This is a genomic window from Catelliglobosispora koreensis DSM 44566 (genome assembly GCF_000379685.1).
Lineage (GTDB): Bacteria > Actinomycetota > Actinomycetes > Mycobacteriales > Micromonosporaceae > Catelliglobosispora > Catelliglobosispora koreensis.
In genome coordinates this window covers 135726-192280 of record NZ_KB903249.1, presented here as the reverse complement: position 1 = coordinate 192280, position 56555 = coordinate 135726, and the positions used below count along the sequence as shown (strand labels likewise).

Annotated in this window: 53 protein-coding genes (1 of these 53 only partly in view); 28 read left to right on the top strand and 25 right to left on the bottom strand. The window is 63.5% G+C overall.

The genetic code is table 11. The features are described 5' to 3' along the window. The 6 genes from A3E1_RS38255 to A3E1_RS0100955 form a co-directional block, all read right to left on the bottom strand. Positions 1-630, bottom strand: the 5' portion of a protein-coding gene (locus tag A3E1_RS38255) for a branched-chain amino acid ABC transporter permease (RefSeq protein WP_051104760.1). Its footprint begins 354 nt before the window's first position; 630 of the gene's 984 nt are visible here — the first part of the coding sequence; it begins with the start codon at positions 628-630; the stop codon falls past the left edge of the window. After that, entirely contained in the window at positions 627-1478 is an 852-nt protein-coding gene (locus A3E1_RS0100975) for a branched-chain amino acid ABC transporter permease (RefSeq protein ID WP_020518873.1), read from the bottom strand. The genes A3E1_RS38255 and A3E1_RS0100975 overlap by 4 nt, the downstream gene beginning before the upstream one ends. Beyond that, positions 1478-2167: an ABC transporter ATP-binding protein gene (locus tag A3E1_RS0100970; RefSeq protein ID WP_020518872.1), complete on the bottom strand. Its 690-nt coding sequence runs from the start codon at positions 2165-2167 to the stop codon at positions 1478-1480. Before A3E1_RS0100970 ends, A3E1_RS0100975 begins: the two co-directional genes overlap by 1 nt. Next, positions 2164-2901 carry an ABC transporter ATP-binding protein gene (locus A3E1_RS0100965; protein ID WP_020518871.1) on the bottom strand — a complete coding sequence of 246 codons (738 nt, stop codon included), beginning with the start codon at positions 2899-2901 and terminating at the stop codon, positions 2164-2166. Before A3E1_RS0100965 ends, A3E1_RS0100970 begins: the two co-directional genes overlap by 4 nt. 2 nt (positions 2902-2903) lie before the next feature. Next, positions 2904-4049 (bottom strand): substrate-binding domain-containing protein, encoded by a 1146-nt coding sequence (locus A3E1_RS0100960; protein ID WP_020518870.1) that lies wholly within the window; start codon positions 4047-4049, stop codon positions 2904-2906. Between the two features lie 153 nt (positions 4050-4202). Then, positions 4203-4640, bottom strand: coding sequence for an SRPBCC family protein (locus tag A3E1_RS0100955; protein ID WP_020518869.1), 438 nt, complete (start codon positions 4638-4640; stop codon positions 4203-4205). Between the two features lie 73 nt (positions 4641-4713). Here A3E1_RS0100955 and A3E1_RS0100950 point away from each other — a divergent pair, with 73 nt between their 5' ends. Continuing rightward, positions 4714-6414 (top strand): hypothetical protein, encoded by a 1701-nt coding sequence (locus A3E1_RS0100950; protein ID WP_020518868.1) that lies wholly within the window; start codon positions 4714-4716, stop codon positions 6412-6414. Between the two features lie 26 nt (positions 6415-6440). Here A3E1_RS0100950 and A3E1_RS0100945 read toward each other — a convergent pair whose 3' ends face one another. After that, a complete protein-coding gene (locus A3E1_RS0100945) occupies positions 6441-8192 on the bottom strand; it encodes a protein kinase family protein (protein WP_026207958.1) in 1752 nt (583 codons plus the stop codon). Positions 8193-8250: 58 nt separating this feature from the next. On the opposite strand from A3E1_RS0100945, the gene A3E1_RS38250 reads away from it, so the two are divergent. Next, entirely contained in the window at positions 8251-9057 is an 807-nt protein-coding gene (locus A3E1_RS38250) for an NAD-dependent epimerase/dehydratase family protein (protein ID WP_020518867.1), read from the top strand. Continuing rightward, positions 9054-10214: an enolase C-terminal domain-like protein gene (locus A3E1_RS0100935; RefSeq protein WP_020518866.1), complete on the top strand. Its 1161-nt coding sequence runs from the start codon at positions 9054-9056 to the stop codon at positions 10212-10214. Before A3E1_RS38250 ends, A3E1_RS0100935 begins: the two co-directional genes overlap by 4 nt. Before the next feature lie 3 nt (positions 10215-10217). Here the strand turns inward: A3E1_RS0100935 and A3E1_RS0100930 are convergent, their stop codons facing one another. Further along, complete coding sequence (locus A3E1_RS0100930) at positions 10218-10847, bottom strand: NAD(P)-dependent oxidoreductase (protein ID WP_020518865.1); 630 nt, start codon at positions 10845-10847, stop codon at positions 10218-10220. Positions 10848-10944: 97 nt separating this feature from the next. Between A3E1_RS0100930 and A3E1_RS0100925 the strand changes: the two genes are divergently transcribed. Continuing rightward, positions 10945-11373 (top strand): MarR family transcriptional regulator, encoded by a 429-nt coding sequence (locus A3E1_RS0100925; protein ID WP_020518864.1) that lies wholly within the window; start codon positions 10945-10947, stop codon positions 11371-11373. On the opposite strand, the gene A3E1_RS0100920 is transcribed toward A3E1_RS0100925, so the two are convergent. Then, positions 11370-11750: a DUF4386 family protein gene (locus tag A3E1_RS0100920; protein ID WP_157631240.1), complete on the bottom strand. Its 381-nt coding sequence runs from the start codon at positions 11748-11750 to the stop codon at positions 11370-11372. The genes A3E1_RS0100925 and A3E1_RS0100920 overlap by 4 nt on opposite strands. A gap of 59 nt (positions 11751-11809) precedes the next feature. Here A3E1_RS0100920 and A3E1_RS0100915 point away from each other — a divergent pair, with 59 nt between their 5' ends. Both A3E1_RS0100915 and A3E1_RS0100910 read left to right on the top strand, forming a co-directional pair. Beyond that, positions 11810-12460 (top strand): TetR/AcrR family transcriptional regulator, encoded by a 651-nt coding sequence (locus A3E1_RS0100915; RefSeq protein ID WP_026207955.1) that lies wholly within the window; start codon positions 11810-11812, stop codon positions 12458-12460. Between the two features lie 2 nt (positions 12461-12462). Continuing rightward, positions 12463-13677 (top strand): cryptochrome/photolyase family protein, encoded by a 1215-nt coding sequence (locus A3E1_RS0100910; protein WP_020518861.1) that lies wholly within the window; start codon positions 12463-12465, stop codon positions 13675-13677. A gap of 61 nt (positions 13678-13738) precedes the next feature. On the opposite strand, the gene A3E1_RS0100905 is transcribed toward A3E1_RS0100910, so the two are convergent. Then, positions 13739-14968, bottom strand: a complete 1230-nt coding sequence (locus tag A3E1_RS0100905; protein ID WP_020518860.1) for a glycoside hydrolase family 16 protein — start codon at positions 14966-14968, stop codon at positions 13739-13741. Positions 14969-15089: 121 nt separating this feature from the next. On the opposite strand from A3E1_RS0100905, the gene A3E1_RS38245 reads away from it, so the two are divergent. Both A3E1_RS38245 and A3E1_RS46815 read left to right on the top strand, forming a co-directional pair. Further along, entirely contained in the window at positions 15090-15440 is a 351-nt protein-coding gene (locus A3E1_RS38245) for a GlsB/YeaQ/YmgE family stress response membrane protein (RefSeq protein ID WP_020518859.1), read from the top strand. 216 nt (positions 15441-15656) lie between these two features. Then, on the top strand, positions 15657-15812 hold the full coding sequence (locus A3E1_RS46815; protein WP_157631238.1) for a hypothetical protein: 156 nt from the start codon (positions 15657-15659) through the stop codon (positions 15810-15812). Here A3E1_RS46815 and A3E1_RS47640 read toward each other — a convergent pair. The 5 genes from A3E1_RS47640 to A3E1_RS0100870 form a co-directional block, all read right to left on the bottom strand. After that, entirely contained in the window at positions 15809-17146 is a 1338-nt protein-coding gene (locus tag A3E1_RS47640; RefSeq protein WP_169454348.1) for an RNA polymerase sigma factor, read from the bottom strand. The genes A3E1_RS46815 and A3E1_RS47640 overlap by 4 nt on opposite strands. A gap of 75 nt (positions 17147-17221) precedes the next feature. Then, positions 17222-18982, bottom strand: coding sequence for a galactose-binding domain-containing protein (locus A3E1_RS0100885; protein WP_051104759.1), 1761 nt, complete (start codon positions 18980-18982; stop codon positions 17222-17224). Positions 18983-19086: 104 nt separating this feature from the next. Beyond that, positions 19087-20415: an RICIN domain-containing protein gene (locus A3E1_RS0100880; protein ID WP_020518855.1), complete on the bottom strand. Its 1329-nt coding sequence runs from the start codon at positions 20413-20415 to the stop codon at positions 19087-19089. A 225-nt stretch (positions 20416-20640) separates the two neighbouring features. Next, positions 20641-21426 (bottom strand): TIGR02452 family protein, encoded by a 786-nt coding sequence (locus A3E1_RS0100875; protein ID WP_020518854.1) that lies wholly within the window; start codon positions 21424-21426, stop codon positions 20641-20643. A 20-nt stretch (positions 21427-21446) separates the two neighbouring features. Continuing rightward, positions 21447-21860 carry a TrmH family RNA methyltransferase gene (locus tag A3E1_RS0100870; protein ID WP_020518853.1) on the bottom strand — a complete coding sequence of 138 codons (414 nt, stop codon included), beginning with the start codon at positions 21858-21860 and terminating at the stop codon, positions 21447-21449. Between the two features lie 237 nt (positions 21861-22097). Here A3E1_RS0100870 and A3E1_RS0100865 point away from each other — a divergent pair, with 237 nt between their 5' ends. Together A3E1_RS0100865 and A3E1_RS0100860 are read left to right on the top strand one after the other, a co-directional pair. Then, positions 22098-22760 carry a nucleotidyltransferase domain-containing protein gene (locus tag A3E1_RS0100865; protein WP_020518852.1) on the top strand — a complete coding sequence of 221 codons (663 nt, stop codon included), beginning with the start codon at positions 22098-22100 and terminating at the stop codon, positions 22758-22760. 190 nt (positions 22761-22950) lie between these two features. Continuing rightward, on the top strand, positions 22951-23430 hold the full coding sequence (locus A3E1_RS0100860; protein WP_020518851.1) for a cupin domain-containing protein: 480 nt from the start codon (positions 22951-22953) through the stop codon (positions 23428-23430). Here A3E1_RS0100860 and A3E1_RS0100855 read toward each other — a convergent pair. Then, positions 23427-24338, bottom strand: coding sequence for an ADP-ribosylglycohydrolase family protein (locus A3E1_RS0100855; RefSeq protein WP_026207952.1), 912 nt, complete (start codon positions 24336-24338; stop codon positions 23427-23429). The genes A3E1_RS0100860 and A3E1_RS0100855 overlap by 4 nt on opposite strands. Positions 24339-24598: 260 nt before the next feature. On the opposite strand from A3E1_RS0100855, the gene A3E1_RS44260 reads away from it, so the two are divergent. Together A3E1_RS44260 and A3E1_RS0100840 are read left to right on the top strand one after the other, a co-directional pair. Next, positions 24599-25954, top strand: coding sequence for an HNH endonuclease signature motif containing protein (locus tag A3E1_RS44260; protein WP_083929275.1), 1356 nt, complete (start codon positions 24599-24601; stop codon positions 25952-25954). 96 nt (positions 25955-26050) lie between these two features. Next, positions 26051-27403 carry a condensation domain-containing protein gene (locus A3E1_RS0100840; RefSeq protein WP_211215833.1) on the top strand — a complete coding sequence of 451 codons (1353 nt, stop codon included), beginning with the start codon at positions 26051-26053 and terminating at the stop codon, positions 27401-27403. Here the strand turns inward: A3E1_RS0100840 and A3E1_RS0100835 are convergent. Further along, positions 27400-28302: a sulfite exporter TauE/SafE family protein gene (locus A3E1_RS0100835; RefSeq protein ID WP_020518847.1), complete on the bottom strand. Its 903-nt coding sequence runs from the start codon at positions 28300-28302 to the stop codon at positions 27400-27402. The two genes, A3E1_RS0100840 and A3E1_RS0100835, sit on opposite strands and share 4 nt — an antisense overlap. 190 nt (positions 28303-28492) lie before the next feature. Between A3E1_RS0100835 and A3E1_RS0100830 the strand changes: the two genes are divergently transcribed. Then, on the top strand, positions 28493-29086 hold the full coding sequence (locus A3E1_RS0100830) for a hypothetical protein (RefSeq protein ID WP_157631237.1): 594 nt from the start codon (positions 28493-28495) through the stop codon (positions 29084-29086). Here A3E1_RS0100830 and A3E1_RS0100825 read toward each other — a convergent pair whose 3' ends face one another. Then, positions 29087-32011, bottom strand: a complete 2925-nt coding sequence (locus A3E1_RS0100825; protein WP_040390306.1) for a VWD domain-containing protein — start codon at positions 32009-32011, stop codon at positions 29087-29089. A 106-nt stretch (positions 32012-32117) separates the two neighbouring features. Here A3E1_RS0100825 and A3E1_RS0100820 point away from each other — a divergent pair, with 106 nt between their 5' ends. The 5 genes from A3E1_RS0100820 (at position 32118) to A3E1_RS0100800 (ending at position 35760) form a co-directional block, all read left to right on the top strand. Further along, the gene (locus A3E1_RS0100820) at positions 32118-33980 is read left to right on the top strand and encodes a CASTOR/POLLUX-related putative ion channel (RefSeq protein WP_026207950.1); all 1863 of its coding nucleotides are present in this window, start codon (positions 32118-32120) and stop codon (positions 33978-33980) included. A 61-nt stretch (positions 33981-34041) separates the two neighbouring features. Beyond that, positions 34042-34500, top strand: coding sequence for a hypothetical protein (locus tag A3E1_RS0100815; RefSeq protein ID WP_020518843.1), 459 nt, complete (start codon positions 34042-34044; stop codon positions 34498-34500). Continuing rightward, entirely contained in the window at positions 34493-34711 is a 219-nt protein-coding gene (locus tag A3E1_RS0100810; protein WP_020518842.1) for a helix-turn-helix transcriptional regulator, read from the top strand. The genes A3E1_RS0100815 and A3E1_RS0100810 overlap by 8 nt, the downstream gene beginning before the upstream one ends. Positions 34712-34720: 9 nt before the next feature. Then, positions 34721-35209 (top strand): YfbM family protein, encoded by a 489-nt coding sequence (locus A3E1_RS0100805; RefSeq protein WP_020518841.1) that lies wholly within the window; start codon positions 34721-34723, stop codon positions 35207-35209. Further along, entirely contained in the window at positions 35206-35760 is a 555-nt protein-coding gene (locus A3E1_RS0100800; protein WP_020518840.1) for an NADAR family protein, read from the top strand. The genes A3E1_RS0100805 and A3E1_RS0100800 overlap by 4 nt, the downstream gene beginning before the upstream one ends. On the opposite strand, the gene A3E1_RS0100795 is transcribed toward A3E1_RS0100800, so the two are convergent. Both A3E1_RS0100795 and A3E1_RS45815 read right to left on the bottom strand, forming a co-directional pair. Beyond that, the gene (locus A3E1_RS0100795) at positions 35757-36140 is read right to left on the bottom strand and encodes a VOC family protein (RefSeq protein WP_020518839.1); all 384 of its coding nucleotides are present in this window, start codon (positions 36138-36140) and stop codon (positions 35757-35759) included. The two genes, A3E1_RS0100800 and A3E1_RS0100795, sit on opposite strands and share 4 nt — an antisense overlap. Then, the gene (locus A3E1_RS45815) at positions 36141-36293 is read right to left on the bottom strand and encodes an SRPBCC domain-containing protein (protein WP_211215832.1); all 153 of its coding nucleotides are present in this window, start codon (positions 36291-36293) and stop codon (positions 36141-36143) included. 60 nt (positions 36294-36353) lie between these two features. On the opposite strand from A3E1_RS45815, the gene A3E1_RS44255 reads away from it, so the two are divergent. Beyond that, positions 36354-37013, top strand: a complete 660-nt coding sequence (locus tag A3E1_RS44255) for a hypothetical protein (protein ID WP_020518837.1) — start codon at positions 36354-36356, stop codon at positions 37011-37013. Then, entirely contained in the window at positions 37010-37390 is a 381-nt protein-coding gene (locus A3E1_RS0100780; protein WP_020518836.1) for a DUF2203 domain-containing protein, read from the top strand. The genes A3E1_RS44255 and A3E1_RS0100780 overlap by 4 nt, the downstream gene beginning before the upstream one ends. Here the strand turns inward: A3E1_RS0100780 and A3E1_RS0100775 are convergent. Further along, complete coding sequence (locus tag A3E1_RS0100775; protein WP_020518835.1) at positions 37387-37833, bottom strand: SRPBCC family protein; 447 nt, start codon at positions 37831-37833, stop codon at positions 37387-37389. The two genes, A3E1_RS0100780 and A3E1_RS0100775, sit on opposite strands and share 4 nt — an antisense overlap. An 83-nt stretch (positions 37834-37916) precedes the next feature. Here A3E1_RS0100775 and A3E1_RS0100770 point away from each other — a divergent pair, with 83 nt between their 5' ends. Beyond that, positions 37917-38393, top strand: coding sequence for a hemerythrin domain-containing protein (locus tag A3E1_RS0100770; protein ID WP_020518834.1), 477 nt, complete (start codon positions 37917-37919; stop codon positions 38391-38393). Between the two features lie 127 nt (positions 38394-38520). Then, positions 38521-40365, top strand: a complete 1845-nt coding sequence (locus tag A3E1_RS0100765; RefSeq protein WP_020518833.1) for a hypothetical protein — start codon at positions 38521-38523, stop codon at positions 40363-40365. A 4-nt stretch (positions 40366-40369) separates the two neighbouring features. On the opposite strand, the gene A3E1_RS38215 is transcribed toward A3E1_RS0100765, so the two are convergent. Next, on the bottom strand, positions 40370-43057 hold the full coding sequence (locus A3E1_RS38215) for an AfsR/SARP family transcriptional regulator (protein WP_169454343.1): 2688 nt from the start codon (positions 43055-43057) through the stop codon (positions 40370-40372). Positions 43058-43238: 181 nt separating this feature from the next. On the opposite strand from A3E1_RS38215, the gene A3E1_RS0100755 reads away from it, so the two are divergent. The 5 genes from A3E1_RS0100755 to A3E1_RS0100735 all read left to right on the top strand — a co-directional run bounded on the left by A3E1_RS0100755 (position 43239) and on the right by A3E1_RS0100735 (position 47157). After that, complete coding sequence (locus A3E1_RS0100755) at positions 43239-43670, top strand: DUF6234 family protein (RefSeq protein ID WP_020518831.1); 432 nt, start codon at positions 43239-43241, stop codon at positions 43668-43670. Between the two features lie 45 nt (positions 43671-43715). Beyond that, complete coding sequence (locus A3E1_RS0100750) at positions 43716-44150, top strand: SigE family RNA polymerase sigma factor (RefSeq protein WP_020518830.1); 435 nt, start codon at positions 43716-43718, stop codon at positions 44148-44150. 537 nt (positions 44151-44687) lie between these two features. Continuing rightward, entirely contained in the window at positions 44688-44993 is a 306-nt protein-coding gene (locus A3E1_RS46805) for a hypothetical protein (protein ID WP_020518829.1), read from the top strand. 36 nt (positions 44994-45029) lie between these two features. Further along, positions 45030-45983 (top strand): hypothetical protein, encoded by a 954-nt coding sequence (locus A3E1_RS0100740; protein ID WP_157631236.1) that lies wholly within the window; start codon positions 45030-45032, stop codon positions 45981-45983. A gap of 37 nt (positions 45984-46020) precedes the next feature. Next, entirely contained in the window at positions 46021-47157 is a 1137-nt protein-coding gene (locus tag A3E1_RS0100735; RefSeq protein ID WP_020518827.1) for an amidohydrolase, read from the top strand. Positions 47158-47163: 6 nt separating this feature from the next. On the opposite strand, the gene A3E1_RS0100730 is transcribed toward A3E1_RS0100735, so the two are convergent. After that, positions 47164-47583 (bottom strand): VOC family protein, encoded by a 420-nt coding sequence (locus A3E1_RS0100730; protein WP_020518826.1) that lies wholly within the window; start codon positions 47581-47583, stop codon positions 47164-47166. A 718-nt stretch (positions 47584-48301) separates the two neighbouring features. On the opposite strand from A3E1_RS0100730, the gene A3E1_RS0100720 reads away from it, so the two are divergent. After that, positions 48302-48601 carry a hypothetical protein gene (locus A3E1_RS0100720; RefSeq protein ID WP_157631235.1) on the top strand — a complete coding sequence of 100 codons (300 nt, stop codon included), beginning with the start codon at positions 48302-48304 and terminating at the stop codon, positions 48599-48601. Positions 48602-49224: 623 nt separating this feature from the next. Here A3E1_RS0100720 and A3E1_RS0100710 read toward each other — a convergent pair. Together A3E1_RS0100710 and A3E1_RS0100705 are read right to left on the bottom strand one after the other, a co-directional pair. After that, complete coding sequence (locus A3E1_RS0100710) at positions 49225-49521, bottom strand: hypothetical protein (protein WP_020518822.1); 297 nt, start codon at positions 49519-49521, stop codon at positions 49225-49227. Between the two features lie 22 nt (positions 49522-49543). Beyond that, positions 49544-55861, bottom strand: a complete 6318-nt coding sequence (locus A3E1_RS0100705; RefSeq protein ID WP_026207946.1) for an RHS repeat domain-containing protein — start codon at positions 55859-55861, stop codon at positions 49544-49546. Positions 55862-56555 lie beyond the last annotated feature (694 nt).

Here is a 56555-nt window from a genome sequence, read left to right as displayed (position 1 = left end):
GAGCTTGAACGAATACGGGTTGAGCCCGAGCACGCCGACCCGGCGCGCGTCGTCACGCACGCCCGCCAGGACCCGGCCTGCCGGGGAGCTGACAACCCTGGCCAGCACCGCCAGCACGATGACGACGTAGGCCAGGGCGAGCCAGTAGAGGTTGACCGTATTGGCAACGCCGGTAAGGAAATCAGGCACGCCCTTGCTCAGCGCGAGCCCTTCTTCGCCGCCGGTGAGCCCGCCCGGGTCACGCGCCACCAGGATGGCGCCAACTTGAGCGAACGCCAGCGTCACCATGGAAAACGCGATGCCGTCAACTCGCAGCGCGATAGCGCCAAGCGCCGCGGCCACCACGACACCGCAAAGCACCGCGATCACCGCCGCCAGTGCCAGCGGAATCCCTTGCCGCATCAGGATCGCCGTGACGTAAACACCGAGCGCGAAGTAGAGCGCGTGGCCAAACGACAGCAGGCCCGTCCGTCCAAACAGGAGGTCATAGCCAGCCGCGAGACCGGCGAACACGAGACACAGCGCCAGCAAGTTCAAGGTGCCGGGCGAGTTGAACGCACTGCCAAACGGCAACGAGACGAACACGGCCATCAGCCCGAGCGGCAACAGCAGCTTCATAAAGCGCTTCATCGGGCCAGTCCCTTCGGGCGAACGAGCAAGACGATAGCCAGCAGGGCCACGACACAGATGTCGCCCGCTCCAGAAGTGCCGTAGTAGTTCACGAATTGCTGCAGCAACCCCACCGCGATCGCGGCGAAAGCCGAGCCGGGCACGGAACCCATGCCCCCGATGACCACGACGATGAACGCGAAGATCAGCAGTGAACCGCCGGTCGCGGGGGACACCGTCGTGAAGTAGATCCCGGCAAGGGCACCGGCCAAAGCCGCCGCCGCTCCCCCGATCGCGAAAACGAGCGTGAACGCCTTGCGCACGTCAATGCCAAGCGCGGTAACCATTTCCCGGTTCTCCACCCCGGCCCGGACGATGAGCCCATAACGGGTCCACTTCAGGAAGGCCATCAGGGCACCGAAGACCAACAGCGCGGCACCGATGAGCACAAAACGGTCCACCGGAATCCGGGCGCCGAACACCTCTAACACCCCGGAAGCCCACTGCGGCCGGGGGAAGGGCTTAGGATCAGCCCCAAAGACCGCCTGCAGCAAGGCCACGCCTGCCATGGAAAGGCCAACGGTGACAAGGACTTGTTCGATGGTACGCGTATAGAGCGGCCGAATCATGATGAGTTCCACGAGCACGGCCGCGCCCGCTCCCACCGCGACGCCGACAGCGATCGCGGCCTCGATAGACATGTGCTCCGCGGCGACCCAGGTCGCGTAGGCACCCAGGGAAAGGAACAGCCCGTGCGCGAAGTTCAGCACATCCGCGAGCCCAAACACGAGCGAAAGCCCCGACGCCACAAGGAAATACAGCGCCGCCAGCCCCAGCCCGGTGACCGCGAGCAGAACAATCGTTGACATCAGTGACCCACCCCGAGCAGTGATTTGGTGAGCGCCGCGTCTTCGAGCAGCGTCTGGGATTGGCCCGTCCACGTAACTTTGCCGCCCGACAGGACGATCGCCTCAGACGCGAGCCTTCTGACCACGGCGAGGTTTTGCTCGACGAGGAGCACGGGGACAGCTAAAGCGACCCGCTCCAGCGCCGACGCGACTTCGGTCACCACCTTGGGTGCCAAGCCTTTCGTCGGCTCATCGATGACGAGCAGACGGTTGCCGTTGAGCAGAACCCGTCCCAGCGACAGCATCTGCTGCTGCCCGCCCGATAGCGATCCAGCCTTCTGCGCCGACCGTTGCGACAGCTCCGGGAACAGGCCGAAAACGAGGTCATAGTCGGGTTTGGCGGTCCGTGACGCGAGCTTCAAGTTCTCCGCGACGGTCAGCCCAGCGAAGATGCAGCGGTCTTCGGGCACGTAACCCAGCCCGGCTTGGACCCGTTTGAAGGTGCGAGTGTCCAACGGCGACCCGGCGAAACTGACCGTTCCGGAGTAGGGCGCCAGCCCCATAACGGCCCGCAACGTCGTGGTCTTGCCCGCGCCATTGCGCCCGAGCAGTGCCGTGACACCCGTTGCGGCGACGTCAAACGAGACCCCGTGCAGGATGTCGAGCCCGCTCAGCTTCACCCGGAGATCACTGACCGAAAGAATGCTCACAGCGCCTCCCCGAGATAGGCCGACTGGACTTCGGCATTGGCCATGACTTCGTCGGGAGTGCCGATCGCGAGCAACGCGCCGTGATGCATGACGGCCAGCCGGTCGGCCAGCCCGAGGATGACATCCATGTGGTGTTCCACCATGAGGACCGACCGCCCACCGTCGCCGAGGACCCGGCGGATCACCTCAACGAGGCCCGGTATGTCCTCAGTGGACACACCCGCCATCGGTTCGTCCAGCAGGAGCACCTTCGGGTCACCGGCCAACAGCAACGCGATCTCCAGCTTGCGCTTGTCTCCGTGCGCGAGCGTGCCCGCCAGCACCGCCGAACGGTCCGTCAGGCCAACGGTTTCCAGGCACTCGTCGGCCTTGGAGTACCCACTGGCTTTAGAGAATAAGGACATCGATCCGCCGGAACGCGCCTGAGCGGCCAGGGCGACGTTTTCCCGGACGCTGAGCGAGCCGAACACCGACGACGCCTGAAACGTCCGCCCGAGGCCGAGCCTGGCCCGCTTGAACGGGGCCAGGCGGGTGATGTCTCGCCCGAGGAGCCGCACCCGGCCGGAGGTAGCCGGGTGCAGTCCTGAAATCAGGTTGAACAAAGACGTCTTGCCAGCGCCGTTGGGGCCGATCACGCCGAGGAACTCGCCGGGGTGGAGCTCAAGTGAGACTCCCTCCACGATCGGCACCCCACCGATGCGCCAGGTCAGATCATGAGTGCTGAGGACAGGCATGTTCAGGACTTCATCGCGGCAGCCGGCGGGCTGACCTCTTCGGGTGTGAGTGCCTTGACGAGCTGTGGCTTACCGCCAGCGAGCTTGACCTGGAACATCGGCTGAATCAGCGCGTGGTCTTCCTTGCGGACGGTGTTCTTGCCCTTGATGCCGTCGAAGGAGAAGCCCTCCAACGCGGTGATCATCTTCTCCGTATTGTCGCCACCCTCTTTGATTGCCTGCACGATCATCTGTGCGGCGTTGAAGCCGTCCGGGGAGAAGATGTCCAGCCCTGAGGTCACGGCCTTGGTGAAGTCGTTGGTCGTCGCGCCCTCGAAGTAGTGCGAGAGGAATGAAACCTTCTCTCCCGCGGCGCCAAACGTTGGGTATGACGCCTTCTGGTCCAGCCCGGTAACCACCTTGGTCGCGGCCAGCACGCCCTGCTGATCCAGCGCTTGCCACATCGCCGGGGCGGTCGTTCCGGCCCACGCCACGAAAAGCATGTCGGGCTTGGCGGTCAGCACCTGCCGGGCGAACGGGGTGAAGTCAGTCGCGCTCGCGGGAACCATCAGCGAGGTCACCTTGGCCCCGGCGCCGCCGATAACGGCGGTCACGGCGTCAACGTTTGACTTGCCGAAGGCGCCTTCCTGCGCGAAAACAAGGACGTTCTTGCCCGCTGGCTCGATGAACGACTTCGCTGTCAGGACGTCCTGATAGGACTGTCGCCCGGAGCGGAACGTGTAGCGGTTGACGCCCGTGATCGCATCGCTGGCCGCGGGCCCGGAAATGAAGAGCACCTTGTTCTGCGCGGCGACCGGGGCCACCTGGAGCGCGACACCCGAGGAAGTCGAGCCCGCGATGATGAGCGCGCCCTTGCCGATCACGTCCTTGACAGCCGACACCGCCTTGGCAGGATCACCGGCGTCGTCAGACTCAATGATCTCGATGGCGCGGTTGCCCGCCTTGTTCGTGCCACCGGTCGCGTGAGCCAGACCGGCCTTGAAACTGTCTATGTATTGCTTGCCGTAGCTCGCCAGCGCACCGGTCTGCGAATAGACCAGGCCCACCTTGACCGGCGCACCTTCCTGCGGTGCCGCGGCCTCCTGCGGGGTGCTGCACGCACCGGCGGCTAGTGCCGCCGCGGCGATGATTACTAGCCGTCGTTTCATTCCCGTGTCCCCTAGGTTAGGAGTTCGTGGTCTCCGGCAACGCTAGAGACGAGCACCACACGCGGCCATGTGGGACTGCCCCACAACACCTGGCGTTTCCATGTGGTCTGCTAACCCTCACCCGCGTCGTGCGGGTGATCTTCTCGCGGAAGGCTACTCCGCCTCAAGCACGCGCTTGAGAATCCGCAGGCGGCGGTTGGTAGCGGCTCGGACGAGAGGGACGAAAAGCGGCCCGAAAAGGCGGTATGCCCCGGAGCTGGAAACCTCCGCAGAAAGGGTGAACCGGGTGCTCCCGCTGTCAACAGGATCGAAGCGGTAATGGGCCACGAAAGGGGTCAGCGAATCCGAGGAAACCAGCGTCATGCCGTGCGGCGGATCGTATGCGGTGACCGTCATCGTGGCCGTGAACGAGACGCCAAACAGTTTGGTGCGCTGCTCATAACGAGTGCCCACACTCCGGTCCACTTCGGACAGCAGCAAAACCGTCTGAACGCCCTTATACCAATGGACATCGTGGCGAAGGTCGGTCACGAACTCGAACACCCAGCCCACAGGGCGGTTGATAACAACCGAAACCGCGACCTGGCCCATTGGGGGAGGCTACCAGTTTTTCGCTGTACGTAGCCGGTGCGTTGCCTATGCGTTACTGTCCGAGGCTGCTCGCATGAAGCGAATCTTAGGAACCACCCTCTTTAGCGGGCTGGTGTTCGCCACGTTGTCGGCTCCCGCTCAGGCCGGCCCGGCCGTGTGCGGTGCGGAGGCCGCAGACGGGACTTCAGCCCGGCGGCTCGCCGCCCAGTGCGACATCGCTGTCGAGATTCTTTCCGGGCGGACCGACCGCGATCAGTTCTTCGCCAACCCTGACGGCACCACCACGCTCAAGACGTTCGCCTCGCCGCAGCGCGTGCGCAAAAACGGTGCGTGGAAGGACATTGACACCAAACTACACAAGGATGACAACGGCCGTCTCGCTCCGAAGGCCGCCGTTGACGTGAGCTTCTCCGTGGGCGGATCGTCACCTTTCGCTATCTCCATTGTGGACGGTAAGCGCTTCGAACTGTCGTGGCCGGCGCCGCTGCCCGCCGCGACGGTCGACGGCGACACCGCCACGTATGCCGAAGTCCTGCCGGGCGTTGACCTCGCGGTGACCGCCACACGGTCGGGCTTTACGCACGTGCTAGTCGTCAAAACCGCTGCGGCAGCGGCGAATCCGGCTCTGGCCTCGATCGAATACGGCGTGTCCGGCGACGTTATGGCGCGGGCCAAAGCCGACGGCGACATCGAACTGGTCGACGCCGACGGCAAGGTGCTCCCGCTCGGCTCGCACGCCGCCTCCATGTGGGACTCCTCGGCTGACCTCAAGCGCTCGACCGTGCACGGCCCGAGCGAACTCGCCAAGACCCGCCCGGTCGGCACGGTCGTCAAGGGCAGCAAGCTGTCCGTGATTCCGGACGCTCAGCTCCTCAAGACCGGGGTGCTTCCGCTTTACATCGATCCCGTCTGGCAGCCGATGGCCTCCACGTGGGTCTACGCCAACAACGCCAACGCCAGCTGGACGCCCGGCGAGCACGCCCGGGTCGGCCGCAACCCCGATGACGGCAAGATTTTCCGGTCGTTCTTCACCTTCCCGGTCACGTCGCTGGCGGGCCAGAGCGTCCAGACCGCCGTCATGCGCATCACGCTCGATCACACGGCCGCCTGCGCTGGCAACACCGCGTACGCTTACAACACCGCACCGCAGACAGGTGCCGCTGGCAGCCGCGTCACCTGGTCGCCCGCGCTGCTCACGCAACTCGGCTCGGCCTGGGGCCAGTCCAACGAGTCCGGCTCATGTGGCGGGGACCAGGGTGACGACCTTCTGAACATCACCAGCAGCGCCTTGCGCAACGACCTGCAGAGCAAGGTCAGCGCGGGACAGCCCAGCTATGGCATCGGCCTGTGCATGTGCACCAGTCCGTCGGGCACCGGAGAATCCGGCACCTATCAATGGATGAAGTTCCTGCACAACACCGCCCAGCTGGTCGTGACCTACGGCAACCCGCCCGCGACACCGGCCAGCCTCACGGTCGCGGACGCCGGCTGCGACTCGACCATCGCCACCTCCACGCCAGCGCTCAAGGCGCAGTACCTCGACCCGGACACGGGATCACTGCTGGCGGGGTTCTTTGAGTGGCAGGAACTGCCGTCCGGGACCGTCAACACGGTTACCAGCGGGCAGATCCCGGCAGGCAACTACGGCAGCGTCGTCGCCGATCTCGGAGCGGCCGCCGACGGCAAGAGCTTCACCTGGCGAGTCCGCACCCACGACGGCACGTCCTACTCGCCGTGGTCCGCGTGGTGCAACTTCAGCGTCGACACCGTCTAACCGCCCGTTCCACCACCGTCCTGCGCCTATGCCGCCGGGACGGTGGTGGAGGCGTTTCCTGCCCTCCGGCGGTAAAGCGCCGTGGTCCGCTCCGTCACCACCGCCGAAACCACCGCCCCGAGCGCACTCGTGACAAGGCCAGCGAGTTCTTGTACGTGGTTGAGCTGGCTGTAGGTGAGAATCGCGATCGACGCGGCCACTCCCGCCCCGGTAAACGCGAAACGCATGGCCGGGCGGGAAATCTTGCCCAGCGCATAGTCGGCGATCGTCAGCGTGAACGGCAGCGACGCCAGATCGCGGCCGTTCTCACGGATCGTCAAGACGCCAGTGTGCTCTCCACCGCGCGCTGTCTCATCCGGCCGCGCCCAGAACGCGGTGTCGATGCCAGACTCGGTAACCGTCCACTTTGCTGGCTGCGAGAACTGAACGTCGGGCGACGATAGGGCGATCTCCACCTCGGCACCGAGGCGCAACTGACCTTGCGTCGACGCTTGAGCCGCCGGGGTCTCCGAGAAGATCTGCGCCAGCCGCTGTGACGCGGCCTCCAAACCCTCGGGAGCGTGGATCTGCACAAGGAACGTCGCCGACCGTCCTTTCGCGACCCGCCGCGGATAGCTGACACTCATGGTGAACGCCATCGGATTCCCCTGCACCGACGGCCGCCCCGGCACGGGCCGTCCAGCCGCCGTCTTCCGCGCCCGCGCGACGCCCCCAGCGCCTCCCACGCTGCCACCGCTGCCACCGCTGCGCGAGCCTGGCACGCCCGAACGTCCCGCTCCTGCCGGCCCACCACTCGCGCCAGCCCCAACACCCGCACCCGGCATGGCGTCTGTGGTCGGTGCGCCTGGCGCGTTTCGGGCCGGCGGCGGTGCCGGTTGTGCGAACGCGTCCTGCGTCTCTTCCAGCGCCGGAGCCGTTTCCTCAAGCACCGGCCACGTTTCCCTAGGCTCCGGCGTCGCGTCATCAAGTGCAGGCGATGTTTCCTCAAGCGCCGGCGGTTGATTGAAGGCTGGCGCGGCCTCCCGTGGCTCCGGTGACGATTCGTCGAGCGCGGGTGACGTCTCGTCGAGGGCTGGTGACGTGGACGGGGGTGAGCCGAATCTGCCGTCAGCGGGAACTGGCCGCGCCTCGTAGGAGGGCAACGCGGGCTCGGCCGACGTCGGCTCTGTCGGCTCGGACTCCAACGGCCGCGGATCAAACGGCGGTGGGGCGGGCGCCCAATGCGCGGGTGGCGCAGTCACGGGCGCTGGTGGGAACGGAATGGGTGGGAAGAGTCCGCGCACGGTGGCTGCCAGTTCCTGGGCCGAGGCAGCCGAGACTGGCCGCTCGAGCAACTCGCTCGCCACGGCGGAGAAGGCCAGCACGTCCTCGGATGGTGAGCCGGAGAACGCGAAGCCGGTCAGCACCACCACGCCGTCAGCGCGAAGGACCAGGTGATCGAGCGATATGCCGCCGTGGCCGAGACCCTGATCGTGCAACAGTTGCAGTCCCTCGGCGACCTGTGCCAGCAGCGCGGAAAGAGCCGATGGCGGCAAGGACGAGCCGGAAAGAGCTGTGCCCGCAACAGTTTCCGTGACCACGAAACCGTCGCCGCAGTCCACCACCGGGATCACCGCATGACCGCGTAACGCCTCAAGGTTTGCCCCCGAGGGTAAGAGCGTGACGAAGACGGACCGCCCTAACACAGGGTCCCAGCCCTGCCACGAATTGTCAGATAGCTGTTCACGGAGCTCATAACGCCCGCCGATGACCCGATCCACCACAGCATCCTCGTGCATGAGCGTCCACTATGGAAGGCCGCACTCCAGGCCGGCCAGCACGGCTATTGTCGGCGGAATGCGGGTGGTGGTAACCGGTGCGTCGGGGCGACTTGGCCGCATCGTGATGCGCAAACTAGCCGAGCGCGGCGACGATGTCGTGGGCTTGGATCTGGAGCCTGGCCCACGGGTGGTCCAGGCTGACCTAGGCGACGCGGGAGCTGTGTTCAGTGTGCTCGCCGGTGCCGGCGCGGTCGTCCACCTTGGCGCGATCCCGGCGCCGGGGTCGTTGCCTGACGCGATCGTGTACGCCAAGAACGTCACCGGCACGTTCCACGTCTTCGACGCGGCGGCCAAGCTCGGCATCCGCCGGGTGGTCTCGGCGTCCAGTCTGTCGGCGTATGGCTATCCGTTTCAGCGAGTCTGGTCAGAACCCGACTACTTTCCGCTAACCGAGGCGCACCCGCTGCGGCCACAGGACCCTTACGGACTGTCCAAGCAGGCCGGTGAGCAGATCGCCGAAGCCTTCGCGCGAGCCGGTGATGGGTCGGCCGTGTCGCTGCGGTTCTCCCATCTCGTCAGCGAGGAGACCGTGCCCCGCTGGCGGCAACTGATGGCCGATCGTCCCCGCACAGCGGCGGCAAGCCTGTGGTCCCACGTCTACGACGATGATGTCGCTGACGCTTGCCTGCGTTGCCTCGACGTCGAGGTTGACGGGCACTTGGCACTGCTGCTGACCGCCGCGGTGACGATGGCGCCGCAGCCGACGAATGACTTGCTCGACGAATTCTTCCCGCACGTGCCACGCACGCCCGGAGACGATCCGCACTGGTCGTTAGTGGACTGTTCGCTGGCGCGGGAGACGATTGGCTGGGAGCCACGATGACGATCACGATCCGGCGGGTCCGGCCCATTCTCACCATGCCTGACGGGTTCAACCGGCTCGTCGTGGTGAAAGTGGAGACTTCGGAACCAGAGCTCTACGGCGTTGGTTGCGCGACCTTCACCCAGCGGCCAACCGCTGTGCGCACAGCTATCACGGACTATCTCGAGCCGTTCCTCGTCGGCAAGCCGGTGAACGCGATCGAGGATCTGTGGCAAACCATGTATGTCAACGCCTACTGGCGTACCGGCCCGATCATGAACAACGCCATCTCGGGCGTGGACCAAGCGCTGTGGGACATCCTTGGCAAGCGCGCGGGACTGCCGCTCTACGAACTGCTGGGCGGACGTTGCCGCGGTGGGGCAACGATTTACCGGCACGCCGAAGGACGCGATCCGGCCGAGGTCGCCGATGCTGTGCGAGGCTTTCAAGAGCAGGGCGTGCGGCACGTGCGCTGTCAGCAAAACGGTTACGGTGGAACGACTTTCGACGCGCAGGCCTACGGCCGGTCCGTGCCGCGGCTGTTCGATTATCTGCGTGAGGAGTTAGGCCCTGAGGTCGAACTGATTCACGATGTGCACGAAAGACTTTCTCCCGCCGACGCGGTCACCCTGGCGTCCCGGTTAAGTGAGCACAGGCTGTTCTATCTGGAGGATCCGCTGCCCCCGGAGCACCTGGCATGGCTCCCCCGGCTGCGCCAGCATTCGACGGTGCCGATCGCGCTCGGTGAGCTGTTCACGAATCCGCAGGAGTGGCTGCCGCTGCTGGAACGGCGTGAGATCGACTTCATCCGGGTGCATGTGAGTGCGATTGGTGGCCTGACACCGGCCCGCAAGCTCGCGGCCGTGTCAGAAGCGTTCGGCGTGCGGACCGCCTGGCACGGGCCCCGCGACACGTCCCCGGTCGGTCACGCGGCGCAGCTGCATCTGGACGTTACCGCGCACAATTTCGGCATCCAGGAATGGCCCGGCTTTCCGTCCACTGTGGAGGAGGTGTTCCCGGGCTGCCCGCGAGCCGAGGACGGTTTCCTTTACCCGTCAAGTCTTCCCGGTATCGGCATCGACATTGATGAGGAGGCGGCCGCCAAGTTCCCCATCAGTGAAGGACCCGATCACTGGACGCTGGTCCGTCTTCCCGACGGCACGCCCATCCGGCCTTAACTGTCAGCCAATGCCGACAGGCTGGTTGACAGTGTCTGGGTTGGACAGTGTGGCCAGCATCAGGTGCGCGACATCGGCGCGGGTGTTGTGGCGAGCGTTGGGCACGTTCGCCCCAATCACACTGCGGTAGCGCCCCGTTAGCGGACCGTCCTTCAATTGTGGCGGCCACACCACCGTCCACTGAGCACCCGAAGCGGCGATCTCCTTTTCCATCACCGCCAGATCGGCGTAGACACCGCGCAGCAGAGTGGAAATGAACGGGCGCAAGATATAGCGGCCCGCGAAGTTCTCCCCCGCTGGCGTTGGCCCGACGGGCCACGCGCTCACGGCGACGAACCGCCGCACGCCGGCTAGCTTCATCGCGGTCAGGATCCCGCGCGTCGCGCTCGAAGCGACGGTGATGTCCTTGCGGCCACGGGGTCCTACGCCGGACAAGACCGCGTCTGCTCCTTCAAGTGCTGGAACGAGAAGCTCCGGGTCGCTCAGCCCGGGAACCGTGACCACGGTCAGGTTCGCATCCGTGATGTCCAGACGATTGCGGACGACGGCAGTGACCTTGTGGCCGCTCGCCAACGCCTGCCGCACGATCTCTTTGCCGATTCCGCCGGTCGCGCCAAAGACTGTCAGCCTCATGCTGCTCACCTCAGTTGGTAGAGTGTATTCCGACTTCAGGACTATACGGAAAGAATATAATATGAGTTCCGTACCATCAAGGGCGAAGCTTAACGGTGTGATCAGAGACTCGCTCCGCGAGCTTGGGCTGCAGTTGGCTCTGCTGAACTTCCAGGTCAGCAACAGGCTCAAGCTCAACCCGGGCGACCTCAACTGCCTCGACATCATCGGGCGGCACGGCCCCCTGAGCCCGAGTACGCTCACGCGCCTGTCGGGCATGCACCCGGCGACGATGACCGGCGTGCTCGACCGGCTGGAAAAGGCTGGCTGGATCAACCGCGAACGCGATCCCAACGACCGCCGTGCGGTTCTGGTCAGCGCCGTCAAGGGCCGCGGCGCGGAGGTGCTCAAGCTCTACAGTGGAATGAACACCTCTGTCGCGGCTATCAGCGCCAGCTATAGCGAGGCGGAGCTTGCGGTGCTGGCAGACTTTCTCCAGCGTTGCAAAGACGCCGCCGAGGAAGCCATTGACGAGCTGCCTGACTAATCCTTACGCCACAAGGAGATCCCGGCCCAGACGAGCCACCCGGACCAGAGCAAATAGCCGGCGAAGTTCAGTAGCCCAGCGATCTCGACTCCCGCTGACTCCAGGACGCCGGCCAGGACGCTAACGGCGGCAACGACTCCGAGTGCTCTATGCCAATCGCGCAGCATCGCCGCGACCGGGATGAGACAGGCCGCCGCGGCGGTCAGCACCAAGAACCACGCGATGATCGCGGGACGATCTGCATTGAACCGCGCCAGGATCTCCGCCGTCGGCGCTCTCAATATCTGCGGGTACGCGAAGAGTTCGCCCAGGGCCAGGAAAGCCGCATTGCTCGCCACCGCCGCGCCCACCATCAGTGTTCCCGTTAACCGTTTCACGACACACCCCATTTCTGTACACCGTACAGTAACTGTACGCCGTACAATTTGCAAACGTGATGGCGAGAACGCGGTCCTATACGCAAGAGCAGGTGCTCGAAATCGCGCTCAGGCTGGCCGACGCCGGCGGCGCTGAAGCGCTGACGATCCGGGGCGTCGCGACCGAGCTGGGGTCGGCACCCAATGCGGTGTACACCTACTTCCCCACACGCGAGGCGCTGCGAGCGGCCGTCGTCGATCACGTGCTCGGCGAGGTCGACCTGGACCTGTCCCGGCACAAGGACTGGCGAACGGCGTTACGGCACTTGGCGACCGGCCTGCATCAGGTGCTTGCCGCTCACCCAGGCGTCGTGCCACTGTTCGTCGCTGGGCCCATGTTCGGAACCAACGCGCTGGCCTCCGGCGAGGCCGTGCTGGCTGTGCTTCGCGATGCGGGGTTCACCGCCGACGACGCGGCGAAGGTGCTCTACACGTTGCTGGTCTACACGATCGGGTTCGCCGCCATGGACGCTGCCGAGTTACCGGGCGGACCGCCACCACCGCAGCGCCAGCGGGTTAAGGAGCGCCAGGCCGCTTTCCACGGAGTACCAGCTGAGGATTTTCCTTTGACCCGAAGCGCCGCTGGCACCATGGCGCGTTACATCACCACGGCGCAATTCCACTACGGCCTCGACGCCCTCATCGCCGGCCTTGACCCGAAGCTGAGGTAGCCATGCGCACTATTGTCATGTTGTTCACGCGCGACTTGAGGGTGCACGACAATCCCGCGCTGGCCGCTGCCTCGGCTCACGCCGAGCAAGTCGTGCCGTTGTTCGTGCTCGATCCCGCTATCGCGGCACCGTCGAACCGGCAGCGATTTCTGCTAGAGGCGCTTGACGACCTGCGAAAGTCGTTGCGGGACAGGGGAAGCGATCTGCTGATTCGCCACGGCGACCCTGTGGCTGAAACTGTCAAAGTCGCGCAAGAGTTTGGGGCGACAGGGATCGCGATGACCGAGGACTACAGCGCATATGCCCGGCGACGTCAGGAACGCTTGCGGCTGGAGTGCGACCAGCATCGGCTGGCCCTGCGCACGTTTCCTGGCGTGACGATCGTGCCGCCGGGCGAAGTCCGGCCGTCGACTGGCGGCGACCACTACAAGATTTTCACGCCCTACCATCGCGCCTGGCAGGGACGGCGCTGGCGTGAGCTGGCGCAAACGCCCGAACGGCTCGCCTCGCCGAAGCTGCCCCGCAGTCAGCTCAAACTACTGAAACCGAGTCCGCATTGGACCGGTGGCGAAACCGAAGCATTACGCCGCCTGGCTGACTGGCGCCCCAAGGCGGACAGCTACGCCGACGGTCACGACGACCTGGCGGGTGACCGGACGTCACGGCTGAGTCCCTACCTCCACTTTGGATGCCTGTCGCCGCTGATGCTCGCGACCAGTGGCATGCCCGATGCGTTCGTGCGTCAGTTGTGCTGGCGGGACTTCTACCATCAGGCGCTAGCGGCTTTCCCGGCGATGGCCACGAAGCCGTTCCGGCCGGGAGCGCTCGACGTGTGGCCGGGCGATGACAGCGCACTTGAGGCCTGGAAAGCCGGCGAGACGGGAGTGCCCATTGTGGACGCTGGGATGCGTCAGCTCGCCGGGGAAGGCTGGATGCACAACCGGGCCCGGCTCATCACCGCCTCGTACCTGACGAAGACTCTGGGCGTGGACTGGCGGGCAGGTGCCGCTTGGTTCGCGGAGCTTCTCGTGGACGCCGACGTGGCCAACAACTTTGGCAACTGGCAGTGGGTCGCCGGAACCGGAACGGACACCAAGCCTTATCGCAAGTTCAGCCCGGCCCGCCAGGCTCAACGTTTCGACCCTGCTGGGGCGTATGTGCATCAATGGGCACCAGATTCAGGGGTTGACTTGCCCCAAATGCCAGGCTTATTCTGAACTCGGAGCCCGACACGATCTCATTGAGAGAACGAGCCGGGCTTCAAGCATGTTCAGCTAGTTACGGAAGCGTCCACTTCTGGTTGGCGCCGCCACCACAGGTCCACAGTTGCAGTGGCGTCCCGTTGGCGGAGCTGACACCCGTGGCATCAAGACACTTGTTGGCTTGCGGGTTCACGAGATCGCGCGCCGCGGTGTAGGTCCAGCGTTGCGCCCCGGTGCCATTGCAGTCCCATAGCTGGACTCTGGCGCCGTTCGCCGTTGAACCACCACTGACGTCGAGACATTTGCCCAGGGCACGAATGGTGCCATCGGTGCCGACCGTCCAGCGCTGAGCGTTGGTGCCGTTGCAATCCCAGAGCTGAACCTGCGTGCCGTTAGCCGGGTTAGCGCCAGCGACGTCAACACACTTGCCGCCAAAGCCGGTGATCTGGCCGGTCGCTCCCCCGCCACCACTTTGATAGGAGTAGACCCGCACATAGTCGATCGTCAGGGTCTGCGGGAAAACGGTGCTGGCGTTGGGACTTCCGGGCCAGTTGCCGCCGACGGCCACGTTCATAATCATGAAGAACGGGTGGTCGAAGACCCACTGGTTGCCGCCAATGTCGGCGGGCGTCTTGCGCGAGTACTGGATGCCGTCGATGTACCAGGTGATGGCGTTAGGCTCCCAGTCCACGGTGAAGGTGTGGAAGGCGTCAGCCAACGCTTGCCCGCCTGGCAGCATATAGCCTCCGCCGACCCCGGCACCGCCGGAGTAACCCGGGCCATGCAACGTCCCGTGCACAGTGGACGGTTCGAAGCCGACGTTTTCCATGATGTCGATCTCGCCGCTCTGGGGCCAGCCAACACTGCCGATGTTGTTGCCCAGCATCCAGAACGCGGGCCACAGCCCTTGCCCACGCGGGATCTTCATCCGCGCCTCAAAGCGTCCGTATGCCTGGGTGAAGGTCGCTGCCGTGAGCAGACGGGCGGACGTGTACTGACAAGAGCCATACCAGCAGCCATAACCGGCCGGGTTCTCCCGCCGGGCTGTGATCACGAGATTACCGGCGCCGTCGTGCGCCGCGTTCTGCGTTCTGTTGGTGTAGTACTGCAATTCGTTGTTGCCCCAGCCGCCACCGCCGATGTCGTAACGCCAGCGGGCGGAATTGGGTGCCGTGCCAGCGGCCGCGTTGAACTCATCTGACCACGTGAGTGGCCCGATAGCGGCTTGTGCGGCCGGCGCCGCGGGCACGATGAGCGCGGTCGCGGCGACGAGGAGGACCGCCGCGAGTTTGGGACGGTGAGCCATTAAGAGCCTCCGATCGGGATATCGATTGGGAGAGCGCTCTCTTGCGGTTTTAGGAAGTATTGCTTACTAATGTAGATCGGTCAATGGTTCCGGTTGCGCCGCTGTGGGTAATACGCGCGGCATGACCGCGACCGGAATTCTCAGCGCCATCCTGATTGGAACCATCATCGGCACCCTCGGCCGCCTGGTCCTGCCCGGGCGCCAGAACATCGGTGTCATCTCCACCATCGCCGTGGGCATCGGCGCCGCCCTGGCAGGCACATGGATCGCCCGTGTCATGGGAGTCGAGAACAACTGGCCCGCCAGCTGGGACTGGAACTGGGCCGGCTGGCACTTCGCCTGGAGCTGGGCCGAACTCGGCGTCCAGGTGCTGGTCGCCGTGATCGGCATCGCCATCGCGACCGCCCTAACCAGAACGTCCATTGCCGACGGAGACGACCGCCCCCGCCGCCGCGTCCGCACCAAAAGCTAACCACTCCCAGCAACACCGCCGGCGGCCCCGCCACGCCTCTCCCCGTGGCCCGGCCGCCGCCTTTCGCCGCCGCACCGCGCCTTCTCCTCGCACCGCGCCTTCTGCTTGCCGCACCGCGCCTTCTGCTTGCCGCACCGCGCCTTCTCGTGATCCACATCCGCTGGGACGTGATCAAACCGCCTGTTGATCACGTCTGAGTGGATGTGGATCTGCGTTGTGGATGTCGATCACGACCAGGTCGATCAACGGCGAGCACCACGAACGGGCAACGGGCAACGGGCAACGGGCAACGGGCAACGGGCAACGGGCAACGGGCAACGGGCAACGGGCAACGGGCAACGGGCAACGGGCAACGAGTCAGCAGGACGCTAGTAGCACGGATTGTCGGTGGTCTGGTCCGGCCCACGAAGGAAGCGGCCATCCCGAGCGGTCACTTCAACATGCCAGGCGAGTGTCGCCGGCGAGGAAGAGCCGTTCGCCGAGACCGTCACGACAGCGTTCTTCTGGTTGACCGTCATAGCAGCGGTAGCTGGCCATTTCAGCGAGGCGGTATCCAGCACGACGTTGGCGGAAACGTTGACGACAAAGGCGATCTGGCCCGACGCGTTGCAGGTCGCTGAGCCTGTAGCGGTGAAAACGAGTGGTGGCGGGGCGGCCGGTTTCGAGGACGTTTTCGTGACCACAGGGGACGGTGAGAACGATGGCTCGCTGGACGGCGAAGGCGACGGTGACGGAGATGGAGAAGCGGATGGCATAGGCGATCCGCTGCGCGGAGTCATCGGTGGCTGCGCGGCTGGTTCGTCCATTTTGGACAGCATCACCGCCGTCGCACCGCCGCCCAGGAACAAGACGATCGCGGCGGCCGCCGCGGCCAGTGCCACGGACGGTTTCTTCGACGGCTGGCTCTGCACCGGGAAACCGGTGTCGCGGTGCCACTTCGGCTCGGCGGCCGGGGTGGCCGACTTGAGTTCGAGTTCCGGCACGATCGCGAACGGCATCGCTGCGTACCCAGAAAGAAGAACAGCTGGATTGAGACGGGTCTTGCGTGCCTCGCCGCAGCTTTCGCACCCCTCGGCGTGGCGGTTGATTCTCTTGCGCAGCAAGGGAGTTAACTCGCCATCCCAGTCTTTCAGGATCTCGGCCAGACCCGGGCAAGCGTCACGGTTGCCGCGCGCGAGCATGAGTGCTTCCAGCGAGATCAGCAGCTGCTCGCGTGCTTTGGAAAGCTGTGCGTGGGCGTGATTGAGCGGGACGTCCATGACAGCGGCGATCTCGGGCGCGGACATGTTGTGGCGGATCGCCAGCTCGGCGATTTCCCGTGCCCCATCGGACAGTCCGCTCTTGGCGGCGTGAACCACCGAGGCGATCTCTTCGGAGTGCACGGCCGACGCCAGGTCCAGGGTGTCCTGAACCGGCTCGGGAGCTGTCTCAAGCGGCTCATGCCGGGCGCGTTGCTTGAGCTGGCGCAGGGCTTCGTGCCGGGCGATCGCGTAGAGCCAGGGGCGCAACCGGTCAGGGTCACGCAGCTGCCCAATGTTGCGACTGGCCAGCAGGAACGTGTCCTGCACAGCGTCGGCCGCGGCGTCGCCGTCACCTATGAGCGAACGCGAATACGACAACAGAGGTCCCGCGTAGCGCCGGTAGGCCCCGTCGAGACCCCGGGGGTCGTTGGCCGCGATCGCGACTGCTAGCTCCCGGTCATCCACGGCGGCCACTATAAAGGGCGTGGGGTGACCGGGAAACCCCCAGCCACCCCTTCTGTCAGTTACCAGCGCTGTCAGTTACCAGCCAACCGCGACGAGCAGCCACTGCGGGTTGCCGCGCGAAATGAACGATGACTGATCGGCATAGTCGTCGTAAGGGAAGCCGTACGACAGTTTGTTGATGGAGTGGTCGTGCCAGAACTTCGAGTAGTAGTTAGCCGGGGCAGCCTGGTAGTACAGGCTTGGCGTCGACCACTGCGACTGTGGCAGGTGAGCCACGTGCCGGTTGAGCGCCGAGCACAACGGCGGTGCTTCCGAAAGCGAACCCGCGCAACCGAAGATGTCTGACGTCGAAGCGCTGCTGCCCACCGACTGGGCATAGGCGGTGAAGTAGCCCGTGTTCACACCACCAGCCCGGAACGACGGGTGATTGCCGGGAGACACGATGCGGTAAGGATTGTCGGCCAGCACGTCGAATTGAGCTGGCACCTCGTTGACGAACTTCTGATACGTGACAGACCTGTCCTCAGCGAAGGTCGCCTGGTCTTCTCCTACTTGCGCGTCATAGCCGTCGTGAGCACGCAGCCGCATCGCGAGCTTGAGCCCAAACGCGTCCACGCGCGTCGTGTTGCCGTGGAAGGCGTCCGGCCCGACGGTGAACTCGATGAAGTCGAAGTACTGGCTCGTGGGCGAGCCGAGGTAGAAGTACATCCGGCCGGCCGTGTTCGCGGGCATGTCGAAATACGGCTGCTCCGCGATCGAGCGCACGACACCGTTGTAGCTCCAGTAGACCTGGCTATCGGGGTACCGGCCGTTGGTGCGGTTGAGAATCTTGACCATCACCACGTTTTGCGCAGGTGGGATCGTGGATGTGTCACCCCAGAAACCGCCGGGCGGATCGCTGGGCGTCGGCGATGGCGTCGGGCTGCTCGTGGGACTCGTACCCGTGCGGACCACGAATTCGAATAGCGAATAGCCATAAGGCGTGCCCCGGACCGTGCCGTTCATCCGCACGAACCGTCCACTGCCCGTGACATTGAGAGTCTGCGTTCCGCCAGCTCCCGTCGTCGTTGAGTGGATCGTCGTCCACGGGCCGGTCGCCGAAGCACCCGTCTGGATCTGGAACGACCTCGCGAACGCGGCCTCCCACGTAAGCACCACCTGGCAGATCTGCTGTGCGGTGCCGAGGTCGACCTGAATCCATTGTGGATCGCCAAACGCACTCGACCACCTAGTCGCCGTGCTGCCGTCGAACGCGGCCGATGCGGGGAACGTCGCGTTCTCGACCGAGGACGCTGACGCGGGCCGGTTCAGCGCGGCGTTGTCGGTGCAGGTGCCGCCACCGCTTGTCTCACCGTAGACCTGGAACTCGAAGAGCGAGTAGCCGTAGGGCGTGCCGCGGACCGTGCCGTTCATCCGCACGAATCGTCCACTGCCACTGACCGTGAGAGTTTGCGTTCCGCCAGCGCCTGTCGTCGTTGAATAGATCGTCGTCCAGGGACCGGTCGCTGAAGCGCCAGTTTGGATCTGGAACGACCGGGCGAACGCGGCCTCCCAGGTCAGCACGACTTGGCTCAAGGTCGCCGTGGTTCCCAGGTCCACTTGAATCCACTGTGGATCGCCGAAAGCGCTGGACCATCTGGTTGACGTGCTGCCATCGAAGGCGGCCGACGCTGGGAACGCGGCGTTTTCGGCCGATGACGCGGTGGCTGGTTTTCCTTGCGACAACAGCACCGGTGCGGCTGCCGCCCGGACGGCGAGAAACGTGATGGTGCTCGTGAGCAGGGACAGGGCCACGGCTAGTACCGTGACCCTGCGAGCAGGACGGAGTACTCGCATCTCATCTCCCAAAAGGAATGCCGAGATTGCTTATCCTGGAGAGCGCTCTCTCGGCATCCTCTCAGTGAGATGCGACTGTCGCAAATAGAATCTTGAGCCGGTCACTAGACGCTGATGCGCCCAGCGCCCGCGCCCGCCGTCACACTCCCCTTAACCGCGGTCGCACTTTCCAGCGTGTACGCGTACGGAATGCCAGCGACACTGCCACCGCTTTCAGGCGTGCCTGAACCGGTGAAGTAGTTGTTGCGCTGCACCACCGCACCGTCAGCCGAGCTGGCGTAACCAACCAAGGTCGGCTCTTCCACGCCTTCGAAGTAGTTGCCTTCAACGAGCACGCCGGCGCCCATGGTAGAGGCGACGCCGTATTCGTTGTCGCGGTAGTAGTTGTTGTACACGTGCACCGGGTTGCCGAACCGGACCCGCGGATGCCGCGTGCCGGAACCGTCAAACCAGTTGTGGTGATAGGTCACGCGCAGCTTGCCCTGGTCTTCACTCGCGTTGTCGTCGCTGTGACCGAGCAACATGGACTTGTCGTGACCGTAAATCCGGTTCCACGAAATCGTGACGTAATCGGAAGCGCGCTTAACGTCGACCGCCCCGTCGTAACCGTTGGTGAAACTGTTGTGGTCGACCCAGACGCGCGTCGAATACTGCACGTTGATGGCGTCGTCATCCCAGTCGCGGAAGGAAATGTTGCGGATGATGACGTTGCTGGCGTTGGAAACATTGAGCCCACAGCCAGCGATCGTCGCGCCGGAGTTGCCAAGGATCGTCTTGTTCGACCCGACCGAAATCATGCCGGAGCACGAGATCGTGCCTGAGATCCGCACGACTCGTGCGGTTGTGCCAGACACGGCACTCGACAGCGCACTCGCGCTCGTAACCGTTGTCGGCGAAGCACTTCCGCCGCCGGTCGTGCCGCCGCCTTGCGTCGCCCAGCCGACGAGGCCGGTCGGGTTACCCCCACCACCACCGCCCACTTCCACGAGCTGCCACTGCTGGTTCCAGCCACCGAGATCGGCGTACTGCGCGATGCGCCCACCGTCGGCAGTGGACCATTCCCACACGTCCAATGCCTTGCCACTGTGGCGATTGAGGAACTTGACGTATCCGCTGTCGGTGTCACGGACCGCGAAGTGCTGCCGTGTCGTGCCATTGTCGGCGTTCTGCACGAGCTGCGTTCCGTCCTGCGCGTTTGGCAGCTCCAGGACCTTCCCGCTGTGCCGTGACTTCAGTTTGTAATAGCCGCTTCCGGCATCCACGAACTGCCACTGCTGCTGGTTTCCGTTGTTACGTGCCCACTGCACGATCGGGGCACCGTCAGCCGTGCTGAGATTGTACAGGTCGACGACTTTCCCGCTGTGCCGCGAAACTATGACGTACCAAGCACTTGGGTTGATCGTGACCGCTTGGGCTGGTGCCGAAAGGGCCATTATTGCCCCGCCGGACACGAAGGCTAGAAACGCTAACGCTGCCACACGCCATCGCCGCATGGTGACCTCCAAAGGAGACGGCTCGCGCACGAGAGCCCCGGGCGAAGCCCTGGTGGCGAGCACAAAGGGAGCGATATTACGGAAAGCGCTTTCCTACTCCGCGACGCTAGCGGCATCCGTTAACTGATGTCAATGAATGCAAACAAACCTGCAACTTCGCCTATGTCATGGTCGAAATGCCTCAGCGAACGCCTGGTACACCGGCGTTCCGCTCAGGTGATCGTAGATCGCGAAGATGACGTGGTCGAACCGGTCCACCTCTTTGAGCGCTTCCCGGAACGCTTCGGCGACGACCGCAGGATCGTTGCGGAACACGCCACAGCCCCACGCTCCAAGCACGACAGTGCGGTGGCCGTGTGCCGCAGCGACTTCGAGCACCCTGATCGCCCTGCGGTGCAATACTTCCGGCACGCTATCGGCGAAGTCCGGCTGATTGCGCAGGATCGCGCCCAGATTCGGCGCCGCCGACGTGAGGAAGCTAGTGACATAAGGCTCTTCGAGCAGAGCACCCTTGTCGTTGCGGAACACAGAAACGTTCTGTGAATAGATGACCCGGTCGCTGTAACGCAGATCCCGCTGCGCCCGGTGAAACGCGTAGAACTCGGGAGCCTTAAGGAGCGAAAGGTAAAGCGACGACGCTCTCGCCAAGCTTTCCTCCTGCGCCTCAGCGCCGCCGAGAAAACCACCGCCCGGGTTCTTCGCCGAGGCGAAGTTGAGGCAGACCGCCCGATCACCCGCTCGTGCCGCGGCCTGCAACGTCGACTCGTGCGTCACCTCGATGCTCGGAGCCGGGTTACGTTCTCCCGCAAGGGTTACCGGTGTCCCCGGAACGTAATGCCGGGTCTCCCCCATAGGGGCGAGTTGCCGCCTGCCGAAATCCGGGTGCGTGTAGTGACCCGCCTCCGCGATTTCCACGGTCTGCCGGGCGATCTCACGCAACCGTCCACTCATGACAGACGAGCGTATCGGCGTCACAGCAATCCCGCGAGCTTATATAGCACCAGCGACCCCGCCACCGCGACGTTGAGGCTCGCCCCCGTGCCCACCATTGGGATCTCCACCACCGCGTCCAGCAGGTCAAGCGCTTCCGGCGGGATCCCGGTCGCCTCGTGCCCCAGCACCATGACCGTCCGCTGCCGGGCGGGTGCCAGATCCGCCAGGCGAATGGACTCGTCGGCCAATTCAACCCCAATGATTCTGGTACTCCGTGAGCGCTCCTCACCCAGCCACTGAACCGGATTCCGCACGCGGTGCACGCAACTACGGTGCCGCAACGTATTGCCACGGGCCAAAGCCTCGTCCACCCAGCGAAACGCCGGCACCGCCAAACAGGCTCCAACAGCATCACAGGTGCGCAGCAAGGTCCCTAGATTGGCATCATGCATCGGCCACAACGGCGCGGCGATGAGGTGACCCCAGCACGCATGCGGCCGCCGCCGGCGGGCCGCTTTCAGTTCACGAGGCGGCCTAACCCGGATCGCCGGGCTCACCGCAGAAAGGCGCCTCCGCGCGAGTAAGCAGTCATCGGAGCAGTATGGCAGGGCAGAATGGGTGTGCACAGCGAGATTCCGCCTGGCACTATCGCTGAGTGCTGCTGACCCTAATAATGGTGATCCACGGCTATGAGTGAATTCGAGCGGATATACACGTGTGTCGTGGGGTCGCGGGCCTATGGGCTCGCTGGCCCCGCGTCTGACGTCGACCTGCGGGGCGTTTTCGTCGTGCCGACGCGGCTGTTCTGGGAGCTCGACAAGCCGCCCACGCACCTTGACGGGCCGCGGGAGGAGGAGTTCTCGTGGGAGGTCGAGCGACTGTGCGAGCTGGCGCTGCAAGCCAACCCGACCGTGCTGGAGTGCCTCTGGTCACCGCTTGTTGAGCACATAACGGCAACAGGGGAGGAACTGCTTGCGGTGCGTACGGCGTTCCTGTCGCGCCGGGTCGCCCAGTCGTACGGTAACTACGCCCGCGATCAGCTCAAGAAGCTCGACAACACGTTGGGGCGCACCGGGCAGATCAAGTGGAAGCAGGCCATGCACATGGTCCGGCTACTCATGGCGGGGGTGGGCGTACTGAGTACCCACGAAGTGTTGGTTGATGTCGGTGAACACCGGGAAACGTTGCTTGCCATCAAACACGGCGAGCGTTCATGGGAGGACGTGTCAGCGCTCGCCGCCACATGGGAGCAACGGCTCGCCGAAGCGGAGTCAACGACAAGGCTGCCCGAGGAGCCAGACCGACCTACTATCAACGACTTCCTGATCAGGACCCGCCGTGACCACCTCTGACAACCTGCCACTGGCGAGCACGACAGGCTGACCGGAATCGTTTCCACGCCAGCTCTCGAAGCGGACATCTTCCGCCTACGGGCAACTCTGGAAGAGGCAGCCGCCGCTACATTCTTGCCGGACAAGGGTTCCGCTGACGAGGAGGTGCATCGCCTGATTGTTGAGGCGCGGCTGGGTAGTATTACTCAGCATGAGTTATCTCGGCGATAGCGGCGAGACGAGTGCGGTTTTGCGCACCGATCTCGAAAAACTAACGATGAACCCGCAATCTGGCACCACGGCGACCTTCGTTGCTCCCGGTTCGGTGACGAATGGCCAATACGGCTTGTACCGCTGGGACATGCCCGCCGGGGCCGGTGGTGCGGGCGCACATTTTCACCGCAGCTTCTCCGAATCGTTCTACGTCATGTCCGGCGTGATGACGTTCTTCAACGGCGACAAGTGGATTGACGTCGAAGAAGGCGGTTTCCTTTACGTGCCGCCGGGCGGCATCCACGGCTTCAGCAACAACTCCGGCGCGGACGCATCGATGCTGATTCTGTTCGCCCCCGGCATCGCCCGCGAGGCGTATTTCGAGGAGCTAGCCGACATCCGGCGTACCGGGCGAACACCCTCCGAACAGGAATGGGCGGACCTGTTCGCCCGGCACGACCAGATAAACCTCAGCTAGGCCGTGCTCCAGGCCGGCAGCGGCTCACGCGAGGCGATCCACGATTCAGGAATTCCGCTGGTACCAGTAAAGCCCGCCACGATTCCACCAACGATCGCGCACGTCGTGTCCACGTCGCCGCCGGCCTGCACGCAAGCCCGGATCGCGGCCGGATAGTCATTCAGCCAGCGCGCCGCCGCCCACAGCGTGAACGGCACTGTGTCTTGTGCGGTGACCTGAGATCCGTTGCCCAGCAAGTGCGCTGCCTCTTCAACCGGAACGTGCAGCATGCGTCGCGCGGCTCTGACATACTTCGCCACCTGTCCGTCCGGAATGGACTCAACGACAGCGTCGAGAAACGGTCCCGGTTTCGGCTTAGCAGCCGCCATCCGTCCCGCGACCGCATAGCTCGTCGCCACGGCAACCGCGATCGCGCCAGCAACGCCTTCCGGGTGCGCATGCGTCACCTTGGCCGACAAAGCCGCCTGCACGGCCGCTTTCGCTGGCTCTCCCGCGAAGTACGCGCCTACCGGCGCTACCCGCATCGCCGCACCATTGCCACACGATCCCTGACCGTCAAACGCTTGCGCCGCGGCATCTTCCCACGGCACGCCTTCGCGCACCTGACGCAGAATCATGAACGCACCGTATCCGTAGCCACGATTCGGCTCGCAACGGTCCGCAAACGCGTGGGCCAGCCGGTCAGGATCGATGCGGCCCTCTTGGCCCAGCATCCAGAACACCGAACAGGCCATCTCGGTATCGTCGGTCCACTCCCACACCGGCGGCGGGACAATTCCTTGCATGAGGTCGGAAACCTTACGCCCGACCATAAAATACTGTGCGCCAAGGGCATCACCAACAGACAATCCGGCCAAACTATCGGCCGCATAAGAAAGACGGGTCGCCCCAGTTAGGACACTTCTCATCGTGCACTGATCCTACCAAACCAAGATCTGTTGTGGGGCAAGGGTTTGGTGGTTGCTGATATCCGCAATCTGGGGCGGCCTGTTTCTGTCAGACCCGGCTCGTAGGGTTGGGTTTGTGAGGCAGCGGGGTGTTCTAGCAGGACGGGCAGTATTTGCCTTGTCCGACACCGAACTCGCCTCCGCGGCAGTCGATATCCGTGACAGCATCCGGGTCCTGCAAGCCGAACTGATCACGGTCCGCCGAACAGGCCGGGCGCAACATTCCCTACCAGCAGGGCTATGCGTCAGTTCCGGCATGGCTGAACGCCACCCACCGCGTCGGGGTCAACGCTGCGGCGTCGAAGATGGCGCGGCTGATCAAACTCCTGCCCACTGTTCCCGCTGTGGCTGAAGCCTTCGCCGCAGGAGAGCTTTCCGAGGCGCAAGCGGCCGAGATCGCACAGGCGGCCGACACCGTTCCCGCATGTGTGCGCGAAGAAGCAGCAGCCGTCCTGCTCGGCCAGGCGGCATCGTTGAAACCGGAAGAGCTGCGTATCGCAGGCCGGCGGATCCTGCGTCACGTCGACCCGGACAAGGCTGAAGAACACGAACGTAAACAGATAGAACGCGAAGACCGGCTGGCGTGGGAAGCACGCGCGTTCACCGTCAGCGCCGATGGCACCGGCCGCTACCAGCTATCCGGCTACACCACCGGCGAAGGCGCCGCCATATTGAAAGCCGCCCTCGACCCGCTGTGTAACCCGGCGCGCACCAAACCGTCGCCCTTAGACACCTGCAACACCAGTCCCACGGCCACCGGCGAGGCGGATTGCCCCTGCATCACCAATTCTGCCAACGCTATCTCCACAGCATGCCTCTGCAAGACCGGCCCAGCGGCTTGCCTACGCAATACCGGCCCAGCGGCCACCGTCGCGACGGCATGCCTGTGCAGCACCGACACCTGCGCTGCGGGTCAGGCATGCGAAAGCAGACGCGGCGAACCCGGTGAAATAGCCGACACCGTACGGGAGATGGCCGGGCAGCCGCTACCACAAGCATTCCGCGACCCACGCACACCAGCACAACGCCGCCACGACGCCCTGCTAGAACTGATAGACCTCGCGCTCAAAACAGACGACCTACCCGCCAACAGCGGAACCAAAACACAANTCGTCATCACCGCACCCTACGACGTCACCGCACAGAAAGTTCAGGACGCGACGCTGGATACCGGCGAACAACTCACCGCCNCCACCATCCGGCNCCTANCCTGCGACGCCNGGATCATCCCGTCCATCCTNGACACCAACAGCGTCCCACTCGACCTCGGCCGCGAACGCCGCCTCATCACCGGCCCACTACGCCGCGCCCTCACCCTGCGCGACAAAGGATGCGCCTTCCCCGGCTGCGACCGCCCACCCAAATGGTGCCACGCACACCACATCAACCACTGGATAGACGGCGGCACCACAAACCTGCACAACAGCGTCCTCATCTGCGGCTTCCACCACAGACTCCTACACCACAACGAATGGCACGTCACCATCACCAACAACGGCCACCCCGAATTCACCCCACCCGCATGGCCCGACCCGACACAAAGACCACAACGCAACCTTTACCATTTGCGAACATGAACGATGGCCCATACGGGTATCCCTCGAACTGGCAATTGACATTGAAATATTATTCTCTGACGATCAAAGAAAACTTTGGTCTGGTGGGAGCACACTGTGGTGCAGCGAATTCTGGTGCCCTTTTCCGGTGAGGGTTCCGGTTCTGAGGAGCTGACCTGGGGTCAGAAGAATATTTGGCGGCAAATGCTGGAAACGGGCACGCCGATGATGGTCGGCGGGACTATGCCCCTCGCCCCCGGAACCACGAAGCAAAACCTTATCCACCTGCTGTCATTCATCATGAGCCGGCACGAATCGTTGCGAACCAGGATTCAGGTGGGCGAAGACGGTGTGCCTAAGCAAGTCGTGGCAGACTCGGGCGAGATAGCGCTAGAAGTCATTGATATCGAAGAGACGGTTAACGCGGCTGACTTCGCCGAGAGTGTGCGTCAACGGTTCCTTGATGAGCCGTTTGAAGCGAACACTGACTGGCCGGTGAAAATGGCCATCATTCAGCAGAATGACACTCCCGTCCACTTTGTAGCGATGTATGCGCACATTGTCATCGACGGATACGGCTTCGAGGCGCTGACCCGCGATCTGAGCAACCTTGATCAGGAGACGGGGGCGCATCTGTCTCCCAGGCAAGGGACGCAGCCGCGGGAAATCGCCCGGCAGCAGCACTCCCCCGCAGGGCAACGAGCTGGCGAGGCCTCACTGCGCTACTGGGAACGGCACATGATGTCGATTCCGGCGGTGCGGTTCCGCGAGTTGGGTGACCAGGGCGAGCCGCGTTATATCGACGCGACATACGACTCGCGGGCGGCATTCCTTGCGCTGCAAGTGCTTGCCAACCGCGTGCAGCTGCACAGCGGGCCGATCCTTCTTGCCGCCTATGCGGTGGCCTTGACCAGGATCACGGGAGTCAACCCGAGCGTCGTGCGAACGCTTGTCAGCAACCGGTTCCGGCCAGGGTTCGCCGAGTCGGTCGGCGTGCTTATCCAGCCTGGGCTGTGTGTCATGGACGTCGCCAATTGCACGTTTGAGGAAGCGATCGTGCGAGCTTGGCGGGCGCAGGTCAGCGCTGGCAAGCATGGGTACTACGACCCTCAAGCGTTCATCGCGCTGCAGGCGCGGGTGAAGGAAGCGCGTGGCGTTGAAGTGGATTTGAACTGCTACTTCAACGATGGACGGCGCGGCATGGCGATTCAGCCGGGTGGGCCGACGCCAACCGAGCAGGAGTTGCGTGAGGCGCTGGCACTGTCCACTTTGAAGCCGGGTGCGCCTGTGCGCATCCCGGAGATGACCTCGTTCCTGACGGTCAACCTGGTGGCGGAAACCATTAATTACAGCTTGCGCGTGGACACGCACCATCTGACCGCGAGCGAGCAGGAAGACATCTTGCGTTTGATGGAAGACCTGCTGGTCAGCTCAGCTATTGATCCGCAGACGGTGACGGGTGTTGCTTAGCCAACAGCGGATAACTCGGCTGGTTCGAGCTGCGGCCGGCGCTGAGCGAGGCGCCGCCGCAGCGCGGGCCAGCCAACGGTGGCACCGAGGATCGCGATGGCGACCGCGATGACCACGACCGTGTTGGAGGCGTGTAAAAGTTTCAGGGCACTGGCGATCAGCACGACGGCGAGAGCGCGCCGCACCAAGCTGCCGGGAGCCCGCGACGACACTTGCGCACCGAGGAAGACGCCCGGGATGGAACCAAGCAGCAACGCGGTCGTCAGCTCGAACTGGAAGTCACCGAAGATCAGGTGCCCGAGGGCAGCGGCTCCGACGAGCGGCACAGCTTGTACGAGGTCGGTGCCCACGATGTCGTTCGCTCGAAGTGTCGGGTAGAGCGCGAGAAGCGCGACGATGATCAGTGAGCCGGAGCCGACGCTGGTCATGCCGACGACGACACCGCCGACCGCTCCGAGGATGACTGTCGCCAGTGGACGGACAGTCACGCGCGGGACTTCACGCTCGCTGCTTTGCCCGGGCTGCTCGCGCAGCCGGATGAACGATCGCCCCACGAGCCCGGCCACGGCGAGCAGGAGTGCGATGCCGAGGGCGATCTGGACCACGTCATGCACGCGTTCGCCGTCGCCGAGCGCTTTGGAGAGCAGCACACCGCAGAACGCTGCCGGGATGCTGCCGATGCAGAGCCACTTCACCAGGCGCCAGTCCACGCGGCCGCGGCGGATATGAACAGCCGAGCCAACCGGCTTCATGATCGCGCTGGCGACCAGGTCACTGGAGACCGCGCTTAAGGGTGGGATGCCGAAGAACAGCACGAGCACGGGCGTCATGAGGGCGCCGCCGCCCATGCCCGTCAGGCCGACGACGATCCCGACGCCAAACCCAGCGGCAACCAGCATCCAATCCACTCGGCCATTATTCCCATATAAAAGGTAGGAAATCTAGGGAGGCCCAGCATATGGGCCCGAAAAATCTTGTTCAGGCATTTCAGGAAGCTTGCAGGCGGGGTAAGGTTGCGATCCGAGATCGAAATGAATGATCGCAACGGGGGGCGCGATGTTCACAGGATCGGTAGTGATGTTGCCGGCTATGGCGCTGCTCGCAGCGTCCGGCTTGACCGGAGCGGCCAACGTCACGGCTGAGCGCGGGGATCCCACGCGGGAAGAGCTGCAATTGCTGCTTCTCACAGAGGAAGATCTGCTTGAAGCGACCGGGAAGCCCTGGATCGCCGACCGGCTGGTAACAACCGGGGTGACCGGGCCTGCGGGCACGACCGAGCCGAGCGGCTGCACCGCGCTCGACACGGCGGTCCTAGCGCAGAACACCGGCTTGACCGATTCTGGCGTGCAGCCGTTCTATACGGCCGCGGGCGACATTCTCGAACAGACCGTGGTCTATGACCCGGCTGGCAGTGAGCACATCCGTCAATTGGATGTGGCGATCGAGCAATGCCCACAGATGAGGTTCTCCGACGGCCCGGCCGTCAGCCTCAAACCGGTTGAGTTCGGGGACAGCGTTACCGGCTTCCGCGCACTCATCCAGGGCGAAAGCCGGTCAGCCGTGCTCGTGGCCGCATATAAGCAATATGTGGTCGAGCTGGTGCTCAGTGACGATGCCTATTCAGATGCCTTCTTCCAGAACCTTCTGGCTGAAGCGTTTGAGCAGATCGACCATCCCAACTGATCACTGCACCTTCAGACGCAAGGTGGCATCGCCGACGGCAGCGGCGTTCGGGTCGACGATAATCGTGTAGGTCCCGGTCGCCGGAAGTACAAAGCCATCCCTTTCGGCGATGCCACCGTCGCCACCCACGATGCAGCCACTCGTGACGATGTCGCCGTTTGGCCCAGCTAGGTCAAGCACTCCGCATTGACTCGGCAGGGACGAGATCGGCGCTTCAACGAAAACGCGCTGACCGGCTGTGCCGCTGAAGGTGAAGAACGATTCCGCGCCCGGCTGCTGAATTCTCGCGATGACGGCAGGGCCATTCGGGGTGATCGTGGCTCGCTGGTCGATCGCGTTGATCAGGCGGATAGCCGCGTCGCCCACTCTGCGGTCATGGGGATCGATCGTCACGGTGTAGGTGCCGTCGGCGGGCAAGACGAATCCGTCCAGTTCCCCTTCGCCGTTCACGACGCAGCCACTGTGGATCGCACGGCCATCCGGGCCGAGCAGGTCGAGAATCCCGCACTGACTAGTCAGCGAAGAGCGCGAGACGTTAACGTAAATCTTCTGATCTTTGCGGCCAGCGATCGTGAAACGGCCAGTCATGCCGGGCTTGTCGAGCCGCACCACGGTCGGCGCCGCTCCTGGAGTCAGAGTGCCAGTCTGGTCAGTGATCGTGATGACGGTTAGCCGTGCCATGCCGGGAGCCGTGCGGGCCTCAACCGTCACCTTGTACTTGCCCGTGACGGGAAGTTTCGTGGCGTCGATGTAGCCGCGGTGGCTGATGATGCAGCCGCTCTTGAGTTCTTTGCCATCAGGCGCTAGCAAGGACAAGACACCACAGTTGTTGGGCAGCGTCGTGCCAGGGATGTCAATGAAGACTTGCTGTCCAGCGGTGCCATCGAACTCAACGGTCGCCGTGTCACCGCGTTTGTCCAGGCGCACAGCGAATTTCGGCCCCTCGAATTCGTGGCCTCCCGTGAACTCTTGTCCTGCGCCAAGCGCTTCAGCGAAGTCGGCTTGCCCGGTCAGGGCCACGTCCACGATGCAGCCGATCAGCAGCACCGGGTCGGTGACACCATGGCGGCGGCAGATCGCCTCGGCCATCGCCCGGTTGGGCAGGTTGTCGACCACGATCTCAGCGTCGGGGAAGTTCTTGTCCGTAAAGGTTTCTGTCGAGGTTCCTGGGGCGTAAGTGAACAGTGACGACTGCTGGGTGATCCGCCAGCTGTCGGCGAACGCGGGATATAACGCTTTGAAATCAGGAACGGCGATGGGGGTACCACCGTGAGCCTTGATGTCATTGGCGGAGTTGCCGTCGAAATCCCCTAGCAGCCCTTCAAGTTTGCCCACCTGATCGGCATCTGGCTGCAGTGTCACGTGCAAGCCCCACCGGCCGATCGGGCGCACGAAGGCTTTGGGTCCGTCGCGCCACTCGATTTCGGCGCGGTCACGGTCAATCTTGACGCTGCCGCCGTTGACACCGCTGTTGCGCCAAGGCTTTAGCTCGCCGCCGATCAGCAGTTCCGGGCCGTGCTCAGTTTGCCTGATCTCAACTCTTTCCTGGCCCACTTTCATGGCCACAGAAGTGTTTACCGCGACTTGCCGTGAACGGGAGACGGGTTGCTGGCGCACCTGCACTTCGTACCCGCTGGTGGTTTGCCTGGAAAGAACGAACTCTCCGGCGGCTTGGAAGTCATAGCGCTTGCCGTCGAACGTCAGCAGGTGCGGATCGCCGTTAGAGTCACCACAACTAGGACCTTGGCACGAGCCGGGTGGCTGCGGCGGTTTGCAGTCGTCGGGCAGCGGCACGTCCCCATAGTGATCGCGCAGCGGCAGGCCGAGGATGCGGCGCAATCCGTTCTGCGCGTGGGTCGCCTCCACTTCGGACCGTTCCAGCGTGCGGCCTTCGCCGTCGGAAGTGGCGCATTCGTCGCGGCTGTACGTGTGCTGATTGTGCTGCCACGCGTGATAGAGCTCGTGATAGAGCGTCGTGCACGGGTCGGCGGCTCCGCCACCGCCGTGGTAGGTGTGCGGGGTGTCGGGATCCCAGAAGATGAAGATGCGCTCGGGGCTTAGCGCGGTGGTGTGGTCGTCGCCCGGGTGATCCGGCCGGTGGATGGTGATGGTGACCCCGGCGGCGTCAAGGGCTGGCAGGATTCCGGACGGGTCGTTTCCGGGCTGCCGCAGGGTGCTCATGCAATTGTCGAAGGCACCCTGCAAGGTAGTGTCCGTGTTCGTGATGGTGGCGTGCGCTGGTTCGCCCGGTGCGCTAATGCCCAGCGCCACAGCCAAAATCAGCGCGACGGCTCCCGCGACGGGACCACGGCGCTTGCGGCGCAGCAGCCAGAACAAGGCGAGCAAGATAAGCAGCACGATGACGGCCCCGCCCGCGTAGAACATCCACTGTGGCGAACCGGTGGCGTCACTTCCGCCCGCTGTCGCGCGCACGGTGGCCGGCGGGCACACGGGCACTTTCCCGTCACCCGTGACAGGAACGGAATAAACAACTTCAAGCGACAGCGGCTTTCCCTTTTCCAGGGGGAAGATCGCGGCGTTCGTGCCAGCCGAGGGCGACCAGGTCACCATCTCTAGCAGCGTGCCGTCTTTCGTGACCGCCAGGGGGACCTCCGCCGACTGACCTGGCTCAAGTGTCCGAAGTCGTTGGGTCAGAAGCAATTCCAGGCTCTCGGCGAACGAGACCTCGGTGGGCTGTGCCGCGATGACCTTGCCGTCCTGCTCCACTTTGGTGAAGGCGACCGTGCCAAGCGCTGACCCGCCAACGATCTGGCACGCCTTACCGGTGTTGTTGGTGAGGAGCACTGCGGGGCCTGCACTCAGTACCTTTATGTCCAATCCGGACTCTTCGGCATGAGCTGTAGAAGTCGCACCAAGCGACATCAACAGCAGTAACCCTGGCACGATCAAGCGGCGGAAAAGCATGGCTGCACCGTAGGTCGAGCGCTCTTGCAATGGTCTGTATTGTCAGCTACCTGTCTGGCACGACCCCCACTGTTGGATCGAAATTTTGCTTATTAGGGTGTGGCGAATGAGACGACGGCCAGGCCTTGGCGTTAAGTTGCGCTACTGGTTTGATAACACCGTTTCCCGTGGCACCACGGGGCTTATCGGCTGGCTCGCGATAGCGTCGGCGGCCCTTGTTCTGATCATCGGCACCGGGCTCGAAATCGTCGCGCCCGATAAGGAGGGCCACCTCTTCCAGAATTTGTGGAAGACGTTCGTGGCGACCTTCAACCTGGACGCTCCGGGTGAGGGTGAACTAGCCGAACTGGCGCTGTGGTTTGTGCTTTCGATCGGTGGCATCTTCATCGTCAGCGCCCTCATCGGTTTGCTGACAAGTGGTTTGAGCCGCCGGCTCGAACAGCTCCGTAAAGGACGGTCGTTCGTCCTGGAACAGGACCACTCGGTCATTCTCGGCTGGTCCGACCAGATCTACACCGTGCTGCAGGAGCTGGTCACGGCGAATCAGAGCCGCCGCAAGGCGACCATCACCATTCTTGCCGACATGGACAAGGTGCTCATGGAGGACCGTGTTCAGCATCGCTTGCCGGACACGGGAAAAACGCGGCTCGTCTTCCGCACGGGCAGCCCACTGGACCTCACCGATCTCGAGCTGGTCAACATCAACGAGGCACGCTCGATCATCGTCCTGCCGCCCGACTCCGCGTCGGTCGAAGACGCGGATGCGTTCACCCTCAAGGTGTTGCTCGCCATCAACAAAGGACCGGCGTTCCGGGGCAGGCCGCATCACGTGGTTGCGTCCGTCCGGGATGGACGCAACCGGGCCGTGGCTAAGCTCGCCGGCGGTGACGCGACCGTGCTCGACGGTGACGACATCGGCGCACGGCTCATCGTGCAGACCGCCCGTCAGTCAAAGCTTTCCGTGGTCTACCAAGACCTGTTCGACTTTGGCGGCGACGAGATCTACATGACGAGCGAGCCCGCCTTCGTCGGCCGGCAGTTCGGCGAGATCCTTCAGGCCTACGAGAAGTGCTGCCCGATGGGCCTGTTGCACGCGGGTGGCAAGACAACGCTCAACCCACCAATGCAGACGGTGATCCGGCCCGATGACCAGCTTGTGATCCTCGCCGAGGACGACTCAATGATCAAGCTGGCCAAGACGATGGCGCCGGTTGACCCTTCCGCGATCCTGCACGCGGCTCGTGGTCCGGCCGCCCCGGAGCACACGCTGATCCTGGGCTGGAACGGGCGGGCCACACGGATCATTCAACAGCTCGATGTGTATGTGCCCAACGGATCCACCGTGGACATCGTCAGCGACCGGCCCGACGCGCACCCCGCGGCGGCTGGCTTGATGTTGCGCCACCTCGCGGTGCGCATCAAGGACGGCGAGATCCGCGACCGCCAAGTGCTCGAATCGCTGGATGTCGGTTCGTACCAGAACGTCATTCTCCTGTGCGACGACCGCGAGGACCCGCTCACCGCGGATTCCCGGGTGCTGGTGACGCTGTTGCACTTGCGTGATCTGCTCGCGAACACGGGGCACTCCGGCTCGATCGTCAGCGAGATGCGCGACGAACGCGACCGGGCTCTGGCGCAGCTGACCAAGGCTGACGATTTCGTGGTCAGCGAGCAACTCGTGAGCCTCCTCATGACGCAGGTCTCGGAGAACAAGCATCTTGAGTCGGTGTTCATCGACCTGTTCGACCCGGACGGTGCCGAGATCTACATCCGCCCGTCGAACTACTACGTGCGCGATCAGGCCGGGCTCACCTTCGCGACCGCGGTTGAGGCCGCGCGCCGCCGGGGCGAGATCGCGATCGGTTACCGCATGGCCGATCCAGGCGACGGCCATGGCATCGTGCTCAACCCGCCGAAGGGCGCTCCGATGCCCGTCATCGACCGGCTGATCGTGCTGGCGAACAGCTAGTGACTTGACCTGATGTTAAGAGTGTTTGACATCAGGTCAAGTTTGCTATACCTTGGCTTCTATGACTGATGATCACGTCCCCATGACGTTTGAGCAACGCAACACGTGGTGGGCCGCTGTTCTGATTCCGCTCACCACGATCGTCTATTTCGTCATTGTCATTCCCCGTGCTCTGAAGCAGCCGGTGTCCGAGGTCTCCTGGGTCACCCCGATGCTGTGGGCGATCGGTGTGACCATCGTCGGCACCATCGTGGGGTCAATCGTCAGCTCGATCGTGACGGCGATCATCACCCGCGACCACAAGGTGGAAGCCGACATCCGTGACAAGCAGATCGACCGCTATGGCGACCGCATCGCCCAGGCCATAACGGCTTTCGGCACGGCCGTGGTGTTAGTGCTGACGATGCTTAAGCTCGACCACTTCTGGATCGGCAACGCCTTGTTCCTCATCGGTGCCATCGGCGCGACGTGGGGTGCGATCGCCAAAATCCGCGCCTACCACGGAGCGTTCCATGGTTAAGCCCACCCGCGTCACCAACTCCATCCGTGCCTTGCGTTTCGCTCACGGGGAGATGACGCAAGCCGAGCTGGCGGAACGCATTGGGGTCACCCGGCAAACCGTTATCGCCATCGAGCAGGGGCGTTACTCACCCTCACTGGAGATGGCCTTTCAGATCGCCCAGGCTTTCAACGTCCCCCTCGACGACGTGTTTCAGTACCCCGGCGAGTAAGGTGCCTGCATGACTGCTCGCGGGGTTCATTTCGCCATCGACGACGACACGGCCGCACAACTTCTCGCCGCCCGCGACGATGACGCCGTCATGGAGGTCATCGAGCAAATCGAAGAAGAGGGCGATTTCGACGAGTGCGCCACGGATAAGGCGTGGGACGCGATCCATCGCAGTCTCACCGACGGCGAGCTGACCTACGTTGGCGGCAACTATCCGCTCAACGCCGCGATTCTCGGCGGCCGCCAGCTTTACCGCGAAGACGACTACACGGTCAGCTACCTCACGCCAGCACAGGTCGCCGACGTCGCGGCGGCGCTCGGCGAGGTCGACGAAGCGTTGCTACATAAGGGCTACAGCCAGATCGAGCCAGATGACTACGACGGTCCGCTGGGCGCCGAAGACTTCGACTACACCTGGCAGAATTTCGTTGATCTGCGCGCGTTCTTCCAGCGCGGTACGGCCGCTTCCGCTCATGTCATCTTCACGGTGGACCAATGAACACGTTGCCCACGTCCCTAGCAGAACTGCAGCAGCTTCACGCTGCGGGCGCCAAGCTTAAGTACCTCCTCTTCTATGGTCATGCGCCCGAGCCCGATGGCCGCATCGGCGCCGGCTGCCTCAGCCAATGGTGGCCGTCACCGTTCGAAGTGGACGGACAGATCTTCGCCACCGCCGAGCACTGGATGATGTGGTCGAAGGCGATGGTGTTCGGCGACACCGATTCCGCCGAGCAGGTCCTGGCCTCTGGTCACCCACGGCAAGCCAAAGCCTTGGGACGCCAGGTTCAGGGATTCGACCTCGCGGTGTGGGATAAAGAACGTTTCGCCGTGGTGGTGGCCGGCAACGTGGCTAAGTTCAGCCAGCATCCCGATTTGAAGACCTTTCTTGTGGGTACTCAGAAGCGCGTGCTCGTCGAGGCCAGTCCCACCGACCGGGTCTGGGGCATCGGTCTCGCGGCCAACGACGAACGGGCAGCCGACCCCGGGCAGTGGCGCGGTCGCAACCTGCTCGGCTTCGCGCTGATGCAAGCTCGCGAACAGCTGGCCTAACCTCCCGTGGCCGCGCGTTCGGCCTCGCTGCGCAGGACACAGAATTCGTTGCCCTCGGGATCGGCGAAGACGACCCAGCCCGTGCCGTCAGGCTGGCGCTGATCGGTGACGATGGTGGCCCCGAGACCCAGCAAGCGCTCCACTTCGGTGTCACGCGCGATTTCTGGCGTCAGGCACACGTGCACCCGGTTCTTCACCGTCTTCGGCTCGGGGACCGCGGCGAAATATAACGTCGGCGTGCCCGGAGGGCTGATCGTCGCGACGGGGTCGCCGGGCTGGTCGTCCTGGCTCATGGGCACGCCGAGGAGCTGGCTCCAAAACGTTGCCAGAGCATAAGGATCCGTGCAGTCGAAGGCGATGTTACGGACGGCGAAACGCATTTAGTTCTCCTCCACGAGCGCGGCGAGACGGTCAAGTGACTCCCGCCAGCCGGCCTCATTGTCCTCTGTAGACACTCCCGCTAGCAGACCGTCGCGGATGGCGACCACATCGGTGCCACCATTGGCGTCAGTCAGCGAGATCCTTATCGTCATCTCACCCTGCATCGGCATGTTCGTATTCTCCTCCACTCACGGGGCGATACGCTGAGCTGGATGAGCGAAGAGGGCCCGAATGACGCGCAGCGGTTGCAGATCCTAGCGACCGAGCACTGGAGCCTGCTCGCGTCCCGGTCGTTAGCGTGGAACGAATCGTTTAGCCGGGCGGGAATGTTCCTGTCCACGCTGTCGGGAGCGACGGTCGCCCTGGCCCTGATCGCACAGGCGTCAGGATTCGGCAAGACGTTCTCCTTGTTCGCCCTCGCTGTGCTGCCGGTCGTGTTCTTCGTGGGCATCACGACCTACATCCGCCTCGACGGATCTAACTACCACGATGCCCAATGTGTCCTCGGCATGAACCGGATCAGGAATGCCTACTTGCAGATCGCACCGGATCTGAAGAAGTATTTCGTTATGAGCCCGCACGACGATCCGCGTGGCATTGGCGTCACGATGGGCGTCCAGCCTTCGCGTAACAATCTGCTGCACCTCATCGCGGCGACACCCGTTGTCGTCGCCGTCCTGACCTCGGTTGTTGGTGGCGTCATCGGTTCGCTGATCGGCTATCAGCTCGACTGGAACAACGCCTGGCTCACGATCGCTGGCGTTGGCACCTTCATCGTGGTCTTCGGGCTGCTCATGTTCTACGCCAAGCGCAGCATCGACCGGGCGCAAAAGTCGATGCGGCCCCTGTTCCCGAGCCCACCGCAGCCATGACCGAACCAGACGCGGACAGTCCACAGTGGACTCTGGAACAAGCGCGGGCCAGTGTCGCCTCGATCATGCCAACGCTCGATGAGTTCATCGCTTTGCGCGCTGACCTGGCCGAGATTCAGACTGACCTAACCACTGACGGAGTCAGTCCCGCCGGTGGGCGTGCTGAGGCGAAGGCGATCGAGGCCCGGCTGCACGATCTCGCCGAGCGCATCGTCGCGACCGGGGCGCAGTTCAAGGGATACGCACCCTTGCTTTTGGATTATCCCGGTGAGCGCGATGGCGTGCCCGTCTTGTGGTGCTGGTTAGAAGGCGATTCCACCATCGACTGGTACCACCGTCAGGATTGCGGCTTCCCCGGTCGCCGGCCCGTCGATTAGACAGAACCCCGCCACGCGCCCGTCTCCGAGCGGCGGCCTTCGATGAAGTCCTTGAACCGCTCCAAGTCACCGGCGACGCGGCGCTCCACCAGTCCGGTGGTGTCGCCAGCTTTCTCCATGGTCCCTTCCGGCCGGAAGTCCATGGTGACATTGACTAGCGTGCGGTCGCGGCCGATGGGCTGGAAGGTCACCTTGCCCGCCTGGTCGGGGCCGTCAATCGCGCGCCACGCGACACACTCATCGGGCTCTTGGCGGACGATCTCCGCGTCGAACTCACGGCTGACTCCAGCGATGCTGGTCTGCCAATGGGTACGGGTGTCCGACAGCTGCTGAACGTTGTCAACACCCTCCATGAACAGGGGGAACGACTCGAACTGCGTCCATTGGTTGTAGGCCGTACGGATCGGTACGTCGACTTCGATGGATTTGTCGATAACACTCATACCTCAGCCGTACCGCGCCTGAGCACGGGTAAACGTCATTGGCGCAATGTTTGAAAAGTCCTGTTTTCCGGTAACCCTCTCCCATGGACGGCATCGTGCTTCTCAAAGAAGATCACAAGACAGTCAGCGGCTTGTTCCGGGAGTTCGAAAAGAGCAAAGACAGCGCGACTCCCGCGGCCAAACGCAAGCTCGTCGACAAGATTGTCAAGGAACTGACCACCCACGCCTATATCGAGGAAAGCATCTTCTACCCAGCCGTCCGGAGCGAAGCTCCCGACATCAGCGAACACGTTCTTGAAAGCGTGGAAGAACACCACGTCGTGGCGTGGCTGCTATCCGAGGTGAAGAAGCTGGATCCCAGCGACGAGACCTTCGACGCCAAGGTGACCGTGCTCATTGAGAACGTCGAGCACCATGTCAAAGAGGAAGAAGAGGAATGGTTCCCGCAGGTGCGTAAAGCCCTGGGCCGCAACCGTCTCATCGAGCTTGGCGAAGAAATGGCCGCTGCCAAGAAGGACGCGCCAGCCGACCCGCTCGCGCTCATGTCCGCGAAATCATGACGATTCGCTCCATAGTGCTGTGGCACTAGCGCTTCACCGGTTCACGCGGTAGAAATACGGAGCACACTGAAAGAGAGCGCTCTCCCAATCGCTCTTAGTGTCGCTCTGGTCCAGAAAGGACAACCGCATGAACACCCTTAGCCCCGGCTTTGGGAGAGCCGTACTAGCCTTCAGCGTTGTGTTGGCGGCCGTCGCCACAACAGGTTCAGCCGCCACGGCGGCTTCACCGCCCTCCAGCGCCGGAGGGCTAGGGGCTAACGTCACCGTTTTCGATCCCAGCATGCCGGTCAGCGAGATCCAGTCGGTTCTCGATCAGGCCCATGCCGCCCAGGTGGACAACGAGATGGGCGTGCAGCGGCACGCCTACCTTTTCAAGCCAGGCATCTATGGGACCGCGCAGGCGCCGCTACAGTTCAAAGTCGGCTACTACACCGAGATCGCTGGTCTCGGTGCGGCGCCGACCGATGTTGTCATCAACGGCAAGGTCGAGGTCTACAACCGTTGCCTGGAAGGCGGAGGCACGAGCAATTGCCTTGCGCTGGTTAACTTCTGGCGGACCCTGTCGAATTTGTCGATCAACGTCAACGCCGCCGGCCAGGATGGCTGCCGTGCCTCGGCCAACTTCTGGGCTGTTTCGCAAGCGGTCTCGATGCGCCGGCTAAACGTCAGCGGGGCCAATCTGTCGCTGATGGACTATTGCACCGCTGGACCGCAATACGCCAGCGGCGGCTTCATCGCCGACTCCCGGCTTCCGTTCACTGTCAACGGTTCACAGCAACAGTGGCTCACGCGCAACAGCGAGGTCGCGGGCTGGTCGAACGGGGTGTGGAACCAGGTCTTCTCCGGTGTCACCGGGGCTCCTGACGACACGGCCTTCCCGAACCCGCCTTACACCACGTTAAGCAAGACGCCGGTGAGCCGCGAGAAGCCGTACCTGTTTACCGACGCGCACGGGAAGTACTTTGTCCGTGTGCCGCAAGCACAGCGCGACACCAGCGGTGTCTCGTGGGCCAACGGCATGACCCCGGGGCGGACGATTGCGCTCAAGGACTTCTATGTCGTGAAGCCGGGCGATTCCGTCCTGTCCATCAACATCGCTTTGGCTCTGGGGAAGCACCTTTTGCTGACCCCTGGGGTTTACAACATCGCCCGCAGCATTGAGGTCAGGCGTGCCAACACGGTTGTCCTCGGCATCGGGCACGCGACACTGACAGCCGTCAACGGCTCGATTCCGCTTGATATCGCTGATGTTCCCGGTGTCGTCATCGCCGGGGTCACCATCGACGCGGGCACCGAACTGTCACCGGTGTTGCTGCGGGTGGGCAAGAAACACGGATACCGTCCCAGCGATCCCAGCAACCCCACGACACTGTCCGATGTGTACTTCCGCGTGGGTGGCCCGCACATCGGCAAGGCCGACATCGCGCTGGAAGTCAACAGCGACAACGTGCTCATCGACCACACCTGGGTGTGGCGCGGAGACCATGGTGCCGAGGGCTTCACCGACACCGAACGGTGGAACACCAACACGGGCCGCTATGGCGCGGTGATTAACGGGGATCACGTCACGGCGACCGGGTTGTTTGTGGAGCACTTCCAGAAGTACAACACCGTCTGGAACGGTGAGCACGGGACCACGATTTTGTACCAGAACGAGTTGCCCTACGACCCGCCCACTCAAGCCGACTGGATGAATGGCGATGTCGAGGGCTACGCCGGTTACAAGGTCGCCGCGCACGTGCACCATCACACCCTTTACGGCGCAGGGGTTTACGTGTTCAACCGCAACAACCCGGCGATCCACACGGAGAATGGTTTCGAGGCGCCAAACCGGCCGGGTGTGCGGCTCATCCACATCATGACGGTCAACCTCAGCGCGGGCATCATCGATCACGTGATCGATGGCCACGGTGAAGCGGCCGACCTGACCAAGATTGGTGTTCCGGTCTACCTGAACGCCTATCCGCTGTAATCAGTTACCTGGACGCAGGCCGCCAATTCCGGGCGGCCTGCGTCGCTGTCAGTTTCCGGGCCTGTCTGCGTGCCTCGTCGGCCTCGGCCTGAGCACCTTGTGACTCAAGGCTTTCGGCCAGGCCGCTCAAGGCACGGACGAGGCCGAGATGGTCGCCCTGTGCTTTCTGCAGGGCCGCACAGTTTTCGAACGCGTGCCGTGCCGTCTCGGGATCGCCCATCAGGAGGTGGATCCGGGCGAGCTGCTCCCACGCGCTGGCCTCGCCTGGCAGGTCGCCGGAGAACTGTGCCGCCTCAAGGGCCGCGTTGCCGTAGGTCAAGCCGAGGCTGGGATTGCCGAGCCGTGCCTGGTACCAGCCCATGGCACTGAGCGCACGTCCTTGCCCGGGCCCATCGGCGGCCCGGTGGTAATACTCAAATCCCTTGTCCGCGAACACAAACGCTGTCGCGTAGTCGCCATCGCGCTCAGCTCGCAGGCACTGCAAGTGGCACGCGGTCGCCAGGCCATGGTGGTCGCCGAGGACATCGAAGTGAGCGATGGCCTCCTCAAGTGCTTTCGCTGACGCCTCATCGTCACCGTGACAAAACTCAGCCATGGCCAGTTGCAGCGCCGCGTTCGCTTGCCCGGCCGTGTCACCGGTCAGCTGGGCGGCCGCCAGTGCCGCGCGCTGGGTGCGCACCCAGTCCCGGCCGTGGTTGCGCCGCCGCAGATAGGTGCTCAGGGCCCAGGCCAGTTGCCACGAGCCGGTCCGGCAGGCGATGTCCACAAGCGCCGCGTGCTCCTCTTCGAACCAGGCCATCGCGTCGGCATGCCCGCCCAGTGCGGTGATGACAACATCCGTGCCCGGACCCTCAAACACGATCGGCCGCCGTTGCGGATCGAGGAGGTGGGCCGCGGCCACCGCAGTGTGCGCGTAGTGCTCCAGGAGCCGTTCTTGCGCCTTCGCCCGGGCACCAGGAGCCATCATCGCGGCCAGTTCGGCCGAATAGGCCCGCAGGAGATCGTGCGAGGAGAACCTGCCCGCGCGATGCTGCACGATCAGGTGCGCCCGGTGCAGCTCCATCAGCAGCCGCTGGGCGATGGCCTGATCCGTCCCGGCCAGAGCCGCGGCCGCCGCCACTGGCATGTCCGGGCCGGGATGCAGCCCGAGCACCCGGAACATCGCCGCCGCAGGCGGGCTCAGCGCCCGGTATGACCACGAGAACACGGAGCGCAAATCAGTCTTAGGATCGGGACTATCAAGCGCGTCAAGGACTCCACTGTCCAGATCGGACGCGATCGTGTCGAGCGACAGGCTTGGCTGCGTCACCCAGGTGGCCCCCACGACCGCGAGCGCCAACGGCAAACCCGCGCAGTGCCGCACGATCCGGGCGAAGGCTGGATCACTTGTGGTACCAGGATTCGCGAGCCGTGCGGCAAGCAGCTCGCCGGACTCGGCCTCGCTGAGGACGTCGACGAAGACGGACCGGGCACCCTCGACCGCGACCAGACTCGTCAGCGGATCACGGCTCGTCACCAGGGCGAGGCTGCCAGCGGTCCCCGGCAGCAGTGGCCGCACCTGCTCCTCATCGCGAGCGTTGTCGAGCAGGACGAGTATCCGTTTGCCAGCCAGCACACTGCGAAACAAGGCTGCCCGCGCGTCGGTTGACGATGGAATCCGGGCGGCTGGAACGCCAAGCGTCTCAAGGAAACCGACTAGCGCTTCGCCTGGGTCCACTTCGGACTGACTTGGGTCGAAACCGCGAAGATTCACAAAGAGCTCACCGTCGGGAAACCGTCGCCTGACTTGGTGCGCCCAGTGCACGGCCAGCGCTGACTTGCCAACCCCGGCCGTGCCAGTAACAACGGCCACGGTGGGCGCCCGGTCCAACTCAGCTATCTGGGATGCCCTGCCCGTAAACCCAGGGACAGCAAGCGGAAGCTGCGCTGGCGCCGCTGGGCGATCCTGGAGCAACTGCTGATGCACACGTTGCAGATCTGGGCCTGGCTCCATGCCGTGCTCGCCGATGAGCAGCCCGCGCGTGTGCCGGAAGCTCGCCAGCGCCTCCGCCCGCCGGCCCGAGCTGTCGAGCGCCTGCATCTGTAGTGCTACCAACTGTTCCCTTAGCGGATGCGCTGCCACCTCCCGCGTGAGGTCATGCACGAGTTCCGGGTCGCGTCCGAGCGCGAGCCGGTTGTCGAACCATTCCTCCAATCCCGACAGCCGCAGTTCCGTTAACGACTTGGCCGCGGCGCTCAGAGCGGTCGCGCCCGGCACATCGGCGAACGGTTCGCCGAGCCACAGCTCATGGGCCTCGCCAAACAGCTTGGCGCTGCGCTCCAGTTGCCCCGCGGATCGCGCCAGCCGCGCGTCGGCAATCAACTGCTCGAAGACGTAGACGTCCCACTCCGTCTCGCCAACCGTGAGCGCATAACCCGGTTTGCGGGTCTGCAGCCGTGACGCTTGGCCCTTCAGCGCTCGGCGCAGCCTCGACACATAGCCATGCACCAGCATTCTCGGGTCGGCCGGCAATTCACGCGGCCACAGCTCGTCGACCAGCTGATCGACACTCACCACTCCCCCGCGACGCGCTAGCAGCAGTGCCAGCACCATCCGTGTCCGGGGAGTTCCTAACGGTAACGACTCTCCACAATCGACTGCTTCCACCGGGCCAAGCGAACGGAAGAACACTGTCGGGCTTTGCCTTCCCATGTTTCGTGCAGGTTTGTGCCATCGCGAACCGCCACTATATCCATGCATCCCGGGATCAACGAGGTCCCATCACTCAAACGTCCCGAAGCCACATCATCCGACGACAGCTCGAAACCACCCTAGGCACATTTGAGTACTTCAGCTCATGTCGTGCTTTGAACAGCGCCCTAGCCTTCAGGCCATGTCTGAACGCCGCCCAGCGACGCAATGGTCTGCCCCAGCCATCGCACTGCTTACCCTGCTTTGGCTCGGGAGTCTGCTAGTGCTCGTTCTGCTGGCCTTCAGCATCGGCATGGAGAGCTGGGCCGGCCGCCATAGCGCGGCCACCACGGCGGAGATCGAACGTCTCGCTCACCAGGGCAGCCTGATCGTGCTGTGTGGCGGAATCCTTCTCTTCGCCGGACCCTTGGCCATCGCTACCACGGCATTCGCGGGGCGGCGGCCTTGGGCGGCCGGTGTCTACGGCGTTCTGGGTGTGCTGGCGTTTGTCCCGGGAGTGCTGAGCGCCTCTGGCGCATACCGGGAGATGAATCCACCCGCGCCGGAACCGCCCGGTCGCTACGTGTGCCAAGAGCACAGCGGCGAGGGCGGGTTCAGCTGCCCCGGCGGCTAACGAACTGACCGGCAACCTTTCCCGTGCCCTGTGCGTAATAGCTTTATGCTCGACGACCGCGGGGACTTTGAAGGGCTGTACACAGCCAGCCGGCAACGGCTTCTCGGCTTTGTCTACCTGATCACCGGTGACCTTGGTGAGGCGCAGGATGTGGTGCAGGAAGCCTTCGCCCGAGCTTGGCAGCGGTGGTCTTCGGTGCGCCGTCACCCCGATCCTGAGGCGTGGGTACGCCTGACGGCTTCGCGCATCGCCGTGAGCTGGTGGCGCAGGATGCGTTCCCGGGTGGTGGATCTCGTGGCGGCCATGGCGCGGCTGCCTGAGGAGCAACGCATCACCTTGGCCCTGCACTATCTCGCGGGGCTGCCCGTCGCCATCATCGCCGACGAGCTTGGGGTCGCCGTCGGCACCGTCAAAGCGCGCCTGTCTCGTGGCCGGACAGCCCTGGGCACCATGATGAGAGTGGAGACTGTCGATGCCTGACGAATTGCCCAAGAAGGTGGCCGACTTCGCTCGCGCTCTGCCCGCCGTCAAATGGGCCGAGGTTTCCGACATTAAGCGCAGGGCCCGTACCCGTACCATCCGTGCCGCCGCCATCGGACCCCTTGCCGGCGTAGCGATCTCGGGCCTGATCTGGGCCACCCTGCCGGCAACACCCAGTGTTCCCACCGCTGGGGCTTCGCCCTCGCCATCAGCGTCACCGAGTGTCTCCGTCTCGCCCGCCTGGACACCGCCAGCGATAACGATCCCGCAACGCGCCTTGCTCCAGCCCGAGGACGCCGGTGCCGGCTATCGCCTGGAGAGTCCCTACATTGAGCGTGCCGGCGCTGGAAGAGCCTGGATTCTGGACCTACGGGATAACTGCCCTGGGTACGCAGCCCTCAATATTACCGCTTACAGCCAGGCCATCGTCATGGTCGGCCACATCCTTCCTGGGCCAGAAACGATCTCATATCGACTCATATCACTAGGTATCCGGAAGGCGTTGCGCCACAAATCATCGGCGACGCGAAGAAGGTCGTGCAGGCATGCCCCGCCTTCTCTACCAGCACCCAAGTCGGGGACGACCATGAGGCTCGCAGAACGTTCACCATCTTGGCCACGAACTTCGCCGGGAAATCCTCTGTCCTATTTAGACAAAAGACAGCTGTGCACGAAAAGGCGAGCGGCAAGCATGTGCCGGCCTACGACCAATACACCACCGCTGCTCTCATCCAGCAAGGCGATCACGTGATTCAGGTTTATATCGAGAAGGACGCCGCCAACCTCGCCAAACAACTGTCCGCCAAAGCCGTCGCCCGGCTCTGCGCGGCCATTACCTGCTAAGGGAACCAGGCACCCATGCCAAGCGTCAGAGACCGTATGTCACGCCCTTTCCTCTCGCTCCTGGCCATTGTTCTCCTCGCTGGCTGCACCAGAGCCGAGACGATAGGCAACGCCGGATCCACGACGGGCAATACCTCCCTGCCTAGCGAAACCTTGGGCGTTCACTGCTCTGGCTCGGGACCGGGGCTCTCCCCCAACCCGGAAGTGCCATACCAGCCATTGCCCGTGGATTTCGCCGCGGTCTCGGCAACCCGCTGCCTTCAAACATTTTTGGGGGTACCAGGTGAGGGCGAATGGCTGACCATCGAGGAGCAGACGGCGGCTGGCGGACTGACCCAGCTGGCGGATGCGTTGCGAAAGCCAGACATTAACCAGGGCGCGGCTGCTTGCGATTTGGCATGGCGGGCGCCGATCGTCATTACCCTCATCGACGCCAGCGGAAAGACGGTCATTCCCAGGGTTCCCGTCAACGAATGCCAGACGCCATCGCCAGAAGTGGTGACCGCGATTAAGCAACTGCAGTGGACGACGGTCAAGCAGACCAAATTGCGGCAGGTCCGCAGTCAGCTGGAAATCGGCTCAGGCTGCGGCGGTTCGTGGAAACCGATGGTGGCGCTTGAAGGAACGAATCCCGACCCCAAGTCGCACGCACCTTCCGTGCCAACGCCGCGCCCAGCCGTGCTTCGAGTCTGCCGTTACTCGCTGAACTCCGCTGACACCATCGCGGGGTACAACAACACCGGATCGTATGCCGTTGGCAAGCTGGCTTCAGCCGGCGAACTCACGGGCACGAAGCTGGACGCGTTTCTGGACGCCTACGCCAAAGCGGGCCCGGCTAAGCCATGTAGCTCACCACAGGTGCCGTTCGCGATCGTCTCACCGAGCGGCCCGTGGATCGCGGTGGAACTCGGCGGTTGTCATCGCGCGACCGGTGACAATGGCGGGCTATTCCAGCTCGATGCCGCGACGGTGGCGCTGATTAGTGGCTAGACCACCGCGCGCTTAGGGTGCGCGGTAGCCTGCCACGATGACGTCTCTGCGCCTGAGCAATGTTCGTCCCTGGGGCGGCGATCCAGCTGACCTGCACATCGCCAACGGTGTCCTAACAGGAGAGCCGGACCCGGGCGCTGAGGTCATCGACGGGGCTGGGCGGCTAGTCCTGCCAGCTCTCGTGGACGCGCACGCTCACGTGGACAAGACGACGTATGGCGGCCCCTATCGGCGGCACACCGCGGGAAGCTCACTCGCGTCGCTCATTGACAACGAGCGCACCCATCGCGAATCACTCGGGCCTGTCGCCGCGCGTGCGGGCGACTTGCTCGACCGGTACATCGCCCATGGTGTGCTTCACGTCCGCAGCCACGTCGACGTCGATCCCGTCATCGGCCTCGCCTCCATCGCCGGAGTGCAGGAGGCGGCCGCAAGCCGTCCAGTGTCAATGCAGATCGTCGCGTTTCCGCAAAGTGGCCTCATCACGCGACCCGGCACGCTCGCCCTCATGGCAGACGCTATCGACGCGGGCGCTCACCTCGTCGGTGGCATCGATCCGGCCGGTTTCGACGGCGATCCCATTAAGCACCTCGACGCCATCTTCGGGCTCGCCGCCGACAAGGGTGTCGGTCTGGACATTCACCTGCACGACCGCGGCACCCTTGGCGCCTGGCAAATCGACCGGATCGTGGAGCGCACCAACGCACTTCAGCTACAGGGCAAGGTGACGATCGCGCACTGCTACGCATTGTCCACTGTGGACGATGCCCGGCAAGGTGCCCTAATCGAGTCGATCGCCGCAGCTGACATCTCTTTGACTACCACCGCTCCTGGTACTACGCCACAGCTCCCGCTCGCACGGCTCGCCCAAGCGGGAGTGCGTGTCGGCCTCGGCCACGACGGCGTACGCGACCTGTGGAGCCCTTACGGCACAGGCGATCTGCTCGAGAAGGTGCTGTCACTTGCCGTCATGTCCGGCTACCGGCGCGACGACGACATCGATTCGGTGCTGCGACTGGCCACCCACGGTGGAGCATCCGTCATCGGGCTCCCGGACTATGGCCTGACCGCCGGCTGCGCGGCCAACCTCCTCTTGCTCCCCGTCAGCAGCACCGTAGAGGCCGTCACCGAACGTCCCCAGCGGCAGGTGATCGCCCACGGCGTGCTGCTCTGAGCCTCCTCAGAGCACCAGATCGTCGTGCTCGTTGAAGACCCAGCCGTCTTCGTAGAGCACCTCGAACAGGTGCCCATCCGGATCGGTGAAGTATCCGCTGTGTCCCCAGGCGTTCGGCCCTGCCGGCTTCGTGACGGTGGCGCCCAGCTCGGCAGCCTTCGCCATGACCTCGTAGACCTCCTCGGCGCTGCGGGCCACATATGCCAGCGCGAAGCCGGAGAAGCCACCCGGCTCCCGGTCGGGCAGCCGGGCGTCTGCCGCGAACGCCGCCCGCGACTGAAACGCCACCGCGACCCCGCCCAGCTCGAACAACGCGAACTCGTCCGAACCCTTCGTGGACCGTCGCCAGCCCAAGGCCTGATAGAACGCGACTGAGGCGGCGACATCGCGCACCCCAAGCAGGATCAGATTGAGTCGCTGCCGCATGTCATCCTCCTGTGTCGGAACGTCAAAACCGGTCGCTCGATGGTTTGGGGTCTCGTTCGCGGTAAGCGCTTCTATCGTGACAGGTTCGCCTTTGGCGAATGTTCTTGCCGCAAACGGGCGTGGCGTTAATGCCCGCGGCCCATGGGACCGGCACCAACGTCGCCGCCTATCAGGCACTGGCCCTTGGTATCAGTGTCCAGGGGCAGTATCTGCCGAAGTTGGGCAGGACCGCCGCGACCCCAGCACAGAAAAAGCAGGGAAATCAGTGCCGCCGGCGCGAGCCAGTCGGTGCGGTCATGGCCAGGCCACCACCTGACAGCCAATATCACAACCCCGGTGAGGGCGGCCGAACCGGTCAGTACCGGTGCAGCATAAGTACATGCCATCGATCCACACACCTGCTGTCCCATCGCGAGCGCTAGCGTTACCAGCACAAGTGCGGCCGTGATTATGACTCTGTACCGGACCCCCGGTCATAGCGATCATGTGTTGGTCAAGAACTACAAGCGGTCACCGGCCGTTCGTACACAACCGCCTCCCAGCAACGGCAAGTTGCAGCCACCGCCCGAAGCGGCGATCGAGTCGCGGATGTCTTGCGGTCCAACATATTCATGCTTGCGGTGCATCTGACAGGATCGGAGGCCGTCCTCCCATTCCGCTTTCACGCCGACCATCCAGCCAATTGCGAGCACCAAGATAGAAGCTCAAGAATCTTTCTATGTTAAATTTCTCGCGAACAGTAGTGGCCGCGGCGGCGACCGCTGCCGTACTTGCTCTGGCGCCCGGTGTGGCGATAGCTAACGGCCTGCCCGGACCCGGCCCGCAAAGCCCAGTACCTGGGCCTGGCTGGTTCTTCGCCGACACCTATCAGGGCCAAAGCCAATGCCTGTACTGGGAGAACATCGCCGTCACCGTCGGCCAAAATGATGCCGCCTGGTGCATCGAAACGTGGATGTCAGGCTGGTACGACCTGTGGATCCTCCCCCGCGGCGCCAACGACCCCGGCGGCCCGCTATAAGTTCCGCAAAATGACACGCAGCTCGCCCCACGTCATACGTAGGCGAGCTGCGTTTTGCGCCGTCGGCCTGGCGTGTCAGGCAGCGGAACCTCCGGTGGCCAGGCGCATCAGGTCGGAGTTGAAGTCGATGGGCACCTCGGTGCCACCCGCGCTGCCGAACTCATGCTGATAATTCGAACGCCGCGAGTCTGCCCACTGTGCCCACATTGATGAAGAAAGCCAGCCCCCGGACTTCCGGGAACTGGCTTCTGAGCTGGTCTTTCCTGGTGGGCGATACTGGGTTTGAACCAGTGACCTCTTCCGTGTCAAGCAAACATCGCAGCCGTTGGATCTCTATTGACGTTGCTCACGAGCTGTGGAACGAGTCCACAAGCGTCCGTGGCTGTTCGCAGGCTTTCGTGCCGGTAGTCACTCAATTAGTCACTCCGACTCTGGACCCTGGCCATTGGCTTGTCACTTATCGGCATGGAGTGCACACTGAGGAGCACAGCCAGAGGCAGGCGAGGGGCCTAAGGCGGGTATCCCGCTTGTCCTTACCTTCACAGTGTGACAACAGCGGATGCGCTCCTCGGGTCCTGAGACCACCATTGGGGCGTGAGGTCGCGGCCCCACACTAACTTCCGTCAGTCAGGCCTGTTTGGTATGCCGAGAAATACGTCCCGAAGTGTCGTGTCGGCGTTCTTGAACAAGACGCTAATGCCAAACTCTTTGATCATCCCTAGCTGGCCTATCCAGCCCATAAGAATCCCGACTGCAGCCACTGGGAATACCATCAGGGTCAAGATCTGGCCGATTGCAAGAAGCCCAGGCCCGGCCATTAGTACGACCGCAACAAATGCGCCGAGGAGCGCAAGTGACACGAGTCGTAAGCCAACGATGGACCGCCTGTAGTTTTGCGAGGCGCGGATCTGTTCGTTCATTGGAACTCCCGAAATACTGATATCACCAGAACCACCAGCGTCCGCTCAGTAACGTAGTCGTATTCTGAACTCCTTGGGTAACAACGCTGCCGCCGTAGCCACCACCAAGGCCGACTGAGACATTGTAGATGCCATTGCCTTGCCCGTTCTCGTCCAGCGACTGGTATATGGAGCCGTCGAGAGCTCCGCCAAGCCCCAGCATCGCGGACCCGCCTTCAGCGAGTCCGTCTTGATCGTCATTAAAACCGTTCGACCAGACCAGTGCCCCGCCATTCATGACCCCAAATGTGCCACCACCGCTGAATCCTTCAGAACTGACCACCGATACGCCGTTGATATCAATATGAAGGCAGAGTGCCGAGCTGAAACCAGCGCTCACTCCAAAAAGCGAGTTGCCGCAGAAGCCTAGCGAGTTCGGCATCCAGGGCGCCTTGCCATGCTCCCACGCCCATTGCCTTGCCGCGTCCGCGAGTTGTTCTTTGGTCGGCTGGCAGTTTAGGCACTTGGGAACCGGGCGGTCCGTTGGAGTCGTCGGCGTTGAGGGCGTGGGCGTGGGCGTTGTTGGTGTTGGGGTCGTCGGCGTCGGCGTCGGATTCCACTGAAAAGTGGGCAGCTTCCAGGAGATGGCCGACGGAATTGCTTTCTGCTGTACGTACGGTGTGCAGGTCGTGCCGCAATCGTCGCCGCTGCCCATGTCGGACGATCCGTGGTGGGTGCCTCGTGGGTCTGACCATGTGGTGGGGTTGCTATTGCTGTAGGTGTAGGGGTGCCATTGCTGCGGGTCGGCCAAATCCATGATGGGGTCGCGGCTGGCGAACTTGCCGATAGTGGGGTCGTATTCACGGGCGCCGAGGTGGGTTAGGCCGGTGTTGTCGGTGTTACCTCCAACGTAGCCTTTGGTTCCGGTCCAGGTGGGCTGCGCGCCGCGGGGTGTACCGTACGGGGTCATACGCCGGGAGGTAACAGCCAAGGTGGCCGCATCGATTTGCAGCAGGCTAGTGCCCTGATGGTTGGCCACGGTCCATTTCAGGCCGGTGATGTCTCGGACGGCAACGCCTGCCAGGTAGCGCTTAGCGCTGATCGCTGTGCCGGTTTTGGCGAGTTCGGTGCCGTCGGGCAGGAACACCGTGGTGGTGGTGCCGGTGGTTGCCGCAATTCGGCTACCGTCGGTGTTGTACACGTAGGTGGCGATGGTGCCAGTGCCTGTTTGTTCGACTTTGGCGAGGTGGCCTTCTTTATCCCAGGTCAGGGTTTGGGCCACGCCGGTTTCGGTGGTGCGGGTTTTCATGTTCCCGCCGAGGTCGTAGCTGAAGGTCCGGGTTGGGTTGCCGGTCGCGGTGATTTGCTTAACCTGGTGCGGTTTGACGGTCCCGGAGGCACCGTTTTGGTAGTTCCAGGTGGTGGTGCCGCTATCTGTGGTGTCAGTTTGGGTTTGACGGTTGCCGATGTCGTCGATGGTCCAGCTGGTTTGGTATTCGTCGGCGCCGCCGCGTTGTGGTGTGCCGCAGGTGCCGGGGTCCTGGCTCCAGGCGTCGGTCAGGCGGCGTAGCTTGTCGTATTTGAAGCATTCGAGCTGGTCGTAGTTGGTGGCGGTGCCAGGTTTGGTGCCGGCTGAGGTGATGTTGCCTGCTGGGTCGTAGTAGTAGTCGATGGTGTGCTGGCGCACGGGTGTTGGCTGCGTGGTTGTTTGGGTGCTGGTGGCGATCTGGATGATCCGCCCGGTCGCGCGGTCGATGTTGTTTTCGATGAACGCGCGGAGCGAGCTGGGGCCGAGTTCGCGTAGCCATAGCTGGCCGTCGGCGTGGTATTTGTCGCCGGCGATCAGTGGCGAGGTGACGATGTTGGTGGTGCCTGTTTTGGAGTCGGCGCCGGATCGCAGGCCGTTGGCCATCAGGTATTTGTTTTCGATCTTTTCCTGGGGCAGGCCACCGGTTTCGGGCATGGTCACCGCTAGCGGCGAGCCGTTGGCGGTGTAGGCGCTGGCGACGCTGTAGGTCAGGTTCCCGGTGCCGCCTGGGCCGAATCCGGGGATGGTGTAGGTGGTCGACAGGGGCCGGTAGCCGTTGTCGTATGAGGCGATCTGGGTTACCCAGTCACCGGCGGCGTCTTTGCGTGTGGTGGATGCGAGCTGGCCTTTGGCGGTGCCACCGGAGGCTAGTGCCGCGGTGTCGTAGACCCATTCGGACAGGATCGGGCCTGAGCCTTCGGTGTCGGCGCGGGTGCGGATTTTGCGGCCCTGGTCGTCGTATTCGTGCCACAGCACGTTGTTGTTACCGTCCTTGGTGGACCGGATCAGGAAGCCGTTGTGGTAGGTCGTTTCCGATGTCCCGGCGTCTGGGTCAACGGTTTTGGTTCTGTAGCCGGCCAGGTTGTAGGTGTAGGCCCATTTGTTGCCGGCGGGATCGGTAACTTCGGCTAGCTCGCCTGTGCGTTTGTAGCTGTAGGTGGTGGAGATGGTGACGCCGGCGGCTTTTTCTTGCTTGAGTTCAACGGTTTGGCCGCGTGCGCTGGTGATGGTAGTGGTGATGGTGCCGCCGGATGGGGGTGTCACCTTCGTTTCCGGGCCGTTGTAGGCGGTGGTGGTGTTGAAGGTGGAGCCCCGCATCGCGCCCTGGGCCCATGGTTCGTCGAGGGTTTTGCGGCCCAGGTTGTCGTAGTAGAACTTGGTGTGGCGGTCGATAAGCGAAAAGTCGGTGTAGCCGTTGAAGTCTGAGTTGGGCAGCTTCTCGCCGTTGTGGAACGTGAGTGTTTCGTGGACCTCGCCGATGCTGTTGTACTTGGTGTCGGTGATCATCCGGCCGATATCGTTGCCCGAAAGGGATTCCGTGCGCCGTGGGCGCAGCAGGCCGTCGAAGATCTGGAACGTTTCGTGCATCTGGGTGCCGTCATGTGCCAGCAGTTTGGTGCCGATGAATGACACCTTGTCGCGGCGGATCTCGTACCGGTACTCAGCATCCGGCGTCAGGCTGGTGGCGCGGTTGTTCTTCCACACCTTGAGCAGACGGCCGTAGATGTCGTACTGGGCCTGGGTTTTGAGCAGGTTCGGGTCGGTGACCACGGTGGGTTTACCCCACCGGGTGTCCAGCGTCTGCGTGGTGACGAACGTGTGGCTGCCGTTGGGTGGCGCTGTCACGGAGACCGAGGTGACCGGCCCGCCCGTGGCCGGGGTGTAGGCGGTGGTGGTGGGCTTGTTCGTGCGCGGGTCTTTTGAGGTCAGTGGCCGCCCGTGTACGTCGTAGTTGGAAAGGTCCCCGGTGGGAGTCCAGTCGGTGGCGGCTGTTGGTGGGTAGGCGGTGGCTTTGACGAGCGTTTCGGTTCTGCCGGCCCGGCCGAGGGTGCCGGGGTTGTGTAGCGGCTGGCCTTCGTAGTAGGTGCGGGTGCCGCTGATGACGTTGGCGGTGCCAGGTGTTGCGGCGCAGTCGGTGGTGATGGTTTCCGAGACCAGGCCAATAACCCACTTGGTGAGATTGGGGGTGGCGTAGGTAGTGGTGGTGCAGCGGTCATCGGCATTGCCGATGCCGCCGGTGGTAGCCCAGGTTTCACCGAGGTCGCTAACCTTGCTCACCAGATACGGGAACGTGCTCGTCCAAGCGGTACGGGTGTCTGTGTAGCGCTGATAAGAGCCATCAGGTTTCTGAATGGCCGACACGTCCATGGTCTTGAGCACTTTCCAGGCTTTAATCCGGAAGTCTGTGTATTCACCGGAAACACTGACGTCATAGTCATAGTTGGCCATTTCCAGCCAGCGGGCGGTCGCGCTGCCATTGCGCCGGTAGGAGGCACGCAAAGTACCTGCCATGCCATCATGGTCTGTGACGGTGACGCCTTCGGCCTGGAAGGTGACAACACGGGTGTCCCAGTTACCGCCGGCCCGGTCAGCGTTCATGCCGCGGTAGTAGATGTTCTCGGTGACTTTTTTGGTGGTGCCGGTGCCGACGGTGGTGATGACGTTGGAGTATCCGCGCCAAGTGGAGTAGTCACGCTGATCGATGGGGCTGTGGATGTTGGTGTCGAAGTGCCACAGGGCACGTTCGTAGTTGCCGTTGTCGTTAGACATGTTGGCGTTGATGGCGTTGTTGTTGTAGTCGTAGTGGGTCAACACCGACGGTGCGCCGCCGACCGGGTCGGCTTCCTCAACGTCGGTGACCAAATACTTCTGATACCAGCCAAGGCCGCCCGATTCCCAGCGCGGGAAACAGTGCATCGTGTTGCGGTCGCTACGCCCGGCCGGGTAAACGCTTTGCGAACAGCCAGCCGGCGAGTAAGTGATGCGGGTGATGCCGCCAGAGCCGGGTTTGAGCTCGGCCACGCGGTAGCGGTTCATTGGTGCTTTGCCGTGGGCGTCACCCCAGAACACCCGGTTACTCATGCGCACCCCGCCGAACTCCGAAACCAGCTGGCCGGAGTTGTGCCAGACGGCTTGCAGCCATAAGGCTGGCGGTGTGTCGTCCTGACCTGCCCCGTACGGCGCGATCAAGTCACCGGTAGCGGGCAGCGCGTGCTCCAGCTTGAAATGTTCCACCTCAGTCCACGCACCGCCGGGGGCGGTTCTGACTTCGGAGATGATGCGGTCCATGCGGTACACCGACCAGAACGTCGGCGACGTGCGCCCGGCGCAGGTGGTTTCGCTGGGATGGCAGAACAAGTCCCATGGCGTTTCGGGCCAGTAGGTGGTGTTGAAGTTACTGGTGCAGCCCGAGGCCTGGAAGCAGCGGTGCAGGTAGTCGAACCGGATTTGTGCCGGATGGTTGCCGCCACCGGCGACAGCGGTGTTGGTGCCGTACTCGATCCTCTTAAGCACCGAGGTCATATCGAACCCGAGCGCGGTCGTGTTGTTGTTCGCGCCGTAGGAACCTTTGTACAGCTCCCAGTGATACGTCATCGTGTTGCCGAACCGGTCCACAACGTAGTCGAGATTCCACCGGTAGCCCATCAAACACCAGGCGTTAGCGAAATTGGCGTTGTAACACGGCTCCGTCGAGTCGTTGCTATAGACAGGAACCAGCGCGGCACCACCACCGGCGTTACGGTCGCGGTAGCCGAAATGGTACTGCGTCCCATCCATCGTCGTGATCTTGAACCACTCGCCGTCCTTACCACCATTCGGCGCACCCGTACCGCGCTCAATCCTCCAGCCCAGCGAATCATCAGCCACGATCAGGCCACGGCCAGTCTTAGTGTCAGTCAGGATCGGCGAGGACTGCCCGTTAAGCACAACGTTAAGCAGCGAGTGGGACACGAAACACAAGTCACCTGAATTCGATGGACCCGAGTCGTACTTGCACGGCCGGTACGAACGCTCCACAAAAGACACACCGCCCAGGTTCCAGCCATCCCCAACTTCAGACGCCTGGTTGTTCGACCCGCCCGTCAGCCCGTCAACAGACTGTGACGAGTAGTTCAGCGACACCTGCGGAACCAGATTTCCCGGCACCGGCGCAGTCTTGATCGGCTGCGAGGTCGAGAAATTACCGGCGTTGCCGGCCGCCGACCACGACATCGCCGGGTTGAAGTTAGTTGCGGCGTAGTCGCCCGAGTCCGACGCGGAACCAGCGGTAAGGGCGAGCACTGTCGTGCCCTGGGTTTCAGCCGCCTGCGCTGACATGCCAGCCACCTGCTGCGAACCCGATGCCGCCGGAAGGAACGCTGATGCGGTCACGGTATTGGTTAATGCGTCGTTGACGCCGCCCGCGAGCGGTGTTTGCGTCTGGCACGCCCTGAGTTCCGGCGTCGTCAGAGCACAAGCCGGAAGCTGAACCAGCCGCAATCGGCCACCGAAATCGCCACCAAACGCATGCCCGAAAGCCTTGTAATCCAGCAAAAGACGAAGGGAGCCGCCCAAATCCTGGCGCGGAGCCGCGGTCAACGCCACACCCCGCACGTTCATAGCCGCGGTCTGAGTCTGCGACAGCACCCGCACATCAACCTGCCCGCCACCAGACGGCGCCGCGATCCCAGACTGCACAAGGCCTTCCGGATCAGCACCAGTCGAATCAAGCGCCACCGCGATCGGCAGACCGCCCACCGAAACCGGTGCTGTGTCATCCGCTGAACCATCGGCTGAGAACGCCGCGACCCCCGAAGACGCAGGCACCTCGAGCGTCGCCGCCGCCTCCGACGGCCACACCACCGGCGCACCCTGCCACTTCGGCAACTCCACCGACGAACTCGGTGCCTTCGGCGCAGGCCCAGTCATCGGCACCGACGGCAACGACGACCCGCCACCCGGCTGCGCCGCAGCCGCAGGCAGCGGCGGCAACACCGCCACGACACTGCCAAGCAACGACAACACCAACGCAGCAGGAAGCAACCGCAGACAGCGCACGAGGGGGCCTTTCACCAGAGCGTGCCCAGACGATCAAGACACGAGGCGGCAGGCTACAAACAAACCGGCAAGTTAGTCAACTATTCCACGTTTATGCAGGCCAAGTGCCCTGCGGAGTATCCAAAATAGAACAACCAAGATCGCCGGATTTCCCGTTTCCTCCGCAATGACGCATAAACCCGCGCACGAGATTTCGGAGAACGATCACCGGGTGTGTCAACAGCCAGGATTGCCCGCAGGAATCGACGACCTGGGCTGGGCCACCCCATCCGAGGTGGCGCGTCGGCGAAGAGATTGCGCATTGGCTGAGCACCGCATGGCCGACTCAGGCAAGGTTGGAGGGCGGGGGCCAGCTTTCACGCGGTACCCCTACCGCACCGGCCCCCAACGCCCGCGTTACGGGGAGTACCGCGAGCGAACTGCGACTATATCTGGCTTACCGAACTCGGGTTAGATGCCCATAGAGCTTCCGTGTGAAGCAAACATCACGACCACTGGATCTCTATGGACTTTGCACGCCAGCTCTCGAAACTGTCCGTATGCGTCCGTGACTGCTCGCAGTTCTTCGTGCCGGTAGTCACTCAGTTAGTCACTCTGGCTCGCAAGGTGAAAGGTGCACGGCGAGGTTGTGGGCTGATCGGAGGGTGTCGGGGTGGTCATCGCCTAGCACCCGCCGCCGGCGGGCGAGGGTGTCCTCGTCGAGCTGCCG

Excerpts from the sequence above, each read along its gene's own strand:
- A3E1_RS0100820 (WP_026207950.1), top strand. The coding sequence starts at position 32,118 with ATGAGACGACGGCCAGGCCTTGGCGTTAAGTTGCGCTACTGGTTTGAT.
- A3E1_RS0100905 (WP_020518860.1), bottom strand. The coding sequence starts at position 14,968 with ATGGCTCACCGTCCCAAACTCGCGGCGGTCCTCCTCGTCGCCGCGACC.
- A3E1_RS0100960 (WP_020518870.1), bottom strand. The coding sequence starts at position 4,049 with ATGAAACGACGGCTAGTAATCATCGCCGCGGCGGCACTAGCCGCCGGT.
- A3E1_RS0100750 (WP_020518830.1), top strand. The coding sequence starts at position 43,716 with ATGCTCGACGACCGCGGGGACTTTGAAGGGCTGTACACAGCCAGCCGG.
- A3E1_RS0100730 (WP_020518826.1), bottom strand. The coding sequence starts at position 47,583 with ATGCGGCAGCGACTCAATCTGATCCTGCTTGGGGTGCGCGATGTCGCC.
- A3E1_RS0100855 (WP_026207952.1), bottom strand. The coding sequence starts at position 24,338 with ATGAGAAGTGTCCTAACTGGGGCGACCCGTCTTTCTTATGCGGCCGAT.
- A3E1_RS38215 (WP_169454343.1), bottom strand. The coding sequence starts at position 43,057 with ATGGGAAGGCAAAGCCCGACAGTGTTCTTCCGTTCGCTTGGCCCGGTG.
- A3E1_RS0100800 (WP_020518840.1), top strand. The coding sequence starts at position 35,206 with ATGAACACGTTGCCCACGTCCCTAGCAGAACTGCAGCAGCTTCACGCT.
- A3E1_RS0100930 (WP_020518865.1), bottom strand. The coding sequence starts at position 10,847 with ATGAGGCTGACAGTCTTTGGCGCGACCGGCGGAATCGGCAAAGAGATC.
- A3E1_RS0100805 (WP_020518841.1), top strand. The coding sequence starts at position 34,721 with ATGACTGCTCGCGGGGTTCATTTCGCCATCGACGACGACACGGCCGCA.
- A3E1_RS0100810 (WP_020518842.1), top strand. The coding sequence starts at position 34,493 with ATGGTTAAGCCCACCCGCGTCACCAACTCCATCCGTGCCTTGCGTTTC.
- A3E1_RS0100885 (WP_051104759.1), bottom strand. The coding sequence starts at position 18,982 with ATGCGAGTACTCCGTCCTGCTCGCAGGGTCACGGTACTAGCCGTGGCC.
- A3E1_RS0100795 (WP_020518839.1), bottom strand. The coding sequence starts at position 36,140 with ATGCGTTTCGCCGTCCGTAACATCGCCTTCGACTGCACGGATCCTTAT.
- A3E1_RS0100720 (WP_157631235.1), top strand. The coding sequence starts at position 48,302 with ATGTTAAATTTCTCGCGAACAGTAGTGGCCGCGGCGGCGACCGCTGCC.
- A3E1_RS0100950 (WP_020518868.1), top strand. The coding sequence starts at position 4,714 with ATGAAGCGAATCTTAGGAACCACCCTCTTTAGCGGGCTGGTGTTCGCC.
- A3E1_RS38250 (WP_020518867.1), top strand. The coding sequence starts at position 8,251 with ATGCGGGTGGTGGTAACCGGTGCGTCGGGGCGACTTGGCCGCATCGTG.
- A3E1_RS0100955 (WP_020518869.1), bottom strand. The coding sequence starts at position 4,640 with ATGGGCCAGGTCGCGGTTTCGGTTGTTATCAACCGCCCTGTGGGCTGG.
- A3E1_RS0100765 (WP_020518833.1), top strand. The coding sequence starts at position 38,521 with ATGAACACCCTTAGCCCCGGCTTTGGGAGAGCCGTACTAGCCTTCAGC.
- A3E1_RS0100815 (WP_020518843.1), top strand. The coding sequence starts at position 34,042 with ATGACTGATGATCACGTCCCCATGACGTTTGAGCAACGCAACACGTGG.
- A3E1_RS45815 (WP_211215832.1), bottom strand. The coding sequence starts at position 36,293 with ATGACGATAAGGATCTCGCTGACTGACGCCAATGGTGGCACCGATGTG.
- A3E1_RS0100865 (WP_020518852.1), top strand. The coding sequence starts at position 22,098 with ATGAGTGAATTCGAGCGGATATACACGTGTGTCGTGGGGTCGCGGGCC.
- A3E1_RS0100755 (WP_020518831.1), top strand. The coding sequence starts at position 43,239 with ATGTCTGAACGCCGCCCAGCGACGCAATGGTCTGCCCCAGCCATCGCA.
- A3E1_RS0100910 (WP_020518861.1), top strand. The coding sequence starts at position 12,463 with ATGCGCACTATTGTCATGTTGTTCACGCGCGACTTGAGGGTGCACGAC.
- A3E1_RS0100835 (WP_020518847.1), bottom strand. The coding sequence starts at position 28,302 with ATGCTGGTTGCCGCTGGGTTTGGCGTCGGGATCGTCGTCGGCCTGACG.
- A3E1_RS38245 (WP_020518859.1), top strand. The coding sequence starts at position 15,090 with ATGACCGCGACCGGAATTCTCAGCGCCATCCTGATTGGAACCATCATC.
- A3E1_RS0100875 (WP_020518854.1), bottom strand. The coding sequence starts at position 21,426 with ATGAGTGGACGGTTGCGTGAGATCGCCCGGCAGACCGTGGAAATCGCG.
- A3E1_RS0100965 (WP_020518871.1), bottom strand. The coding sequence starts at position 2,901 with ATGCCTGTCCTCAGCACTCATGATCTGACCTGGCGCATCGGTGGGGTG.
- A3E1_RS0100825 (WP_040390306.1), bottom strand. The coding sequence starts at position 32,011 with ATGCTTTTCCGCCGCTTGATCGTGCCAGGGTTACTGCTGTTGATGTCG.
- A3E1_RS0100915 (WP_026207955.1), top strand. The coding sequence starts at position 11,810 with ATGGCGAGAACGCGGTCCTATACGCAAGAGCAGGTGCTCGAAATCGCG.
- A3E1_RS0100975 (WP_020518873.1), bottom strand. The coding sequence starts at position 1,478 with ATGTCAACGATTGTTCTGCTCGCGGTCACCGGGCTGGGGCTGGCGGCG.
- A3E1_RS0100870 (WP_020518853.1), bottom strand. The coding sequence starts at position 21,860 with ATGCATGATGCCAATCTAGGGACCTTGCTGCGCACCTGTGATGCTGTT.
- A3E1_RS0100710 (WP_020518822.1), bottom strand. The coding sequence starts at position 49,521 with ATGAACGAACAGATCCGCGCCTCGCAAAACTACAGGCGGTCCATCGTT.
- A3E1_RS0100780 (WP_020518836.1), top strand. The coding sequence starts at position 37,010 with ATGACCGAACCAGACGCGGACAGTCCACAGTGGACTCTGGAACAAGCG.
- A3E1_RS0100830 (WP_157631237.1), top strand. The coding sequence starts at position 28,493 with ATGGCGCTGCTCGCAGCGTCCGGCTTGACCGGAGCGGCCAACGTCACG.
- A3E1_RS0100770 (WP_020518834.1), top strand. The coding sequence starts at position 37,917 with ATGGACGGCATCGTGCTTCTCAAAGAAGATCACAAGACAGTCAGCGGC.
- A3E1_RS44255 (WP_020518837.1), top strand. The coding sequence starts at position 36,354 with ATGAGCGAAGAGGGCCCGAATGACGCGCAGCGGTTGCAGATCCTAGCG.
- A3E1_RS0100935 (WP_020518866.1), top strand. The coding sequence starts at position 9,054 with ATGACGATCACGATCCGGCGGGTCCGGCCCATTCTCACCATGCCTGAC.
- A3E1_RS0100860 (WP_020518851.1), top strand. The coding sequence starts at position 22,951 with ATGAGTTATCTCGGCGATAGCGGCGAGACGAGTGCGGTTTTGCGCACC.
- A3E1_RS0100775 (WP_020518835.1), bottom strand. The coding sequence starts at position 37,833 with ATGAGTGTTATCGACAAATCCATCGAAGTCGACGTACCGATCCGTACG.
- A3E1_RS0100880 (WP_020518855.1), bottom strand. The coding sequence starts at position 20,415 with ATGGCCCTTTCGGCACCAGCCCAAGCGGTCACGATCAACCCAAGTGCT.
- A3E1_RS0100740 (WP_157631236.1), top strand. The coding sequence starts at position 45,030 with ATGTCACGCCCTTTCCTCTCGCTCCTGGCCATTGTTCTCCTCGCTGGC.
- A3E1_RS0100735 (WP_020518827.1), top strand. The coding sequence starts at position 46,021 with ATGACGTCTCTGCGCCTGAGCAATGTTCGTCCCTGGGGCGGCGATCCA.
- A3E1_RS0100945 (WP_026207958.1), bottom strand. The coding sequence starts at position 8,192 with ATGCACGAGGATGCTGTGGTGGATCGGGTCATCGGCGGGCGTTATGAG.